This window comes from Anaerobacillus alkalilacustris, from assembly GCF_001866005.1.
In the GTDB taxonomy this organism is placed as follows: domain Bacteria; phylum Bacillota; class Bacilli; order Bacillales; family Anaerobacillaceae; genus Anaerobacillus; species Anaerobacillus alkalilacustris.
Window position 1 is genome coordinate 115,343 of the sequence record NZ_MLQR01000004.1, and the last position, 57,671, is coordinate 173,013.

The 57,671-nt window shown below is 34.6% G+C and carries 60 protein-coding genes and 1 pseudogene (2 of these 61 running past the window's edge); 47 read left to right on the forward strand and 14 right to left on the reverse strand.

All coding sequences use genetic code 11. The features are described 5' to 3' along the window. The 6 genes from celB to BKP37_RS05235 all read left to right on the forward strand — a co-directional run. Positions 1–54 carry the 3' portion of a PTS cellobiose transporter subunit IIC gene (celB, locus tag BKP37_RS05210; protein ID WP_071308625.1) on the forward strand. It extends 1,281 nt beyond the left edge of the window, so 54 of the gene's 1,335 nt are visible here — the last part of the coding sequence; the start codon falls outside the window, past its left edge; it ends in the stop codon at positions 52–54. Between the two features lie 394 nt (positions 55–448). Further along, positions 449–1,885, forward strand: coding sequence for a glycoside hydrolase family 1 protein (locus BKP37_RS05215; RefSeq protein WP_071308626.1), 1,437 nt, complete (start codon positions 449–451; stop codon positions 1,883–1,885). A gap of 20 nt (positions 1,886–1,905) precedes the next feature. Next, the gene (locus BKP37_RS05220) at positions 1,906–2,169 is read left to right on the forward strand and encodes a phosphocarrier protein HPr (protein ID WP_071308627.1); all 264 of its coding nucleotides are present in this window, start codon (positions 1,906–1,908) and stop codon (positions 2,167–2,169) included. Between the two features lie 107 nt (positions 2,170–2,276). Beyond that, entirely contained in the window at positions 2,277–2,786 is a 510-nt protein-coding gene (locus BKP37_RS05225; protein WP_071308628.1) for a DMT family transporter, read from the forward strand. A 33-nt stretch (positions 2,787–2,819) separates the two neighbouring features. Next, positions 2,820–3,596, forward strand: coding sequence for a Cof-type HAD-IIB family hydrolase (locus tag BKP37_RS05230; RefSeq protein WP_071308629.1), 777 nt, complete (start codon positions 2,820–2,822; stop codon positions 3,594–3,596). Positions 3,597–3,719: 123 nt separating this feature from the next. Further along, a complete protein-coding gene (locus BKP37_RS05235) occupies positions 3,720–4,160 on the forward strand; it encodes a MarR family winged helix-turn-helix transcriptional regulator (RefSeq protein ID WP_071308630.1) in 441 nt (146 codons plus the stop codon). Between the two features lie 141 nt (positions 4,161–4,301). Here the strand turns inward: BKP37_RS05235 and BKP37_RS05240 are convergent, their stop codons facing one another. Further along, positions 4,302–6,890 carry a CBS domain-containing protein gene (locus BKP37_RS05240; RefSeq protein WP_071308631.1) on the reverse strand — a complete coding sequence of 863 codons (2,589 nt, stop codon included), beginning with the start codon at positions 6,888–6,890 and terminating at the stop codon, positions 4,302–4,304. Positions 6,891–7,124: 234 nt separating this feature from the next. Here BKP37_RS05240 and BKP37_RS05245 point away from each other — a divergent pair, with 234 nt between their 5' ends. Then, positions 7,125–7,427, forward strand: a complete 303-nt coding sequence (locus BKP37_RS05245) for an AraC family ligand binding domain-containing protein (RefSeq protein WP_071308632.1) — start codon at positions 7,125–7,127, stop codon at positions 7,425–7,427. A gap of 35 nt (positions 7,428–7,462) precedes the next feature. Here BKP37_RS05245 and pssA read toward each other — a convergent pair whose 3' ends face one another. Further along, positions 7,463–8,002, reverse strand: a complete 540-nt coding sequence (gene pssA / locus BKP37_RS05250; RefSeq protein WP_071308633.1) for a CDP-diacylglycerol--serine O-phosphatidyltransferase — start codon at positions 8,000–8,002, stop codon at positions 7,463–7,465. Positions 8,003–8,264: 262 nt separating this feature from the next. Here pssA and BKP37_RS20940 point away from each other — a divergent pair, with 262 nt between their 5' ends. The 6 genes and pseudogenes from BKP37_RS20940 (at position 8,265) to BKP37_RS05275 (ending at position 14,031) form a co-directional block, all read left to right on the forward strand. Next, the gene (locus BKP37_RS20940; RefSeq protein WP_425424973.1) at positions 8,265–8,393 is read left to right on the forward strand and encodes a helix-turn-helix domain-containing protein; all 129 of its coding nucleotides are present in this window, start codon (positions 8,265–8,267) and stop codon (positions 8,391–8,393) included. A gap of 105 nt (positions 8,394–8,498) precedes the next feature. Further along, a pseudogene (locus BKP37_RS20945) lies at positions 8,499–8,771 on the forward strand (zinc ribbon domain-containing protein); the annotation flags it as partial. 214 nt (positions 8,772–8,985) lie between these two features. Continuing rightward, positions 8,986–9,771, forward strand: a complete 786-nt coding sequence (locus BKP37_RS05260) for a phosphatidylserine decarboxylase (RefSeq protein WP_071308635.1) — start codon at positions 8,986–8,988, stop codon at positions 9,769–9,771. Positions 9,772–9,966: 195 nt separating this feature from the next. Then, complete coding sequence (locus BKP37_RS05265) at positions 9,967–11,094, forward strand: CdaR family transcriptional regulator (protein ID WP_071308636.1); 1,128 nt, start codon at positions 9,967–9,969, stop codon at positions 11,092–11,094. Positions 11,095–11,257: 163 nt separating this feature from the next. Further along, the gene (glcD, locus tag BKP37_RS05270; RefSeq protein WP_071308637.1) at positions 11,258–12,670 is read left to right on the forward strand and encodes a glycolate oxidase subunit GlcD; all 1,413 of its coding nucleotides are present in this window, start codon (positions 11,258–11,260) and stop codon (positions 12,668–12,670) included. Continuing rightward, the gene (locus BKP37_RS05275) at positions 12,667–14,031 is read left to right on the forward strand and encodes a (Fe-S)-binding protein (RefSeq protein WP_071308638.1); all 1,365 of its coding nucleotides are present in this window, start codon (positions 12,667–12,669) and stop codon (positions 14,029–14,031) included. The genes glcD and BKP37_RS05275 overlap by 4 nt, the downstream gene beginning before the upstream one ends. A 4-nt stretch (positions 14,032–14,035) precedes the next feature. On the opposite strand, the gene mnhG is transcribed toward BKP37_RS05275, so the two are convergent. Genes mnhG through BKP37_RS05310 form a run of 7 tightly spaced genes read right to left on the reverse strand, consistent with a single transcriptional unit; the run spans position 14,036 to position 19,790 of the window. Then, positions 14,036–14,389 (reverse strand): monovalent cation/H(+) antiporter subunit G, encoded by a 354-nt coding sequence (gene mnhG, locus BKP37_RS05280; RefSeq protein ID WP_071308639.1) that lies wholly within the window; start codon positions 14,387–14,389, stop codon positions 14,036–14,038. Next, entirely contained in the window at positions 14,370–14,651 is a 282-nt protein-coding gene (locus BKP37_RS05285) for a Na(+)/H(+) antiporter subunit F1 (RefSeq protein ID WP_084034559.1), read from the reverse strand. Before BKP37_RS05285 ends, mnhG begins: the two co-directional genes overlap by 20 nt. Next, on the reverse strand, positions 14,651–15,127 hold the full coding sequence (locus BKP37_RS05290; RefSeq protein WP_071308640.1) for a Na+/H+ antiporter subunit E: 477 nt from the start codon (positions 15,125–15,127) through the stop codon (positions 14,651–14,653). The genes BKP37_RS05285 and BKP37_RS05290 overlap by 1 nt, the downstream gene beginning before the upstream one ends. A 5-nt stretch (positions 15,128–15,132) precedes the next feature. Then, entirely contained in the window at positions 15,133–16,617 is a 1,485-nt protein-coding gene (locus tag BKP37_RS05295; RefSeq protein ID WP_071308641.1) for a Na+/H+ antiporter subunit D, read from the reverse strand. Next, positions 16,610–16,948, reverse strand: a complete 339-nt coding sequence (locus BKP37_RS05300; RefSeq protein WP_071308642.1) for a Na(+)/H(+) antiporter subunit C — start codon at positions 16,946–16,948, stop codon at positions 16,610–16,612. Before BKP37_RS05300 ends, BKP37_RS05295 begins: the two co-directional genes overlap by 8 nt. After that, a complete protein-coding gene (locus tag BKP37_RS05305; protein WP_071308762.1) occupies positions 16,948–17,355 on the reverse strand; it encodes a Na(+)/H(+) antiporter subunit B in 408 nt (135 codons plus the stop codon). Before BKP37_RS05305 ends, BKP37_RS05300 begins: the two co-directional genes overlap by 1 nt. A gap of 14 nt (positions 17,356–17,369) precedes the next feature. Beyond that, on the reverse strand, positions 17,370–19,790 hold the full coding sequence (locus tag BKP37_RS05310) for a Na+/H+ antiporter subunit A (protein ID WP_071308643.1): 2,421 nt from the start codon (positions 19,788–19,790) through the stop codon (positions 17,370–17,372). Between the two features lie 296 nt (positions 19,791–20,086). Here BKP37_RS05310 and BKP37_RS05315 point away from each other — a divergent pair, with 296 nt between their 5' ends. Next, a complete protein-coding gene (locus BKP37_RS05315; RefSeq protein WP_071308644.1) occupies positions 20,087–20,278 on the forward strand; it encodes a hypothetical protein in 192 nt (63 codons plus the stop codon). Between the two features lie 79 nt (positions 20,279–20,357). Here the strand turns inward: BKP37_RS05315 and sda are convergent, their stop codons facing one another. Continuing rightward, entirely contained in the window at positions 20,358–20,498 is a 141-nt protein-coding gene (sda, locus tag BKP37_RS05320) for a sporulation histidine kinase inhibitor Sda (protein ID WP_071308645.1), read from the reverse strand. A gap of 587 nt (positions 20,499–21,085) precedes the next feature. Between sda and yqeH the strand changes: the two genes are divergently transcribed. The 8 genes from yqeH to BKP37_RS05360 all read left to right on the forward strand — a co-directional run bounded on the left by yqeH (position 21,086) and on the right by BKP37_RS05360 (position 26,746). Then, entirely contained in the window at positions 21,086–22,186 is a 1,101-nt protein-coding gene (yqeH, locus tag BKP37_RS05325; RefSeq protein ID WP_245712451.1) for a ribosome biogenesis GTPase YqeH, read from the forward strand. Between the two features lie 321 nt (positions 22,187–22,507). After that, positions 22,508–23,347 (forward strand): shikimate dehydrogenase, encoded by an 840-nt coding sequence (gene aroE, locus BKP37_RS05330; RefSeq protein WP_071308647.1) that lies wholly within the window; start codon positions 22,508–22,510, stop codon positions 23,345–23,347. Further along, positions 23,341–23,631: a ribosome assembly RNA-binding protein YhbY gene (yhbY, locus tag BKP37_RS05335; RefSeq protein WP_071308648.1), complete on the forward strand. Its 291-nt coding sequence runs from the start codon at positions 23,341–23,343 to the stop codon at positions 23,629–23,631. Before aroE ends, yhbY begins: the two co-directional genes overlap by 7 nt. Before the next feature lie 17 nt (positions 23,632–23,648). Then, positions 23,649–24,227 carry a nicotinate-nucleotide adenylyltransferase gene (locus BKP37_RS05340; RefSeq protein WP_071308649.1) on the forward strand — a complete coding sequence of 193 codons (579 nt, stop codon included), beginning with the start codon at positions 23,649–23,651 and terminating at the stop codon, positions 24,225–24,227. Then, complete coding sequence (gene yqeK, locus BKP37_RS05345) at positions 24,214–24,777, forward strand: bis(5'-nucleosyl)-tetraphosphatase (symmetrical) YqeK (protein WP_071308650.1); 564 nt, start codon at positions 24,214–24,216, stop codon at positions 24,775–24,777. The genes BKP37_RS05340 and yqeK overlap by 14 nt, the downstream gene beginning before the upstream one ends. A 6-nt stretch (positions 24,778–24,783) precedes the next feature. Then, on the forward strand, positions 24,784–25,137 hold the full coding sequence (rsfS, locus tag BKP37_RS05350) for a ribosome silencing factor (protein WP_071308651.1): 354 nt from the start codon (positions 24,784–24,786) through the stop codon (positions 25,135–25,137). Further along, on the forward strand, positions 25,137–26,000 hold the full coding sequence (locus tag BKP37_RS05355) for a CvfB family protein (RefSeq protein ID WP_071308652.1): 864 nt from the start codon (positions 25,137–25,139) through the stop codon (positions 25,998–26,000). Before rsfS ends, BKP37_RS05355 begins: the two co-directional genes overlap by 1 nt. 5 nt (positions 26,001–26,005) lie before the next feature. Next, the gene (locus BKP37_RS05360) at positions 26,006–26,746 is read left to right on the forward strand and encodes a class I SAM-dependent DNA methyltransferase (RefSeq protein ID WP_071308653.1); all 741 of its coding nucleotides are present in this window, start codon (positions 26,006–26,008) and stop codon (positions 26,744–26,746) included. 159 nt (positions 26,747–26,905) lie between these two features. Here the strand turns inward: BKP37_RS05360 and comER are convergent, their stop codons facing one another. Then, on the reverse strand, positions 26,906–27,724 hold the full coding sequence (comER, locus tag BKP37_RS05365; protein WP_071308654.1) for a late competence protein ComER: 819 nt from the start codon (positions 27,722–27,724) through the stop codon (positions 26,906–26,908). Positions 27,725–27,930: 206 nt separating this feature from the next. Further along, entirely contained in the window at positions 27,931–28,188 is a 258-nt protein-coding gene (locus tag BKP37_RS05370; RefSeq protein ID WP_071308655.1) for a DUF2533 family protein, read from the reverse strand. Positions 28,189–28,379: 191 nt separating this feature from the next. Here BKP37_RS05370 and BKP37_RS05375 point away from each other — a divergent pair, with 191 nt between their 5' ends. From BKP37_RS05375 to holA, 5 genes are all read left to right on the forward strand, one after another. Continuing rightward, the gene (locus tag BKP37_RS05375; protein ID WP_169823083.1) at positions 28,380–28,844 is read left to right on the forward strand and encodes a helix-hairpin-helix domain-containing protein; all 465 of its coding nucleotides are present in this window, start codon (positions 28,380–28,382) and stop codon (positions 28,842–28,844) included. Positions 28,845–29,066: 222 nt separating this feature from the next. Then, positions 29,067–30,353 carry a homocysteine synthase gene (locus tag BKP37_RS05380; protein WP_071308657.1) on the forward strand — a complete coding sequence of 429 codons (1,287 nt, stop codon included), beginning with the start codon at positions 29,067–29,069 and terminating at the stop codon, positions 30,351–30,353. Between the two features lie 304 nt (positions 30,354–30,657). After that, positions 30,658–31,227: a ComE operon protein 2 gene (locus BKP37_RS05385; protein ID WP_071308658.1), complete on the forward strand. Its 570-nt coding sequence runs from the start codon at positions 30,658–30,660 to the stop codon at positions 31,225–31,227. Between the two features lie 17 nt (positions 31,228–31,244). Continuing rightward, positions 31,245–33,551 carry a DNA internalization-related competence protein ComEC/Rec2 gene (locus tag BKP37_RS05390; RefSeq protein WP_084034560.1) on the forward strand — a complete coding sequence of 769 codons (2,307 nt, stop codon included), beginning with the start codon at positions 31,245–31,247 and terminating at the stop codon, positions 33,549–33,551. 319 nt (positions 33,552–33,870) lie between these two features. Continuing rightward, a complete protein-coding gene (gene holA, locus BKP37_RS05395; RefSeq protein ID WP_071308659.1) occupies positions 33,871–34,893 on the forward strand; it encodes a DNA polymerase III subunit delta in 1,023 nt (340 codons plus the stop codon). A gap of 173 nt (positions 34,894–35,066) precedes the next feature. On the opposite strand, the gene rpsT is transcribed toward holA, so the two are convergent. Next, entirely contained in the window at positions 35,067–35,333 is a 267-nt protein-coding gene (gene rpsT, locus BKP37_RS05400; protein ID WP_071308660.1) for a 30S ribosomal protein S20, read from the reverse strand. Positions 35,334–35,498: 165 nt separating this feature from the next. Here rpsT and gpr point away from each other — a divergent pair, with 165 nt between their 5' ends. The 13 genes from gpr to deoC all read left to right on the forward strand — a co-directional run bounded on the left by gpr (position 35,499) and on the right by deoC (position 50,987). Next, on the forward strand, positions 35,499–36,617 hold the full coding sequence (gpr, locus tag BKP37_RS05405) for a GPR endopeptidase (protein ID WP_071308764.1): 1,119 nt from the start codon (positions 35,499–35,501) through the stop codon (positions 36,615–36,617). A 168-nt stretch (positions 36,618–36,785) separates the two neighbouring features. Beyond that, positions 36,786–37,955: a stage II sporulation protein P gene (gene spoIIP, locus BKP37_RS05410; protein ID WP_071308661.1), complete on the forward strand. Its 1,170-nt coding sequence runs from the start codon at positions 36,786–36,788 to the stop codon at positions 37,953–37,955. Between the two features lie 41 nt (positions 37,956–37,996). Then, positions 37,997–38,350 carry a DUF3679 domain-containing protein gene (locus BKP37_RS05415; protein ID WP_071308662.1) on the forward strand — a complete coding sequence of 118 codons (354 nt, stop codon included), beginning with the start codon at positions 37,997–37,999 and terminating at the stop codon, positions 38,348–38,350. A 302-nt stretch (positions 38,351–38,652) separates the two neighbouring features. Further along, complete coding sequence (lepA, locus tag BKP37_RS05420; RefSeq protein WP_071308663.1) at positions 38,653–40,479, forward strand: translation elongation factor 4; 1,827 nt, start codon at positions 38,653–38,655, stop codon at positions 40,477–40,479. Positions 40,480–40,611: 132 nt separating this feature from the next. After that, positions 40,612–41,751, forward strand: coding sequence for a radical SAM family heme chaperone HemW (gene hemW / locus BKP37_RS05425; RefSeq protein ID WP_071308664.1), 1,140 nt, complete (start codon positions 40,612–40,614; stop codon positions 41,749–41,751). A 263-nt stretch (positions 41,752–42,014) separates the two neighbouring features. Further along, positions 42,015–43,049: a heat-inducible transcriptional repressor HrcA gene (gene hrcA, locus BKP37_RS05430; RefSeq protein WP_071308665.1), complete on the forward strand. Its 1,035-nt coding sequence runs from the start codon at positions 42,015–42,017 to the stop codon at positions 43,047–43,049. Positions 43,050–43,152: 103 nt separating this feature from the next. After that, positions 43,153–43,731 (forward strand): nucleotide exchange factor GrpE, encoded by a 579-nt coding sequence (grpE, locus tag BKP37_RS05435; protein ID WP_139193068.1) that lies wholly within the window; start codon positions 43,153–43,155, stop codon positions 43,729–43,731. A 41-nt stretch (positions 43,732–43,772) separates the two neighbouring features. Further along, a complete protein-coding gene (gene dnaK, locus BKP37_RS05440; RefSeq protein WP_071308667.1) occupies positions 43,773–45,596 on the forward strand; it encodes a molecular chaperone DnaK in 1,824 nt (607 codons plus the stop codon). A 236-nt stretch (positions 45,597–45,832) separates the two neighbouring features. Beyond that, positions 45,833–46,951 carry a molecular chaperone DnaJ gene (gene dnaJ / locus BKP37_RS05445; protein ID WP_071308668.1) on the forward strand — a complete coding sequence of 373 codons (1,119 nt, stop codon included), beginning with the start codon at positions 45,833–45,835 and terminating at the stop codon, positions 46,949–46,951. Between the two features lie 29 nt (positions 46,952–46,980). Next, the gene (gene prmA / locus BKP37_RS05450) at positions 46,981–47,922 is read left to right on the forward strand and encodes a 50S ribosomal protein L11 methyltransferase (RefSeq protein WP_071308765.1); all 942 of its coding nucleotides are present in this window, start codon (positions 46,981–46,983) and stop codon (positions 47,920–47,922) included. Positions 47,923–48,016: 94 nt separating this feature from the next. After that, the gene (locus BKP37_RS05455; RefSeq protein ID WP_071308669.1) at positions 48,017–48,769 is read left to right on the forward strand and encodes a 16S rRNA (uracil(1498)-N(3))-methyltransferase; all 753 of its coding nucleotides are present in this window, start codon (positions 48,017–48,019) and stop codon (positions 48,767–48,769) included. A 5-nt stretch (positions 48,770–48,774) separates the two neighbouring features. Next, positions 48,775–50,118, forward strand: a complete 1,344-nt coding sequence (gene mtaB / locus BKP37_RS05460; RefSeq protein ID WP_071308670.1) for a tRNA (N(6)-L-threonylcarbamoyladenosine(37)-C(2))-methylthiotransferase MtaB — start codon at positions 48,775–48,777, stop codon at positions 50,116–50,118. A 197-nt stretch (positions 50,119–50,315) separates the two neighbouring features. Continuing rightward, positions 50,316–50,987, forward strand: coding sequence for a deoxyribose-phosphate aldolase (gene deoC, locus BKP37_RS05465; protein WP_071308671.1), 672 nt, complete (start codon positions 50,316–50,318; stop codon positions 50,985–50,987). Positions 50,988–51,077: 90 nt separating this feature from the next. Here the strand turns inward: deoC and BKP37_RS05470 are convergent, their stop codons facing one another. Further along, a complete protein-coding gene (locus tag BKP37_RS05470; RefSeq protein WP_071308672.1) occupies positions 51,078–52,010 on the reverse strand; it encodes a Na/Pi symporter in 933 nt (310 codons plus the stop codon). 408 nt (positions 52,011–52,418) lie between these two features. On the opposite strand from BKP37_RS05470, the gene rpsU reads away from it, so the two are divergent. The 7 genes from rpsU to yqfD form a co-directional block, all read left to right on the forward strand. Next, positions 52,419–52,595 (forward strand): 30S ribosomal protein S21, encoded by a 177-nt coding sequence (gene rpsU / locus BKP37_RS05475; RefSeq protein WP_071308673.1) that lies wholly within the window; start codon positions 52,419–52,421, stop codon positions 52,593–52,595. Between the two features lie 17 nt (positions 52,596–52,612). Beyond that, a complete protein-coding gene (locus BKP37_RS05480; protein ID WP_071308674.1) occupies positions 52,613–53,056 on the forward strand; it encodes a GatB/YqeY domain-containing protein in 444 nt (147 codons plus the stop codon). A gap of 354 nt (positions 53,057–53,410) precedes the next feature. Further along, positions 53,411–54,739, forward strand: coding sequence for an NfeD family protein (locus tag BKP37_RS05485; RefSeq protein ID WP_071308675.1), 1,329 nt, complete (start codon positions 53,411–53,413; stop codon positions 54,737–54,739). Between the two features lie 41 nt (positions 54,740–54,780). Next, positions 54,781–55,770, forward strand: a complete 990-nt coding sequence (gene floA / locus BKP37_RS05490) for a flotillin-like protein FloA (RefSeq protein ID WP_071308676.1) — start codon at positions 54,781–54,783, stop codon at positions 55,768–55,770. A 40-nt stretch (positions 55,771–55,810) separates the two neighbouring features. Further along, positions 55,811–56,341: a hypothetical protein gene (locus BKP37_RS05495; RefSeq protein ID WP_071308677.1), complete on the forward strand. Its 531-nt coding sequence runs from the start codon at positions 55,811–55,813 to the stop codon at positions 56,339–56,341. Positions 56,342–57,209: 868 nt separating this feature from the next. Further along, positions 57,210–57,506 carry a sporulation protein YqfC gene (yqfC, locus tag BKP37_RS05500; protein WP_425424974.1) on the forward strand — a complete coding sequence of 99 codons (297 nt, stop codon included), beginning with the start codon at positions 57,210–57,212 and terminating at the stop codon, positions 57,504–57,506. 13 nt (positions 57,507–57,519) lie between these two features. Further along, a protein-coding gene (gene yqfD / locus BKP37_RS05505; RefSeq protein WP_071308679.1) for a sporulation protein YqfD crosses the window boundary here: on the forward strand, positions 57,520–57,671 show its beginning. Its footprint extends 1,036 nt past the window's final position; the window shows 152 of its 1,188 coding nt (coding positions 1–152); it begins with the start codon at positions 57,520–57,522; its stop codon lies off the right edge, out of view.

Genomic DNA, 57,671 nt, shown 5'->3' on the forward strand with positions numbered 1-57,671 from the left:
AAAGTAAGAGAAGAAGGTGGAGTTTCAACACCTGATGAAACGAAAGTAGGTTAAGCTTTCAATTATGGTTCTAGTGAAGTGTACTAGAACCATATTTTTTTACATGTTAGGAATACACTAACTGAGTAAATTAGCTGAAAAATGTTGCTTTTCCACCTAATTATGATTTCGGTTTTATTAAAATCAAAAATCGCGAAACGTCATGTAACACTACTGAAACAAATGACTATTTACGTTATTATATACATTGTTCATGTAGTATATATACAAATTCCGTAAATCTAAGTAAACTGAATGAGAAACCTACATGGAAATAGCGTAATGAAAGGTTTCTAGTTACACTTACCTTAAAAAATGTATTAAATTTGTTTATTTTTTTACAAGCTATTTAAGAGCTACTTTCATTAATTATGATATTTCTCAAAAATAATAATTAGGAGTGTCAATAATGATACATAAAAAGCTAAAACCATTTCCAGAAAATTTTTTATGGGGTGCAGCATCTGCTGCCTATCAAGTTGAAGGTGCTTGGAATGTTGATAGTAAGGGTCCTTCAAACTGGGATCAGTTTGTTCGCATACCTGGAAAAACGTTTAAGGGTACTACTGGAGACGTAGCTGTAGACCATTACCACCGATATAAAGAAGATGTACAATTAATGGCTGAGATGGGTATGAAGACATATCGCTTTTCTGTCGCTTGGGCTCGTATTTTTCCAAATGGAAAAGGCGAAGTGAATGAAAAGGGCTTACAGTTTTACGATAATCTAATTAATGAATTAATAAAATATGAAATTGAGCCAATATTAACAATATACCATTGGGACTTACCTCAAGCGTTGCAAGATGAGTATGGTGGTTGGGAATCACGAAATATCATAGTGGATTTTACAAACTATAGTGTAACGTTGTTCAAAAGGTTTGGAGATCGAGTGAAATATTGGGTTAGCTTAAATGAACAAAATGTTTTTACAATGTTAGGGTACAAAACGGCATTACATCCACCTGGAGTAAAAGATGACAAATTATTTTATCAAGTAAATCATCATGCTAATTTGGCAAATGCAAGTGTGATTAAAGAATTTCGTAAGTATGTTCCAGACGGGAAGATTGGTCCTAGTTTTGCTTATGCACCAGCATATACATTTTCCTCAAAGCCTGAAGATATCCTTGCTATGGAAAATGCGGAAGAATTTAATTCCCATTGGTGGATGGATGTTTATGCTTGGGGGCACTATCCAAAAACTACATGGAATTACCTTGAAGAAAATGGCTTGGCTCCAAGCGTTGAAGAAGGAGACTTTCAATTATTAAAAGAAGGTAAGCCTGATTTCATGGGTGTTAATTATTATCGGACAATGACCTATGAAAAAAATCCATTAGACGGAGTAACAGAAGGTCATTTTAATACATCGGGTAAAAAAGGGACTTCAGAGGATACAGGAATTCCAGGTGTTTTTAAAACTATTAAAAATCCAAATCTTGAAGCTACAAACTGGGACTGGGAGATAGACCCAACAGGTCTAAGAATTGGTTTACGTAGAATTACAAATAGATACCAATTACCAATATTAATTAGCGAAAATGGATTAGGCGAGTACGATAAACTAGAAGAAAACGATTTTGTTAATGATGATTATCGAATTGACTATATAAAAAGTCATCTATTAGCAGTCCAGGAAGCAATTACTGATGGCGTAGAAATGATTGGTTATTGTGTTTGGTCATTTACAGATTTACTAAGCTGGTTGAACGGTTATCAAAAGCGTTACGGTTTTGTATATGTTGATCGTGATGAAGAAGATGAAAAAGAGTTAAGACGTATAAAAAAGAAAAGTTATCATTGGTATAAAGAAGTTATTGAAACAAATGGAGAAAGTTTATAACATTAAGGAGGCAATAAAAAATGGCACAAAAATCATATACTATTACTGATGAAACAGGAATTCATGCAAGGCCAGCTACAATGTTGGTAAATACGGCAACTAAGTTTAATTCTGATGTTTCACTTGAGTATAACGGGAAAAAAGTAAATTTAAAATCAATTATGGGTGTGATGTCTTTAGGAATCGGTAAAGGAGCAGAAGTAACAATTATTACTGAAGGTGATGATGCAAATGAGGCCTTAGAAGCGATTAATAAGATTATTACAAGTGGCCTTGGCGAGTAATCAATTAGGTAAGGAATGATTTAATAAACTATTTATACAAACATTATTTTCCCCTCACTACAGCAATATCTTGTGAGGGGGTTTTATTAAGAGAAAGGAGGGTATTTATGTATATTGTTTATTTAACGATGGCTCTATTAGGAGGGTTATTAATAAGTGTTCATGGTATAGTGAATAGTGTTGGAGCTAAAGTAATAGGTTTACCAGCAGTGATTATATTATATTCTATTATTCAAGCAATTCCCGCTCTTATTTATATTCTTATCAAACAACCTTCCCTTGGATTAACCGCTACCCTTGTACAAGGGTTTAAATGGTATTTAATATCAGGGTTAATTGGGGTAACGATTGTATCAATTGTCACTTTATCGATTTCTAATATTGGTGCACTTACAGCTTTTGTATTAGTTGTTTTAGGGCAAGTAATAGGTGCAGCCATTGCTGATCATTTCGGATTATTTGGTACTGAAGTTAAACCATTAAATGTTATGCGCCTTATCAGTATAGTTGTTATCCTTGCAGGGGTAGGCTTATTAATTCAGTCAGAATCGATGGAAAAGAAAAACACAAGTAAAGATAATAATGGTATTATAGTTGAAGCAGAGAAAGTTTCATAGACTCCTATAATATGAAAAGTGAGGTATTATTTAATGAATCAACAGATCATCTTTTTTGACATAGACGGTACACTACTTGATCACGAAAAGCAATTACCAGCTTCTACAAAGTATGCAGTGAAAGAACTAAAGGAAAAAGGTTATGAGGTAATTATCGCAACAGGTCGTGCACCCTATTTATTTAAAGAATTAAGAGAAGAACTAGATATTAATTCCTATGTTAGTTTAAATGGCCAATATGTTGTTGTAAATAATAAAGTAATATTTAAAAATCCATTAGAAAAAAATGCATTAAAATCGTTCTCGGAATTTGCTTTGAAAAATAATCATCCTGTTGTATATCAATCTCATGAAGGTATGAAAACAACAACTGAACTTCATCCTGGATTAGAAGAATGTGTTCAATCGCTACAATGTTATTATCCAGAAATTGATCCTACGTACTTAGAAGGACGCGATATCTACCAATCATGGATTCTTTGTAATGAAGAAGAAGAAAGTTCTTACAAAGGGAAGTTTGATAAATTTGAGTTTATCCGATGGCATGAAAAGGCAATGGATGTATTACCAATTGGTGGATCTAAGGCTAGAGGAATCCAAGCTGTAATCGATCATTTAGGTGTACATGAAGATGATATTTATGCATTTGGTGATGGGTTAAATGATATTGAAATGCTTAAGTTTGTTAAAAATAGTGTAGCTATGGGAAATGCTCCTGAGGCTGTTAAGAAGGTTGCAAAGCACGTGACGAAACATGTTGATGATGACGGTATTGTCCATGGACTTGAGCTAGTAGGCTTATTAAAATAACAAAAAAGGGTGTAAATTTCTATTTGCATCCTTTTAAACATTTTTTCATTAGTAATTGACAGATTTTTTACTATCCTTTATAATTATCTTGCTTTCAAGATAAAAACGTAAGGTATGATATTAATGAAAATAGATACAAATGATTTATCGCTAAAACTTTTTATTGTTTTATCGCGTGCAACTAGAGCGATTAATGATCTTATTGAAGATGATATTAAAACATATGGACTAAATCCAACTGAATTTGCAGTTTTAGAATTGCTTTATCATAAAGGTGACCAGCAAATTCAACAAATTGGAAAGAAAGTATTACTATCAAGTGGTAGTATTACGTATGTAGTAGATAAATTAGAAAAAAAGAACCTCATATTGAGAAAAGCTTGTCCTAAAGATCGCAGAGTAACCTATGCTGTTATTACAGAAGCTGGAAAAAAACTGATGGACGAAATCTTTCCTCAACACAAGGAAGCGATAAAAAAAATATTTAGCGGACTAGATGAAGAAGAAAAGTTGGGAGTTATAGAGTTACTAAAAAAACTTGGATTCCATGCAAAAGGAATTTAAACAATAATATTATAAAAAATACGAAAGAGAATGGCACTCCATTGCTTGTCAACTCTTTCGTATTTTTTTATTTATAAATTTTATTTTGAACTTGGAATGATGTTTAGCTTAGTACTCATGTGCTAAAGGCATTTTAGTTTTCTAATAATTTTCTTTTATCATTAAAATGGCTTCTTCTTTAGACGAAACTTTTTTATCTAAATAATCACATTCAATTTGTTGTAAAATTTTTGAATAAATTGGCCCTGGATTTATATTTAAAGCTTTAAGATCGTTTCCATTGATAAGTTTTGGAATTGCTTGTCTTTCTATCAAATACCTTGTTATATTTTCTGCAATCTTGTTTGGAAATTGCTTTAATATTGTAAAGCATAATATTGACTCTATTCGGTAATTCTTTAACGTATGATGAAGGGAGCCACTAGTATTATTTTTTGAAAAATGATACTTTCCTTCTAGTAATGCTTTTATTTCTTCTATTGTTTTTTTGTTTTCGTTGTTAAGTGTAAACATGTTTACTTGCTCAAAACCATTATCAAGTTTAGAAAACAATAGAACTAAATAGCAAATCCAAGCTTGGCTTACGTTTGTTGGAGGATTAGTCAATTGTGAAGAAACATTATCAAAAATTAGTTTGAAATTTTTTATTTGCTTAATCATACTATTATCATAGCTGTTAACCGTAATTAAAAAGTTAAGAACTCCTATTTCATCTAGACGTTTAAGTGATTCTACTGGGTGTTTTTCGCTTAGTAGTCTACTTAGTTCATAGGCAAGTCTTGGTTTTGAAGTTAATCTAATTTTATCAACTGAAATTTGCGCTAAATCAAATGTTTGCTCATCCATTTCAAAACCGAAGCGTTGCTCAAAACGCACAGCCCTTAAGATCCTAGTAGGGTCTTCAACAAAACTAAGATTGTATAATGTTCGTATTTTTTTTTGAGATATGTCTTGATAACCATGAAAAAGGTCGATTAAATCCCCAAATTTGTCTTTGTTTAATTGGATAGCCATTGCATTGATTGTAAAGTCTCTACGATATAGATCTTCTCTCAAGCCAGATAAATGAACAGTCGGTAAAGCTGCTGGGAAATCATAATACTCAGTTCTAGCTGATGTAATATCTATTTTTAATCCGGAGTGAAGTCTCCACGTGGCCGTACCAAATTTTTCATGTACCCGAATATCTCCACCGACTTCTTTCGCTAACTTGCTAGCAAAGGCAGGTCCATCTCCTTCAACTACAACATCAACATCCTCATTTCTTCTGCCAAGTATTAAATCTCTAACAATGCCACCTACCAAAAAAACAGGGTAATTCGTCTTGTCAGCTAAATTTGCAATTTTTATTAGTAAATCAATAATATCTCTAGGAAGTAGTGAATTTATTTTTTCTATTAGTGAAACCTTTATCTTAGGAGCGTTGTTTTTGTAATCTCTGTTTTTATTTCCATAAAGAAATTCAATCACATTTGTTCTTGTAACAATTCCAATAAGTTCATTATTCTCAAGCACAGGAAGACGGCCTATATTTTTATTTATCATTATTTTTTGGATTTCTTCGACCACCGTTGAAGAATGTACTGTAATGGGTCTTGTACTCATATAACCTTTTACAGGAGCATGTCCTAAACCATGATGCTTTGCTTTATCAATATCTCTTCTAGAAATAACTCCAACTAACTTATTTTCATCTACTACAGGAAAACCCGTATGGCCGTACCTGATTACCATTTTAGCTGCTTTTTCAATAGTAGTAGCTGAAGAAATAAACTTAACAGGACTAGACATAATATCTTTTGCCATAATAGCTGGTTGAACAGTTTCACGAATACGCTTTCTAATAATGTCTAATACATGATCAATTTTGTAGTTCTTTACCATTGCAGAGGATGCTTTTTGGTGTCCGTTACCACTAAAATGTTTAATGATAGGTAATATATTAACTCGATCACTAGATGAGCGACCAACGATAAAAATACGTTTCCCCATTTCAACTACAAAGATTAATGCATCTGTTCCAGTTATTTCGATTGCTTTATTAGCTAAAATTGAAAGGCCACCAGTATATTCATTTTGTTGATGATAAGCAATGAGAATGGTTACCCCTTCATAGTAATGTTCTTCACTATTTTGAATAAGTGAATGAAATAATTTCTGATCATGTTCATTTAGTGGTGAATTAGTATATTTTGAAATTATATGAAGGTTAGCCCCATGTTCTAAAAGGTAGCTACCTACCTTTAAATCTCTAGATGTAGTAGTTAAATATGAAAACGAACCGGTGTCTGTATACAGACCAAGGGCAAAAATAGTTGCTTCAAAAGCTGAAATAGTAATATTTTTCATTTTTATTTTCTCTAGTAGTAGAGTAATGGTTGCCCCAACTTCCTCTATCGTTGTTTCCTTAGCAAGTACATTGTGTTCGGTCGGTTGATGATGGTCATAGACGATAAAATTAACTTTTTCTCCCTTTATATAGTTATTTAATTCCCCAATTCTCTTTAAAGAGGCAGTATCAACCATGATAACTTCAGATACATTTTCCCAATTAATTTGATTAGGAGAGTAATAATTAATTGAATCACGATATAGGGCCAAGAATCGTTCAACGGACTTACCTTGCTTTGTTGGTAAAACCATCTTAGCTTGAGGGTATAATTTTTTTGCCGCTAGCATGGAAGCAAGGCCATCAAAGTCTAAATTTACGTGTGATATTATAACTTGCAAGAGAAAAGCCTCCTAAATATTCCACTTTTTATAAATTAGTTTATCAAATAATAAATCGTATTGGTACTACATGAATTGAAGAATGGATGTAAACAGAATGGAAAAGTGGCGGTTTAAAGAAGGTAATAGAGTTTGTGACTGTTATCACTGAAATTAAGGTTATTTTCAGTGTACGTTATAAATACTAGTAACAAGCTATTAAAGTATTAAAAAACATAGAAAAGGGGAAATAAAATGAAAGTTGTAAATTATCCAAGTCTTTACGAGACTGCGGTTTCTAAACGTATGTTACATGAATTTGATCACGGTATTGTTATGAACTTACAACTAAAAAAAGGTGAAAAAATTCCTAGGCATTTAGCTCCATGTGAGGCAATTATCATTGTTACTGATGGAGAAGTTTATTTCCGTAGTGGGCAATCAGAAGAAATATTAAAGCCAGGAATATTAGCGACAATGGAAGTTGAAGATGATCATGAATTTGAAGCTGTTGAAAACTCTAGTATTGTTGTTGTAAAGGTAAATGGAAAAAAATAACCTTTAACCGTTAAAACTCCCTTTTGTGGGGAGTTTTATACTTTTTTTACCTTAAATGTGCTAATCATTAATATGGATAATAATAAGATAATAAACATAAACACTGGTCCTGAAATTGTATCTACTAGTAAAAAACTAATGGTAAGTAAACAGCCACCAGCAGTAATAGGCAATCCAATAAAATAACCTTTATGTTCTGAAATGTTAAACCTCGCTAAACGAATCGCGCCACAGGCAATAAATATTATTGTAAATATCGCTCCAGGTGTACCGAAGTCGAATAAAATAGCTGAATATAGCAGTAGTGCAGGTGCTACTCCAAATGAAATTAAATCACATAATGAGTCGAGTTGTTTACCTAAATCAGAAGTGATATTTAGCTTTCTGGCTACGATACCATCGAAACGATCAAAAATAGCAGCTAAGCAGATAAAAAAAAGACTCATATATAAATCGCCTTGAAGTACAAATAATATAGAAAATGCGCCTAAACTTAAATTGATGATTGTAAGTAAGTTTGCAGAATGACTTCTGAATTTTTTTATCGTTTGGTCTAGGTGTTGAAGAATTAACAAATTCATCACTCCTTATTAAAATCTAACAAATATAGATAAAAATGTTAGTTACTTAATATATAATGATATCATAACTATGATAAAATGAGTTTGTTTTTTATATAATTTTTTATCTTTTTTCGACAGAAGACTCCCACCTCAAGGAATGTGAAGGGGCTAGCCCAATGAGTAGGTGGGAGATGAATGTCGGTTGGCCGTAGCCAAAACTTTCCTTATTAAGATACAATAAGAACAAGTATTCCTTTTTGGTGAGATGAAAGAAATGTTAGTTAACAAAGCCTACAAGTTCCGCATCTATCTAAACAAAGAACAAGAAATACTGATTGCTAAAACAATTGGTTGTTCACGTTTTGTATTCAATTATTTTTTAGCAAGATGGAATGATTCTTAACAAAGAAACAGGAAAAAGCTTAACTTACAAGTCTTGTTCTTCTCAATTAACACAACTAAAGAAAGAGTTAGCTTGGTTAAAAGAAGTTGACAGCATTGCTATTTGATTAGCGAAGCATCTTGGTCACAATTTAGAACGCTGCTTGAATACAAAGCGAATTGGTATGGCAAACAAGTAATTGTTGTATCCAAAACATTTGCTTCGAGTCAACTGTGTTCGTGTTGTGGCTATCAAAATAAAGACGTTAAGAATCTTAACCTTCGTGAGTGGAACTGTCCTTCTTGTGGCAGATATCACGATGGAGATAGTAGCGCAGGACAAAACCTTAAAAATGAAGCAATAAGGCTTCTAAACGTAGGAACTACGGGGCTAGCCTAATCAAACTAGTCGGTTACGCTGGTGTTCTTAGGAATACCCTGCTTCAAACACCCTAAGGGCGTTAAGTGGTGAGTAGTTCAAGACCTATAATTGTATCCATAAACAAGTTAAAATGTAAGTCTAGTTGTAATTTATTACTTTTGCTATCTTAATTAGTAAGCATAAAATGAAATTCTTTAAACTACAAAATTTTATTTCTTTTGGAGGCAACAAAGTGAAAAAGGCTATTTATCAATCGTTAATAGAATTATCTAGTAATCGTATGAATTCTTTTTTATTAAAATCTTTTACGGAGTCAAAAATGAGTAAAATAGTGAATAAATCGTTTGTAAAAGTATTTAATATTGATGAAGCTGAAATGGAGAAACCTTTGCATCAATATTCTAGTTTACAGGAACTATTTATTAGAAACTTAAAAGAAGATGCAAGAATCATTGATCCACATCCAAATAGTATGATTAGTCCTGTTGATGGAATTTTAGCTGATGTCGGTCATATTACCGAGCACTGTACATTTCACGTTAAAAATCAAGACTATAGCTTAATGGAGATGCTTGGCAATACCCAAAGAGCTGAGAAATATAAGGAAGGTACTTATATCATTTTATACTTAAGTCCTAGTCATTATCATCGAATACATACACCATATACAGGGACGATCGTAGCTAGATGGGCATTAGGAAATAAGTCATATCCGGTGAATGAATTAGGATTAAGACTAGGGAAAAGACCATTATCAAGAAACTATCGTTTAATGACAGAAGTTAAAATGAAAAATAACAAGCATTATACATTAGTTAAAGTTGGAGCAATGAATGTTAATAGCATTCACCCAACACATACAAAGACTGAAATAAAAAAAGGTGACGAAATGGCTTATTTTACTTTTGGTTCAACGGTTATTTTGCTATTTGAAAAAGACACCATTCAACTTGAGGAGAAAATTAAAGCGCCAATAGATGTAAAAGTTGGTATGAAAATTGGTTCTATAACAATGTAATTTAATGAATTTCATCATTTATTATTCTTACTATTAAAAATCTATATCTAGTTACGGTGGCCGTTCGTATTTACTTATAGATTTTTTATCCGGTTTGTTTTGGTAATTATGAAATTTACTCAATAAATAACGTATAGAACATGTAAACTGCAGCTTTTAAAGCGAAAGACCTATACAAGAAGGGTGTTGAAGCTGTTGAAGCTACTTTCCGGGTTAGCTCAGAGAATTGTTAATGAGGTTACAGATATTTTATCTGGAGAAGTCATTGTTGTTAATGATAATGGTCTTATTATTGCTGGTAGTGACCAAAAACGAGTAGGAAAATTTCATGAAGGTGCACTCGTTGCTGTAAAAAGAAAAGAGACAATAATGATATCAAAAGAAGACGTTTTTCAACTTAAAGGCGTAAAAGCAGGTATAAATTTACCAATTATTTTTCATAACAAAGCAATTGGTGTGATTGGTATTACTGGTGAGCCCAAAGATATTGTTCAATTTGGGGAATTAATACAGCGGATGACAGAATTAATTATTCAAGAGGCACATTCGCATGAAAAGTTAGAATTGAAATATCGTGGTCTAGAAACATATGTTTATGAATGGCTTCATCTCCAATATATGGATGATGATTTTAGAGAACGAGGGGAAATCTTAGGTATTTCTATGGATATGCCTCGCTGTTGTTCATTATTTGAAATTGATCGTAAACAATTTCAAGAAAACCAATTAATTGAGAGAGAAGCAATTGAATTATTTAGAGAGTTATTTCCAAGTGAGACGCAAGATGTACTTGCCCAGTGGGGAAGTGGAAGGTTTGTTCTCCTTAAAGTGATTTCTAACAATAATTTTAAGGAAAGTGTCATATCAATTGTCAAGTCTACTCAAACCATCATGAAAGAGAAATACGGAATAAACCTGAATGTTGGAATTGGGACAAGAGTAAATGAACCAGCCATGTTACAAAGTTCCTATCATCATGCAAAAAAAGCACTTCGTGTAGCTAAAAAAAATGGTTCATTTGTTTGTTATGATGATTTAACACTAGATGTGGCATTGGCGGAAATTACTGATGAAACTAGAAAAGAGTTTGTTGAGAAAGTATTAGCTATCTTACTGAGAGACAAAGAGCTTTTAGAGACTTTAGAGGCTTATTTGGAAACGAATCTTTCCATTAAGGAAACCTCTAAACGGCTTCATATACATATAAATACACTTCATTATCGTTTGAAACGTATTTGTGAGTTGACTGATTTGTCATTGAAAGAAACCCAAAATCTAGTAACGTTTTATATTGCACTTTCTTTTTGGAATGAACTTAGATGAAAATACAAAAAACTGTGAACAAATGCTCATATCTTTGTATGAGTACCCATAGAAAGAAAGCGCTTTAATCAACTATAATGAACCTACGATGATAAAATCTTGCACTAAAAAGTCTAAGTATAGTAAAAATCCGCTTTGAATATGACTATAGGGGGATACATTTATGATTAGTCAAGAAGCAAAAAAGAAGTTTTTAGGGATCGTGGGGGAAAAAAATTATCTTGATTCAAAGCAAAGTTTGGTTGCATATTCATACGATGCAACTCCAAATTATCAAGCACTTCCAGATGCAGTTTTAAAGCCAAGAAATACACAAGAAGTTTCTGAGATTGTCAAAGTATGTAACGAATATAAAATACCAATTGTACCTAGAGGAAATGCAACGAACCTGTGTGCGGGAACCTGTCCCCTTGAAGGTGGTATTGTCCTAATTTTTAACCATATAAATCAAATTTTAGAAATTGATGAGGAAAACTTAACCGTAACAGTTCAACCAGGATTAATTACATTAGATATGATCAATGCTGTAGAAGCAAAAGGCTTGTTCTACCCACCAGATCCAAGTTCAATGAAGATTTCTACAATTGGTGGGAATATCAATGAGTGTTCAGGTGGTTTACGTGGCTTAAAATATGGTGTAACACGTGATTATGTAATTGCCTTAGAAACTGTATTGCCAAATGGAAATATTATTCGTACTGGTGGTAAACTTGCAAAAGATGTTGCTGGCTACGATTTTACTAGATTAATGGTTGGTTCTGAAGGTACCCTAGGGGTAATTACAGAAGCTACGTTTAAACTTATTCCGATGCCGGAAGCAAAAAAGACAATGCTAGCTCTCTATGATAGTCTTGAGTCAGCTGGACGTACAGTATCAAAAATCATTGCTAACAAAATTATCCCTACCACGCTAGAGTTTTTAGACCAACCAACGATACGGGTAGTGGAAGATTTCGCAAAGATAGGCTTACCAACAGATGTAGGTGCAGTACTACTAATTGAGCAAGATGGTCCAATAGAAGTGGTAGAAAAGGATATTAATAGAATCGCTGAAATTTGTGAAGAAGAAAAAGCTTTGTCTGTTCAAGTTGCACAGACTGTAGAAGAAGGAACAGCATTGACAACTGCCAGACGTTCAGCTCTTTCGGCATTAGCAAGATTGAAACCTACAACGATTTTAGAAGATGCAACAGTACCTCGTTCGAAAATTGCGGAAATGGTACGTGAGATTGAAGAAATTGCAAAGAGAAATAATGTTCAAATTTGTACGTTTGGACATGCAGGTGATGGAAATCTTCACCCAACATGTATGACAGATGCTCGTGATAAAGAAGAAATGCATCGTGTGGAAATAGCTTTCGAAGAAATCTTTGAAAAAGCAATTGAATTAGGTGGAACCATTACAGGAGAGCACGGAGTAGGTGTGATGAAATCTCCATATCTCGCTTGGAAGCTTGGAGAAGAAGGCGTAGAAGCAATGAAAACTCTTAAATTGGCATTTGACCCTAATAATATCATGAATCCTGGAAAAATGTTTGCAAAAGAATCACGTAAACGGGTGGTGGTAACTCGATGAGCACAGCAAAAGAAAAAAGACAGCAAGAATTAGCCATCGATATGAAGCAAAGATTGGATTATGATGAGCTAATTAATTGTATGAGATGTGGCTTCTGTTTACCTGCTTGTCCAACCTATCGTGAATCTGGTGGAAATGAAGCGGCTTCACCTCGTGGAAGAATTGCGTTAATGAAAGCTGTAGTTGATGGAATTATGGAACCGGATGAGGATTTTGAGAAACAACTTAGTCAATGTTTAGGTTGCCGTGCCTGTGAACCAGCTTGTCCATCTGGAATGAAGTACGGGTTTCTATTGGAAAATGCCCGTGATATCATTCAAAAGAAGAAAAAGCATAGTATGCCTGTAAGGTTACTACGTAGTATTGTATTTAATGAATTATTTCCAAAACCAAATCGAATGAGAACGGTAAGTACGTTGCTTTGGTTTTATCAGAATAGTGGAATTCAAAAAATTGCTCAAACTACAAATTTAACAAAGATTGCACCAGGTAATTTATCAGTTATGGAGCGTGTACTCCCTAAAATCCCACACCCTAGTAAACTGAAAAGTCGACCAACACAGGTAAAAGCAGAGGGACAAGTGAAGAAGAAGGTAGCTTTCTTTTCTGGATGTTTAATGGACACGATGTTTATGGATACAAATAACTCGACCTTATTTATCTTAAGTAAGTCTAATTGTGAAATAGTTATTCCAAAAAAGCAAAATTGTTGTGGGGCATTACATGCTCATAGTGGTGAAAAAGATGGTGCTAAACAATTAGCTAAAGAGAATATTCTAGCGTTTGAAAATGTGCAAGCAGATTATATTATTTCGAACGCTGGTGGCTGTGGTGCATTATTAGTTGATTATAGTCACTTACTAAAGGATGACCCAGAATGGGCTGATCGTGCCAAAGCATTTTCTGCAAAAGTAAAGGATGTTTCTGAAGTATTATTTGAAGTTGGTATGCCAAAAATGATACTTGATAATCAGATTGTTACTTATCAAGACTCTTGCCATCTTCGTAATGTTATGGGTACGTATAGTGCACCAAGGAAATTAATTCAAGCTATTGAAGGTGTCACATATTCGGAAATGAAAGACGCTGATAGGTGTTGTGGATCTGCTGGTGTGTACAATATTATTGAACAAGAAATGTCGATGCAAATTTTGGATGTGAAAATGCACGAAGTAAAAGCAACGAAGGCAAGAACACTTGTAACAGCCAATCCTGGTTGCTTATTACAAATGAAGTTAGGAATAGAGCGTGCTGGGTTACAAAAAGATGTCCGAGCAATTCATATTGTAGATCTTTTAGCTGAAGCGATTAGAAAAGCAGAAGAAAATTTGAATAATTTAAATAAAGGTAAAAAAAGCTAGATCATTAAGATCTAGCTTTTTTTCCTTTATTTAATGCTTTTTTTAAGTCGTCCTGAACACTTTGATCCGATAACTTTACTCCAACGTTATAAGCTGATCGTGAAATCATGAAACCTGCAACTGGTGCAGTTAAGAAAACAAAGATAATGGTTAACAATATTTTTCCGCTGAAAATGCCTTCAATGAATTGAAAATAGAGATATACAGCTAACATGATACATATAACTCCTAGTGTCGCGCTTTTTGTTGCTGCATGAAGGCGTCCATATACGTCTGGGAACCTTAGTATCCCTATTGCTCCTAGAAGGCTTAAAAAGCCGCCTAGGATGATGAGGATGCTAACGATGATCTCGATCAAAGACCACACCCCCCTCGATAAATTTCGCAAAAGCGATTGAGCCAATAAATGCTAAGATAGCAATAACTAAAATAACGTCTGCATAAGCAAGGGTATTTTGAATAATCATTACAATCCCAATTATTCCTATTAAAGTAATCCCAATTGTATCTAGGGCGACAACGCGGTCAGACATTGTTGGCCCATTAAAAACACGGATAAAACAAACAAAAATAGAGAGCGACATGATAATAAGCGCAATGGTTAAAGATGTTTCTAACACTATTGTGTCACCTCCATAATCGCTTTTTCAAATGTATTATGGATTTGTTTAATCATCTTTTCTTTATCTGGTACATGAATAGAATGAACGAAAATCGTTTTACCGTCATCTGAAAAGTTCATTGATAGAGTACCAGGTGTTAATGAGATTAAGCTTGAAAGCAAGGTTACTTCCCAATCTGTTTTTAATTTTGTTGGTACTGCAACGATACCAGGTTGAATATCTAGTTTTGGACTCAATACGATTTTAACCATCTCAATATTTGCTAAAATTAGCTCCCATAAAAACATAGAAATAAGTTTGAAAATCGCAATAACTCGTCGGAAGTAAAAGTCAAATTGTAAGAAACGTCTTAAGACAAACAGAAGTCCCAATCCAACAACATATCCAATTAAAAATTCTACGGGGGAGAAGTCCTGCCTAAGTAACATCCAGATAATCGCTAAACCAATATTTAATAAAATTTGAAATGCCATGGCAACTACTCCTTAAGTACAGAATTAATATAAATTGATGGTTCTAGTATTTCTTCTGCAACTTGCAACAAGTAACTGAAAACAGGTTCTGCAGCTAACCCCATGATAATAGCTAGTGCAACAAGAGGTAGGATTGATACTACGACCTTACCAATTTTTCGTTCTTTTGCTTCTTCGTCAGTAAGCTTTTGTTCACCCCAGAATGCGTAAATAAAGATTTTCATCATAGAGAATAATGTAAGTATACCTACGAATAAAGCAACAAAAACGATATAGTATTGTTCTTCTTGAATACCAGATAATACGAGAGCAAATTTACTAAAAAATCCACTTAATGGTGGAATTCCAGCCATCGCCATTGCCGAGATAAAGAACGTCCATCCAAGAAAAGGATGTGTTTTTAATAATCCACCCATTTTCTTTAAGTCCGTTGTTCCCGTTACTTTTTGTGTTGCTCCTGCATATAAGAATAATGCGGACTTTACAAAAATATTGTGAGCAATATGATAAATGGCACCAGCGAGTGCTAATGGTGTGAAAATTGCTAAGCCCATCGCCATATAACCAACCTGACTTATGATATGGAAAGATAAAATCCGTTTAAAGTCAAATTGGGATACAGCTCCTAGTACACCAAAGAACATTGTTGCTCCAGCTATAACCATAATAATCGTATGTGTAAAGCTAGACTCGTGATAGAAAATTAACGTAAACGTACGAATAATCGCATAAATTCCAACCTTTGTCAATAAACCACCGAAAAGAGCGGCAATGGCTGCCGGCGGCCCATAATAAGATTTCGGTAGCCAGAAATAAAGTGGGAATAGTGCTCCCTTCATTCCGAATACGAGTAAAAATAAAATCGCAATAACATTTAGGACACCTTGTTGCTCTAATTCTGCTACTTTCACAGAAATATCAGCCATATTTAAAGTGCCAGTAACTGCATAAATATAGGCAACAGCTACAATAAATAAACCGGAAGCAAAGACATTAATAATGACATACTTAATTGATTCACGTAGTTGGTATTTTGTTCCCCCATGAACAATTAGAATATAAGATGAAATCAACATGACTTCAAAAAATACAAATAAGTTAAAGATATCGCCTGTTAGAAATGCCCCATTTACACCTGTTATTAAGAAAAAGTAAAATGGGAAGAAATATCCTTTTTGCCTTTGTTCACTTAATGTTTGGAACCCAAAGAATAAACAAACAATTCCAACGATGCTAGTAAGAAGCACCATCAAGGCGGCCAAGTTATCGGCAACCAAAACAATCCCGAAAGGGGCTCTCCAGTTACCTAATTCCAAAGTATGAATCCCGCCATAATATACAATATGAGTTAAATACAACGATAAACCTAATAGAGTAAACATAGTTATTCCACTAATGACACGTTGTACCTTTAAATTTTTAGCGAAAAATAGTAAGACTACGCCTACGATTAACGGTAAGAGTATTGGTAGAAAGACTATGTTATTCATCAGCACTTCCCCTTAATTGATCTAAATCATCTGTTTTGTGTACTTTGTATGTGCGGTAAGCAATAACAAGTAAAAACGCCGTCACACCAAAGCCGATAACAATTGCTGTTAATACTACCGCTTGTGGCAAAGGGTCAGCATAAGCAACCGCTTCTTCTCCCAATAATGGTGGTGCTCCTTGTTTCAAACCAGCTAAGGTTAAAAACAAGAGGTGAGCACCGTGTCCGAGCATAATTACGCCAATTACTACACGGAGTAAGCTTTTCGATAAGATTAAATACGTACTAACTGTAAAAATTACCCCGATAACAAAAATCATTAATATTTCCATTAGGCATCATCCTCCGCAATCGTTAAGATGGAGAGTAATGTTACACCTACTACAACTAGATAAACCCCTAAATCAAACGGTAATGCAGTCGTTAACTCTGTCTTCCCTAAAATTGGAAGTTCAAAATAATCAAAGAATTGGGTTAAAAACGGATATCCAAATAACATTGAGTTAACTCCAGTACCAATAGCAAATAACATACCAACAGCAATCATTGTCGTATAGTTAAACGGAATTACACGTTTAATTGTTTTTAAGTCAAAGCTAACATACAGAAGCAGTAGTGCTGCTGCTGTCATTAAGCCTCCTATAAACCCCCCACCTGGATTGTTATGTCCAGCGAAGAAAAGAAATACAGAGAAGGAGAGAATGATAAAGGCGACAATCCTAGTAATCGTATGGAGCATTAGTAAGTTTTTTTTCACACATCTTCCCTCCCGGTCATTCTTAATTTAACTAAAACGACAATACCTAATGCAGCAATAGCTAGTACTAGTACTTCTAACATCGTATCAAGTCCACGGAAATCTACTAAGATAACATTGACCACATTTTTTCCGCCAGCTAATTCATATGAATTTTCAATAAAATAGTTCGATATTGGTTGAATAGGATTTGCATAACTCATTGCATGAGCACTAAGTGCAGTAAGTGTTACGACAGCTCCAACTCCTATTGATACTAGTAAGTTAGTCAACTTAAATCGTGGTGTAAACTTTTCCCTTCTAAGCTCAGGCAAATGATAAAAAGCTAAAAGGAATAATACAACCATTACTGTTTCTACTAATAACTGTGTTAATGCTAAGTCTGGTGCGCGGAATACAACAAATAATAGTGCAACTAGAAAACCAATAACACCAGTCGCAATAATAGCTGTAATTCTATGCGAAATAAAAGGCAAGAGTACAGTTGTAGCAAGTAGAACAATTACTAAAATGAAAACATAAGGTGAAACTTCTGCAATATTGACTAAGTCAATTGCAAATATATTATATTTCACCATCGTATAGCCCATTAATCCAACGATAAATACGCCCATAAAGACAAAGTAGTCTCTAAGTAAGCCAGTCATTTGCATATTAGTAACTTTGGTCGATCCAGAAACAATCCAAACGAGCGAGTTATCATATACCCAATTCAAAGGGTCTCTTTCTTTCAGGAAGAATGTTGTCTCTGACCATTTTTTTAAGTTTAAAAATACAAGAGCTCCAAATAACACAACGCCAATGGTCATGAATAATTCAGTATTAAATCCATGCCAATGATAAATATTTACATAGAAGCGCTCTCCTTCTGCCAAGACATTTGGTAGTATTGAAGCCATCGTTGGTTCAATAATTGTATAGGCAAGAAGATTTGGAAATAATCCAAAAATAATTACTAGTGAAGCTAGAATAATTGGTGGTATTAACAAACCGATCGGTGCTTCATGAACTTCTTTTTCTAGCTTTTCTGGTTTAAACTTACCTAAGAATGTACGTACAAACATGAGCATACAATAGGCAAATGTAAATATACTAGCAACCCAAGCGATGATTGGGAAAAGTATTCCGAGTGTTTGCATGTTAAAAATATCCAAAGTTGTTGCATTAATAGCAGCTGTAAAAAACATTTCCTTACTTAAGAATCCGTTAAAAGGCGGAATTCCAGCCATTGAAAGAGTACCGATCAAAGCGACTGTAAAAGTAATTGGCATGATCGTCATTAGTCCGCCAAGTTTTCGGATATCTCTTGTTCCTGTTTCGTGATCGACAATTCCAACGATCATAAACAGACTACCTTTAAACGTTGCATGGTTAATTAAGTGAAATACTGCTGCTAAAGTGGCTGTATAATATAAAGTGCCTACAACAGCAACATCGTAATGGAAAGCAGCAGACCCGAGTCCAATTAATGACATAATCAGACCTAATTGGCTAATTGTTCCAAAGGCTAATATTGCTTTTAAATCTTTTTGTCGTATAGCGGATACAGACCCCCATATCAAAGTGAAGATACCAAATCCTGAAACAATCCAAAACCATTGTGGTGCAGCTCCGAAAACAGGTGTTAGACGAGCGACTAAATAAATCCCTGCTTTAACCATTGTTGCAGAATGTAAATATGCACTAACTGGTGTTGGCGCTTCCATTGCATCTGGTAACCAAATGTGAAATGGAAACTGAGCAGACTTTGTAAAAGCACCCGCTAATACACATAACATAGCCGGAATAAATAATGGGTTTGTAATAATAACGTCTGCTTGAGAAATGATTTCACGGATACTAAAAGTGTTGGTCATTACATAAAGTAATGAAAAACCAGCTAACATCGCAAAACCGCCTGATACAGTAATAAGCATTGATTTTTGAGCGCCATAACGAGAGCGTTCTTTGTGGAACCAATATGCAATTAATAAGGAAGAAGCTAAGCTCGTAAGTTCCCAGAAAACATAAATAACGATTAAGTTGTCGGATAAAACGACACCTAGCATCGCACCCATGAACATTAGTAAGTATACGTAGAAGTTACCTAAAGCTTCTTTTTTCTTGTTGTATAAATAATAGATAGAATACAATACAACAAGTGTTCCGATTCCTGTGATTAATAAAGCGAACAATAGACTTAAACCGTCTAAATATATATCAAAGTGCATTCCTAATGACGGTACCCAAGGTTGTTGTTCGTGTATTGTATCACCTCGTGAAATAATTGGTAGATACTGAATGAAGTAAATAAATAATGTTAATGGTAGGATCATGACGAACCAACCAGTATGTACTTGACGAATATACTTGAATAAAAAAGGAACTAGTATAGCCAAGACAAAAGGTGCTAATACAACGAGATGTAACAATGACAATTTATATACCCCCTATTCTTAAAAGTTAATCATAATCAAGTTTTACAATCCCTCACATAGTCCAATAAAATTATATACCAAAATTTATTCTCTTGCATCTGCCTTACTATTAGCATAACCCCTTATTAAAAAAAGTTATTAAATAAGAAGAAACTAAGGTGAAAATTTCAAAAAAAAATTTTTTTTATTATAAAAAACTTTGTTTTAGAAATTTTCTGAACTTTTTATTTATGTATAAAATTCTCTTATAAACATCATCCTTATATTAATCAGAAAGTAAAAGGGTGAAATAAAATATGTTGAAAAAAGCATTAGTTGCACTAGGGATATTTACTATACTATTTATTAGTGCATGGTGGGTAAATGAGATAAATGAAAAAAGATATTATATAGATGAACAAAACGAACAAATTCAACTACTAATGGTTGATGAGGAAGAGAGATTTGAACGATTTAAGCCAAGAGAATATATTAAAATAAGAAGGTGAGCCAAGGCTCACCTTCTTATTTTATTGACAGTTGATTAACATTAGCGCTTACGAGTCCGTTCATTTCAGTTAAGCAACATTATGAAGTTTTCTTTACTCGATCTAGTAAAGATCTTCTTTCTATTTCTTCTTTTATTAACATGATAAAATCATTGCTAAGTTTCAATTCGATGGCTTTGTAATATGTTTCAATTAGAAGTTCGTTAGATAGGCTTTTCATTTTATTACTGCACTAATGCAGTTTCACCTCCCAAATTAATATTTCGCATTGTCATATATATTGTTTTCGTTTCATATAGTAATAAGTTAATATTTAGTAATTAAATATTAACATGTCCTATAAAATGGAACAACCGTTCGAAATATCCACATTAACAGGTGGATAACATGTTAGTAACCTGTTTATAGTTATGATTGAACCTAGTGTGTATCGTGTGAATTTGTGCATAAAGTTATCCACACTGTAGACCACTGGAAAAAAATGTCGAAAACTTTTTGGTTTGCATTCGTTTTTTATAACTTAAGAATTTTGAATTGGTAAGTTGTTAACTTGTTAACTTTATATAGTTTGTCGTTTTCTGATTAATAAATACGTAATTCACTAAAGTGATAAAATTAAAAAGATTGAAACATCTACTAGATTTGAATTATAATATATATTTTGTAATAGATATTTATTAAAATTGTGTTTAAGACGGTATTTACTATGACTATAGTGGAGAATTGTTGTTTTTTCATATATGGGTTCTATCTTGTAAATACTAAAAAATATAATTGATATACATAAATTAGGAGGAAAATCTGTTGATTGAACGTGAATTAATTTGTTCAGGCTGTGGGGTAAAGATTCAAACAGAAAACAAGGTTGAGTTAGGGTATACACCAAAGTCAGCATTAGAAAAAGAAGTACTTATTTGTCAAAGATGCTTTCGATTAAAACACTATAATGAAGTGCAAGATGTTGCATTAACGGATGATGATTTCTTAAAAATTTTAAATGAGTTAGGTAGACGTGATGCATTAATTGTAAAAATTGTTGATATCTTTGATTTCAATGGTAGTTGGTTACCAGGTCTCCATCGCTTTGTTGGTAATAATAAAGTACTTTTAGTCGGAAACAAAGTTGATTTATTACCAAAAGGTTTAAACCATAACAAATTAATTAATTGGATGAAATATTCATCAAAACAGTTGGGATTGAAGCCAGAGGATGTATTTTTAATTAGTGCACATAAGCGTCAAGGGATTTTGGAACTTGCAGATGCCATTGAGAACTATAGAGGGAAAAAAGATGTTTATGTTGTTGGATGTACAAATGTTGGAAAATCAACCTTTATTAATACCTTAATTAGAGAGTTTGGTGGCGATGAAGAACAGTTTATTACAACTTCCCATTTCCCAGGCACGACACTAGATATGATTGATATACCATTAGATGATGGAAGTTCATTATACGATACCCCTGGGATTATTAATCATCACCAAATGGCACATTTTGTTACAAAAAGTGAATTGAAATTAATTACTCCTAAAAAAGAGATTAAGCCAAAGGTGTTTCAGTTAAATGAAAAACAAACTCTTTTTTTCGGAGGCTTGGCTCGTCTTGATTACCTATCTGGTGGGAGAAATTCACTTATTTGTTATGTGTCTAATGATATAAGTATTCATCGAACAAAGCTTGAAAAAGCTGATGAACTCTATCAAAATCATCTTGGTGAAATGTTACAGCCTCCGGGTAAGGAAGTTGAGAATTTCCCTCCTTTAGTTAGACACGAATTTAAAATCAATGAAGAAAAAAGTGATATTGTTTTTTCGGGTCTTGGTTGGGTAACCGTTGAAAATACTGGACGAGTAGCTGCCTATGCGCCAAGGGGAGTTTCAGTTTCAGTAAGAAAAGGACTAATTTAAATTGTATAGATCCATCTTAAAGAAATGTTTTATTTAAATAAGAATTTATAAATTTCTTTGGAAATTGTCTAGCTCCAGGCGCCTACGAGCTCGGTCACTTCAGTCAAGTTTCTGACTTCAATGACTTCTTGGATTCATTCTTTGAAGATACTTCATGCTACTTTGTTTCGAGGAAGTCTACTTCGAAGCATTGCAGTTAGACGCAGAAGCACGCGGAAGCCAAAGAGCGGCTTCTGTCAAAGGCCTTCCAGTGCCTTTCGCTCGTGACCAAGGCGCTTGCGCTTTTCTTATTATCAAAATACTAATGAAAGTGGTGATAGTATGAATAAACTTTATGGTATTATTGGATATCCTATTGGTCATTCAATGTCACCTCTTATGCATAATGATGCGTTTTTACAACTTGGATTAAACGGATATTATCACGCTTTTAATGTACGAGAGGATCAATTAAAGGAAACGATTGCGGCTTTTCGTTTACTAAATGTTTCTGGTTTTAATGTAACAATTCCTCATAAAGTCAGTATAATGGAATACTTAGATGAAGTTGATGCGGAAGCAAAACAAATCGGGGCAGTAAATACGGTTGTTAATGTTGATGGGCGTCTCATTGGTTATAATACTGATGGTAAGGGATATTTAAAATCGCTTTTAGAAGTTATAGTTAAGCCTTTAGAAGAAAGTACCGTATTAGTAATAGGTGCTGGAGGAGCAGCTAGAGGAGTTGTTTCGGCATTGATGAATTATGGTGTAGCTCAACTTATGATTGCAAATCGAACGGATGAAAAAGCCACTCAAATAAAGAATGATTACGGACAAAAGAATATAGAGGTTATTTCTTTTGAAGAAGCAGAATCTAATATAGGGGTGTTCGATATTCTTATAAACACTACATCCGTTGGGATGAGCCCTAATATTGAGAATATTCCTTTGTCTGTTGAAAAGATTAAACAGAATGTAGTCTTAAGTGATTTGATTTACAATCCATTGAAAACAAGATGGTTACAGTTAGGAGAAGAAAAAGGTGCCATCATCCATAATGGTGTTGGTATGTTTGTAGAGCAGGGAGCTCTCGCATTTCAAAAATGGACAGGTTTAAATCCAGACACAAAAAAAATGAAAGAAATAGTACTGAAACAATTAGGAGGATCTTCATGTTAACAGGAAAACAAAAACGATATTTACGATCTCAAGCTCATCATTTAAATCCTATTTTCCAAGTGGGAAAGGGATGTGTAAATGAAAATATGGTACAACAAATAGAGGATGCACTTGAAGTAAGAGAATTAATAAAAGTTAGTGTTTTACAAAATTGTGAGATGGATAAAGATGAAGTAGCAAAGGAAATCTCTACTGGTGCAAAGGCTGAATTAGTACAGATTATTGGGAATACAATTGTACTTTATAAAGAATCGAAAGAAAATAAATCGATACAACTACCTTAATAAAGGGGGGAGGATCTTTGAAAAGGATAGGAATTATTGGTGGTACTTTTGATCCTCCGCATTTTGGTCATTTATTAATTGCTGAACAAGCGTTGGAAGAATGTGAGTTAGATGAGGTTTGGTTCATGCCTACTAGAATCCCACCACATAAACAAGGTAGTAATTTGTGTACTGATGAAGAACGAATAGAAATGGTCGAAAGAGCAATAGAAAGTAACCCTTCCTTTCGACTTATGTTGGTTGAATTTGAGCGACAAGGACCATCATATACGATTGATACAATAAAGGAACTAAGGAGCAGATATAAAGATCATAGTTTTTATTTTATTATTGGTGGAGACATGATTGAATATTTACCGAAGTGGAAAGATATTGATGAGCTACTTTTAATGATTACTTTTGTGGGGGTAAAACGTCCTGGTCATCCTTGTAAGTCATTATATAGTAACGATGTTATCCTTATAGAGGCGCCGCAGCTAGAAATCTCTTCAACAGAAATAAGGGAGCGGTTATTTAATGGCCGTTCAGTTCGTTATCTGCTTCCAGACTCGGTGATTTGTTATATTAAGGAGCAGGGGATATATGGAAAAGGATAAAGCATTATGTATTGTTAAAGAAAAACTTCCTAATAAACGCTATGTTCATACGTTAGGGGTATTAGAAACTGCGGTTAATTTAGCACAAAAATATGGTGTTGATCAAAAGAAGGTTGAATTAGCAGCTGTTTTTCATGATTATGCAAAATTTCGCCCGATTGATGAAATGAAACAAATCGTAGTTAATGAAAATATGGACGATGCGCTATTGCTCTATGGTGAGGAGTTATTACATGGTCCAGTAGGAGCTTATTTAGTTAAACAGGAATTTGGGATTAAGGATGAGGATATTTTAGATGCCATCCGATATCATACAACTGGTCGGCCAAATATGACATTACTTGAAAAAATCATCTATATTGCTGATTATATTGAACCTAATCGAAGTTTTAAAGGAGTAGAAGAAGTACGAGAATTAGCACAGCAGGATATAGACGCTGCACTTATTACTTCTATTTCAAATACGATAAATTTTTTAATGAAAAAAAAGCAACCTGTATTTCCAGCTACTTTGGCTGCTTATAATTATTTGATATTAAAGGAGGAATAATTTAGTATGATAGAAAATAAAATATTGGAATTGGCAGTTAAAGCTGCAGATGATAAAAAAGCCGAAAATATCGTTATACTTAATATGAAGGGAATATCTTTAATTTCGGATTACTTTTTAATTTGTCACGGAAACTCAGAAAAACAAGTTCAAGCAATTGCTACAGAAATTAAAAAGTCTGCGCAAGAGAATGACATTGAACTAAAGAGGTTGGAAGGTTATGATCAGGCACGTTGGGTATTAATTGACCTTGATGACGTTGTTGTTCACGTTTTCCATAAAGAGGAGAGAGTTTATTATAACTTAGAAAAACTTTGGGGAGATGCACCAACAATCGACTTAGAAGGGGTTCTAAAATAATGGAACTAAAGCCTGGGATTGTTGTTAAATTAAAAGTAGCACGGAAAGCAGATTTTGGTTATTTTTTAACAAATGGTCAAGATAATATGGAAGATATATTGCTACACAATAGACAAGTTACAGATGCTGTAGTAGTGGGAGATATGATAGAAGTTTTTTTATTTCATGATCACCAAGAGCGTCTATCGGCAACTATGGAAAAACCGATTATATCCCTAGGGAAATTTGATTGGCTTGAAGTTGTTTCTGTGAAGGAAAGAGATGGCGTATTTCTTTATAATGGCATAGATCGTGATTTATTTTTATCAATGGATGACCTTGGAAGCGATCGATCTTTATGGCCAAAAGTTGGTGATAAACTTCCCGTTTCTTTAACATATGATAAAAAGGGTCGTTTAATGGGGAGATTGCTAAGAGGAAAACCAGTAGAAGAAACTGCTGCCCCTGCCCCAAAATCGATCTTGAATGGAGAGGTTACAGGAACGATCTATTCTTTTGCTGAAAAAGGTGTTTTTGTGATGACTGAGGAAGGGTTTATAGCCTTTCTTCATTTTAATGAAACTGAAGAAGAGCTTCATCTTGGAAAAATTATTTCAGGACGTGTAACTTTTGTTAGAGATGATGGGAAAATCAATATATCAATGCAGCCTAAAGCCCACGAGCGAAGGTATGATGATGCAGATAAAATATACGAAATTCTCCAAAAACGTGATGGTGGTATGCCATATACAGATAAGTCTGATCCCCTTATAATTAAACAAAAATTTGATATGAGTAAAGGTTCATTTAAAAGGGCTCTTGGAAAACTCCTTAAGGAAGGAAAAATATATCAAGAAGATGGTTGGACGTATAAAAAGGAGTAAAATTGATGAGCTATGAAAAGTTTGCTTATTTATACGATGAATTAATGTCTGATGCCCCTTACGATAAGTGGGTGTCTTTCGTTATGAAAGTTATGGAAGAGTGTAATGTGAAACAAGGAAAGATTTTGGATGTTGGTTGTGGAACCGGTAATATATCAATTCCATTAAGTCAAAAAGGTTATGAGATAACAGCCGTTGACCTTTCAGAAGAGATGCTTATAGTTGCAAAAGAAAAGAGTGAAATGGCTAATACTAGTATAAAGTTTTTTCAACAAGATATGAGGGAATTAGAAGGATTAGGTTCCTTTGATACAATTATTTCATTGTGTGACTCAATTAATTATTTAAATAATGAGAAAGAAGTAGAGAAAACTTTCGAAGGTGTTTATAATCATCTTAATGATCAAGGGATTTTCATATTTGACGTTCATTCGATTTATAAAATAGAATCTGTTTTTAAAGGTAATACTTTCGCGTATAATGGGGAGCAAATTTCTTACATATGGGAATGTTTTGAAAGTGAAGAAAGTTATAGTATTGAACACGATTTATCTTTCTTTGTAGAAAATAAACAAGGGTTATATGAACGTTTCGATGAAATACATAAACAAAGGACTTATCCAGTTTCATTTTACCAAGATGCGCTTGAAAAAATAGGATTTAAGGTTATGATGATATCCGGTGATTTTTCTTTCGAAACTTTAAATGATAATGATCATCGTTGGTTTTTTGTTGCTAAAAAGTAGTCGAAATAAAGCCAACTAAGTATAAAGGTTCTATGAGAACAAAACGACACCTATATTGAAAAGAGGCTTCTCCTGAATGTTTTTGGAGGTAGCCTCTTTTCAAATGTAGGTATTTTTTTTATAATACTATGGAAACGTATATTTTATTAGAAATAGGAATTATTCAAAATCGTTTTTAACTTTCTCTAAATCCTCAAAATATTTTGCATGTGTTTGCTGAAATAACAGATCAAACATATCTCCAACTTCTTCTCTTAGAACTTTTATTCCTTCTCCCGTAACCCCACCTGGTACAGATACGCGCTCTTGTAAAGTCGGTAATGTAAAAATCCTCTTTTCTAGAAGCTTCCCCAATCCAATTACCATCTCACTGGCCAACTGTGTAGCTTCTTCTTCAGTAATCTCGGTTTGTCTCACAGCAGCATCAATAAAGGATTGGACTAAGAAACTAAAAAAAGCGGGTCCACAACTAGCTATATCTGAAGCAACACGAGTAATATTTTCATCAATGGTTACTGGTGTAGAGATATGTTTCATTAAATTATTTATCTTTTCTTTATCAATAGTTGTACAAGTAGTTCCGTAACTTACGAGTGAAGTCCCTGTTAGAGCTCGATTAGTTATACTGGGAATAACACGAGCAACTTTACAAGGAACAATGGATTGTAATTGCTCTATAGAAATCGGACTAGTAATTGATATGACAATTTTATCATCTGTTAATATTGAACGTAAATCCTTTAACAGGGGATGAAATTGCAAAGGCTTTACACATAGAAAGATTAAATTAGCTTTAGCAGCCACTTCATTAGCGGTTTCGACCACTTTTATTTCAGGAAAGTTTTCTTTGAAAAATAAAGCTTTCTTAGGTGTTCGATTCGTTATGATTAGCTGAGATGGAGTAATGGCATTTGCTTCAATAAACGCTTCAATTAAGATGCTTCCCATACTTCCCGTTCCAATAATACCGATTTTCATATGTTCCTCCCCTCCTTCCAACTTCTTACCCTTAAGTGTATGAATGATGGGGGAGGTTTATGACACGGAAGTGATTTGAAAGGATTTAATAATCAAACTGATTTGTACTTAAGGATCATAGCCCCCACCTCTAGGCGTAGCGTAGGTGGGCACTACCATTCAGGTGGAGTTGAGACTCCATCTGAATTTCCGATGTTCTAGCGAAGCTAGACTTTTCTTGAGATAAACTCTTCTACCATTTCTTTTGTTACAAGTTTTCTTAATGGATATCCATGTGATTTACTAAATTTATTTATCTCCTCTGTAACCTTATTTACTTCTACTAAAGAAAAATCTTTTTTATTCTTAGCTATTTTGATTATTTCTTCAATTTTTTCCTCACGTATCTGATCGAGTTTCCGATAATTTTTTTCTGCATTAATAAAATTGTTCATTTGTTTTTTAATTTGAAGGTGTACACTCATGTCTTTCTCTCCTTTAAAAAATAGTCTTAGGGGGTTATTTATTAATGATTAAATTAAGGCGTAATAGTGCATTTCTGCTAATAGTTTTTTCTATAGCCTTGTTTTTTAGTGTAAGCTTTATTAGAAATTTTGACAACAGTAGAGTTAGTGAGGGTAGTTTTGAGAATTTTATTGAGTATCAGGGGTTTGAAATGGAGGTTGAAAAACAAGAAGAAGAGATCAGAACAATTATAGTGGATGTCAAAGGAGCGGTTAATCAACCGAATGTCTATGAGATGTATCCAGGTGACAGGGTTATTAATGTTATTGAAAAAGCAGAAGGCTTCCATAGCGAAGCGAATGTGAATTTGATAAACCTTGCACAACTATTAGTAGATGAAATGGTCATTTATGTTCCGTTTATTGGTGAGGAAGGAGAATTGAGTTTGGTTTCAACATTGGATACTACTAATAGTACGAATGGAAAGATAAATCTTAATTACGCAACGAGTGAAGAACTCCAAGCTATTCCTGGTATTGGCCCTTCTAAAGCGTCAGCAATTATTTCTTATCGAGAAGAATTTGGTAAGTTTAATACTGTTGATGAGTTAATAAATGTTTCAGGTATTGGTCAAAAGTCGTTGGAGAAAATGATCGATTTTATTGAGGTGAAATAAGTACATGATTTGACATATAAATATAATGCGTACTTTATGGAGAGTTGCTACCGTTTAATAAACTCAAACGATATATTTTTTTGAAATTGTTAAATTAATCTGAATTTTATTGACAATTGTTTATTAATAACAGTATAATCACTTAAATGTTTTGTTGGTAAAACTTTGTACAACATAAAACATAGAGACGAAGTTTATTAAATTTTTAGGAGGAAATAAAAAATGAGTGAGAGAAATTGGAGTCTAGAGACGATAGCTGTTCATGGTGGACAAGAACCAGATAGTAATACGATGTCAAGAGCAGTACCTATTTATCAAACAACATCTTATGTATTTAGAGATACTGACCACGCTGCAAACCTTTTCTCCTTATCTGAACCAGGCAATATTTATACAAGAATTATGAATCCTACTCAAGATGTATTTGAAAAAAGAGTCGCTGAACTTGAAGGTGGGATTGCTGCTCTAGCTACATCCAGTGGACAATCTGCCATTACATTAGCAGTATTAAATATTTGCGAGAGTGGTGATGAAATTGTCGCATCAAGTTCATTATATGGAGGTACATATAATTTATTTGCCCATACTTTAAGGAAAATGGGGATTAAAGTCCATTTTGTAGATGGTACGAATCCGGAAAATTATCGAACGGCAATTAATGAAAAAACAAAACTTCTATATGGTGAAATTATTGGGAATCCTAAAGGGGATATATTAGATTTAAGATCAGTATCATCTATTGCTCATGAGAACGGCATTCCTCTAATGGTAGATGCAACGTTTTCTACACCGGCTTTATGTCGACCTATTGAGCACGGAGCAGATATCGTTGTTCATTCAGCCACGAAGTTCATTGGGGGGCATGGGACGTCAATTGGTGGAATTATTGTAGATGGTGGCAATTTTGACTGGGGTAACGGAAAGTTTCCAGGACTTTCAGAGCCGGATCCTAGCTACCATGGAATTGTATATACTGAGGCTGTTGGGAATTTAGCTTATATTATTAAAGCGCGTGTACAGTTGCTCCGTGACATTGGACCTGCTATTGCACCTTTAAACTCATTTTTGTTACTACAAGGGTTAGAAACATTACATTTACGTATGGAACGACATTGTGAGAATGCATTAAAAGTAGCTAACTTTTTAGAGGACAATTCATTAGTAGAGTGGGTAAGCTATCCAGGACTTGAAAGTCACCCTAGCTATCAACTGGGTAAATTATATTTGCCTAATGGTACAGGGGCGATTTTGACATTTGGTATAAAAGGTGGAATTGAAGAGGGGAAAAAATTTATTAATGCATTGAAATTATTCTCCCACGTTGCTAACGTAGGTGATGCAAAATCACTTGTTATTCACCCTGCAAGTACAACTCACCAACAATTAACAAGTGAGGAACAGCTTTCTGCGGGAGTGACACCTGAACTTATTCGATTTTCTATTGGTATTGAAAATGTTAATGATATTATTAACGATATTCAACAGGCGCTAGAAGCTAGTCAGAGGTAATTTGAATAAAGTTTCCCCCACCTCGAAACTTAAGAAAATCGATAAGCTTAGGTGGGGGATTAACTGCCCCTAAAGGTCCGATAAGTTGTACTAACAATCAGTAGGGGATGAAGGAACCACCCCACTGATTGTACTTCAGCTTTATTGTGTTAAAGAAAAAACTTCAAGCAGTGGAAATCAATGTACTCCTACCTGCTTGAAGTTTAGTTTTATAATTGAAATGATAATAAAAAAAAGCCATTGACGTAAGTGTCATAATTTGTCTAAACTTAAGAAAAATGTATAGAATTTAGGAGGCTTTTTAATGGCACGTATATCTTGGGATCAATATTTTATGGCGCAGAGTCATTTATTAGCTTTAAGAAGTACATGTACTCGTTTAATGGTAGGAGCAACAATCGTTCGTGATAAGCGAATTATAGCTGGTGGCTATAATGGATCTATTTCAGGTGGCGTGCATTGTATTGATGACGGTTGCTATGTAGAGAATAACCATTGTATACGAACGATACATGCAGAAATAAATGCGTTATTACAGTGTGCGAAATTTGGTGTTCCAACAGCGGGTGCAGAAATATATGTTACTCATTTTCCATGTTTAAATTGTACAAAAGCAATTATTCAAAGTGGGATAAAAACAGTATATTACGCAAAAGATTATAAAAATCATCCTTATGCCATCGAATTATTTGAAAACGCGGGTGTACATGTAGAAAATGTTGAGTTAGAAGAAATGATCTTAGATACAAAAACTTCTGAAAAAATTGCGTTTACTGCTCAGTTGCTCGCTAAATTAGAACAGGCTGGTGTGAGCCAAAAAGAAATCCAAAAATTAAAAGATGATGCAAATAATCTTTATACACCCACAAATTAATAGTAGGAGGTGTATTGTTGTTTGGTAAGGTTTATATATTAGTTATCTCAGCTATTTCAAGTATACTTATTAGAATTCAGGGCTTTCATAGTGTTTCACTTTTTTTTATGTTAGCCCTCCTTTATTTGCTTCATAAGAACAGGGATAACTATCGGTTTTTACTTTTATGTATTTTAGTATTTACATTTTTTTATTTAAACCCCTTTTATTTTCAACCGTCCCCCTCAATCCCAACTACCAAAATTATAAATGGTAGTATTGCTTCTATACCAAAGTACGATGGTAACAAAGTCTCATTTGAATTTACAGCTTCTAATCATAAAGTTCAAATTAACTACTTTGCAAAAACTAATAAAGAGAAAAGAGAGCTTGAAGAATATTTATTAGTCGGTATGACTTGCTTCTTTGAAGGGGAATATTATCAACCTCAAGAGGCTAGAAATTATTATAGTTTTAATTATAAAGAATATTTAAAACAAAAAAATATACATTTCATATACACTCCTTTCTCACTTTCTGCTGTAAATTGTGTGGAAGGTCGTCTGTCGCCATATCGTTTGCTTCAAAGATATCGCCAGAATGGAATAAATTATATAATGGAACATTTTCCTGATGGAAGTAAAGGACTTATGGTTGCCCTTATCTTTGGTGAAAGGGGAGAAATAGAACATGAACTTTTACGTTCATATCAATCATTAGGAGTTATCCACTTGTTAGCTGTTTCAGGTTTGCATGTTGGGCTAATCAGTGTGAGTCTTTATTTTCTCTTGATTCGGGTTGGTTTTACAAAGGAACGAACAATCGATTTGCTAATGATACTGTTGCCTATATATTTGGTTATTTCTGGTGCTGCTCCTTCAGTAATTAGGGCAACTGCTATGTCTATGATCGTACTACTTTCTATTAAGGGAAATATAAAAATATGTCCTTTAGATGGAATAAGCTTTATTTGTATAGGTTTATTAATAATAAATCCTTATCTTCTTCTTCATCTTGGTTTTCAACTTTCTTTCCTTACCTCATATTCTTTAATTATCTCTGCCAATACTATTTTCCCAATGTATTCTAATCGAATAATTCAACTTTTAGTTGTAACCAGTCTCGCTCAATTAGTTTCATTCCCTATTATTGTATATCATTTTTATGAAATATCACTTTGGAGTATCCCTTTAAACCTTATTTATATTCCATTCATTACCTTTTTCGCCTTACCGTTTTCTTTTATCAGTTTTTTTTCTCACCTGTTGTTCGGTTCTATTAGTGAGTTCATTATTGCGTTTTATCATTATTTAGTAACAAATGCTCACAAAGCCTTAATGTACTTGATGAATGTTCCTTATGCTACGATTACACTTGGCAAGCCTCCACTTTATGTAGTTGTTATCTATTACGTCACTATTGGGTTTAACTTGTGTACTGTTGAAAAAATGAAATCTCTTAATCATCTACTAAAAAGTTGTAGTATTTTTATTATGGTTTTGCTTTTTCATTGGCATCTACCCTATCTTTCAAATGAAGGAGAAATAACAATGATTGACGTTGGGCAAGGGGATAGCATTTACATTGAACTTCCTAGGAGAAAGGCTGTTTATATCATTGATACTGGAGGGAATGTTGAACTCAGATTTAGACCAGAATGGCAACAACGTGAAAAAATATTTGATGTTGGTCAAGATGTACTTGTCCCGTTTTTAAAAGCAAAAGGGGTAAGAAAAATAGATAAATTAATATTGTCTCACGGACATTTTGATCATATTGGTGGAGCAGAAGCTTTAATGGGTGAAGTTCCTGTCCGAAATCTCCTGTATAGTACTCGGCCAGAAACTGAATTCGAAAAAAAATTACTACAAGGTTTCGATGAAATTGGAACAAACATTACGATTGTGAAAAAAGGTGATTATTGGAAAAGGGGAATTTATGAATTTTTTATCTTGTCTGCTAATGGTGTAACTACAAACATCAACGACAGATCAATTGTTTTATTCACACGAATTGGTGGAAAGAATTGGTTGTTTACGGGGGATTTAGAAGCGGAGGGTGAAAGAAGAATGCTAGCTGAATTCCCCGAAATAAATGTAGATATATTGAAAGTTGGACACCATGGTAGTAAAACCTCAACAACAGATGCGTTATTGGAGGTTACTAATCCTAAATATGCTCTTATTTCAGTTGGGCGGAATAATCGGTACGGGCATCCAAACCAGGAAGTAATTAATCGTTTAGAAGAGAGAAATGTGAAGATTTTAAGAACGGATCAACTTGGTGCAATCCGTTACCGTTTCAAGGGTGAGGAAGGTTTCTTTGATACAAGGGTCACAAAATAGTACTAAAAAAACAAAAGATTTTTTCTGACATTGTTGTAAAGAGTTGTCACCAATATACTACACATGCATAGGATATTATAACTAATATAAAGCTTAATAAAATATTGATTATCGTCAATTAGAGGATATCCTAGGCTCCTCAAGTTGGCGTTTATCATAAATGGAGGGATTACCATTTCGGGTAATCTCTCTTTTTCACTTGTGTTTACAATATTTCTATTGTTAAAATTAATCATAAATAACAAGTTTTCGTAAAGTGATTAGTAGGAATGGAAAACAAAACTACAGTCACTTTTAAAAAAGAGAGGTTATAAAATTAATGAGTTTTTTACAAGTACAAAAAAAAATTAAATCAGGAAACTTTTCACCTATTTATTTATTATACGGAACAGAAGTATTTTTAATTGAAGAAATAATCCATAGTATTATTAATAAAGTGTTAACAGAGGATGAATATGACTTTAATTTATCTACATATGAACTAAAGGAAACGCCTATCTCATTGGCTATTGAAGAAGCATTAACTATTCCATTTATGGGTTCTTATCGTGTGGTCATTGTAAAAGATCCTCAATTTTTAACGGGAAAAGATCAAACAAAAGTAGAGCATGATTTAAAAGCTTTTGAATCCTATATTTTAAATCCTGTTCCTGAAACGATTTTTGTGGTAGTCGCCCCTTATGAAAAATTAGATGAACGAAAAAAAATTGTTAAGCTTTTAAAGAAGGAAGCAGAGGTAGTTGCTGCTCTTCCGTTTAATGAGCAAGAAATGGATAAATGGTTGGAGAATAGAGTGAAAAAATATGAAGTAGCTATAAGTGTACCTGCTAAAGAACTATTAACGCAATTATTAGGAAACCGCTTAGTTATGATTGCCAGGGAAATTGAAAAGTTATCTCTATTCGTGGGGAGGGGCGGAACAATTGATGAAACAACCGTTCAACAATTGGTTTCAAAAACTGTCGAACAAGATGTGTTCACTCTTGTAGATCATGTTGTTCACCGTAGGAAGCAAGAAGCACTGCAAGTATTTTATGAATTAATAAAACAAAAAGAAGAACCGATAAAAATATTATCTTTACTAGCAAGACAATTTCGGATTCTTTATCAAGTTAAAGAGCTTTCTAAAAGAGGGTACTCTCAACAAAATATTGCTGGGACACTTAAGTTACACCCTTATGTAGTAAAATTGGCTAACCAACAAGGCAAATTGTTTTCAGAAAAGCAATTATTAAAATTTATTGATGAATTAGCTGAAACGGATTATAAAATCAAAACAGGGAAAATTGAAAAGCAGCTTGCATTAGAGTTATTCATTATTCAAGCTGTTTCTGGAGTTTAAAGGGCTAAGTTCTTAACGTTGTTTAGTGCAATGCTATTACTAAGTTTACCGTCAAAAATCACGAAAATAATTTAGCCTATAATGAACAAAAGGGCTTACTGGTGTCAGACTCCTCTTTGGAAGGAGTTTGGCACCAGTAGCCCTTTTTTCTTTTTATACAATAGGAATGATTATTATGCTGTAATCTCGTTTAATTTCTTCGCTAGGCGAGATTTTTGACGAGATGCCGCATTTTTATGAATTAAACCTTTTGTTGCAGCTTTATCAAGCTTTTTGGTTGCAACCAAGAACGCTTCTTTAGCTCCTTCAACTTCTTTACTTTCTACTTTTGTTTCGAAAGTTTTGATAGCTGTACGAAGTGCAGATTTAACTGAAGCATTTTGCGCACGACGCTTTTCGCTTGTTTTTACGCGTTTGATAGCTGATTTAATATTTGGCATTCCTTTCACCTCCTTGATGCAACCGTGTAATTGCGAATATATAAGTACAACACATTGCATTGTAACAAAACTCTGGAGTAAATGCAATAGGAAATGAAAAGGAGAATAGCAAGATACACTGCTGGGAATAATTTGAATACAAAAACGTATAAAGAAGGTGTTATGATGAGTGGCGATATAAATTTAGAAAAATATAATATTCGAACAGATTTAGCTCTTGAAGCTCATGAATTAGTTCAGGAAATGGAAGCGAAAAAAGAGCAGAACCAAAGACAGACAATTAATGGTGTGATTATAAAAGAAAGAGATGAAGAAGGGGTACATATATCAACTGTTGAAATAACAGAAGAAGGAGCGAAAAGGCTAGGGAAAAAGGCTGGTAGCTACTTAACGTTTGAGATGCAAGGGATAAGAAATAAAGATACAGAATTACAAGAAACCGTTGAACGAGTATTTGCTAAAGAATTTAATTTGTTTTTAAAACATTTAGGTATTAAAGAAGATGCAAGTTGTTTAGTTGTAGGGTTGGGAAATTGGAATGTTACTCCAGATGCATTGGGACCGATTGCTGTTGAAAATTTATTAATTACAAAACATATCTTTGAATTACAACCAGAGCAAATATCCGAGGGCTTTCGACCTGTAAGTGCCATTACTCCAGGGGTGATGGGGATTACAGGCATTGAAACAAGTGACATTATCCATGGTGTCATTGAAAAAACAAAACCAGACTTCGTTATTGCTATTGACGCTTTAGCGGCTCGTTCAATTGAACGAGTAAACGCGACTATCCAAGTTTCAGATTCGGGGATTCATCCTGGTTCTGGAGTAGGAAATAAGCGAAAAGAACTAAGTAAAGAAACGTTAGGAATACCCGTTATAGCTGTAGGAATTCCAACAGTTGTTGATGCAGTATCTATAACAAGTGATACGATTGATTTTGTTTTAAAACATTTCGGAAGAGAAATGCGCGAAGGGAATAAACCCTCTCGTTCTTTAACACCAGCAGGGATGACTTTTGGGGAAAAAAGAGTGCTGACTGATGAGGATATGCCCGAGTTACAGACGCGAAAAAATATTCTTGGTATGATTGGTGGCCTTGAAGAAGAAGAAAAACGTCAGCTAATTAAAGAGGTCCTTTCGCCAATTGGGCATAATTTGATGGTTACTCCTAAGGAAGTAGATGTATTTATTGAAGATATGGCGAATGTTTTAGCTGCAGGATTAAATGCAGCACTTCATGGTGAAGTAGATCAAGACAACGTCGGAATGTATACACATTAAGATCAATTTTAAATGGTGAGAGTTATATTTATTTTTTAACATTATGATATAACTAATGATTGGTTAAAAGAATTAGAAAAGAAAACGTGAAGATCCTTAAATTATTTGTTCTACCCTTTCAATACATGGCATATCAATAATGTAGACAGGCTATGAAAGGGTGAGATAATGTCTTCTAGAAATTTTAGAGGATTTACGTTTAAGGTAAATAGGACAAGTCTGAAGCGAATAACTGTATTAGTCATTGTTGGTATAATGGCATTATTTATTGTAACAGGGATGCTTACTGCGTTTGAACCAGGATATGGATTATCATCTTCAACAGTTCATGCATGGAGCTCCTATGTTTCTAGTGAAGCATTAGTGCATATGATGGGAACTGAAAATCCATATTTTACTCAAGCATTACCGGAAGACAGTCAACCACCAAACTTTTCTAGCTTAGCTTTTGAATTAGCTACTAGCCTAAATCCTGATGACCCCAGGAGTTTATTGGGAAGAGAGTTACCGGGATTTGCCTTGTTCGATGGTAAAATTATTGTAGCAGGTGAACATACGGATTATACGAATATGCCAATTGAATCAGCACCACCAATGGAAGTGATGATGGCAGAACGAGAAGTTTCACAAGAAAATATTGAAAAAATGGACAAGTTAGATGAAGAATCCCCATCAAATGTAACTACAGGTGGAAAAAAAGTTGTCCATATCATCCATTCACATAGTAGAGAGTCATTTTTGCCGGAATTAAAAGACACAAATGTACCAAATCAAGCATTTCACTCAACGGTTAATATTACGTTAGTCGGGGAAAGGTTAGGGCGAGAATTAGAAAAAAGAGGAATCGGTGTTGAGGTTGATAAGAGTGATATAGGAGCAATACTTAGTAATCGTGGATGGGTATATGGTCAATCCTATGACGCATCGAGAGAGATTGTGAAAGAAGCAATTAGTAATAATAATGATTTAGAATTTTTCTTTGATGTGCATCGTGATGCACAACCAAGGGATATTACAACAGTTACTATTAACGGAGTGGAATATGCAAGAACTCTATTTATTGTAGGAGAAAATAATAAGAATTATGAAAAAAATCTGAAGTTAGCAACCGAACTACATGAATTATTAGATAAAAGGTATCCTGGTTTAAGTAGAGGGGTTATTTTAAAACCTGCTTCGGGAGCTAATGGTAGATATAATCAAGATTTATCACCAAATTCCATTTTAGTTGAAGTTGGTGGCGTGGATAATACACTTGAAGAGGGTTATCGATCTGCAGAAGCTTTTGCGAAAGTATTTAGCGAATTTTACTGGGATGCTGAAAAAGTAAATAAATAGGATAAACTAAACCAAATATTTAATATAAGGTGGTGTAAACAGTGACGAAATTTTTGTTGAAATGCTTTTTTATTACGACTGTCCTTTTTGGTGGAGTACTAGTAGGAATTCAAATTGCTAGTAACAATATGGTACAAATGACAGGTGACAGTAAATACTCAACTTCGAATTTTATAAAAAAGAGTGATATTAACGAAACTCCTACTGTTTATACCGACCTAACAACGGAAAAGGTAACTAGCCATGATTTAGAAAGTAAACAAGAAAAATTAGAACAAATACAGACGTTCAATCTTTTTTCTCAAATGGGTGTAATGTTATCAGACATTCTTAATAAGCTTTTTTCAAGCATTTTGTCGCAGCTAACTGCTGCAATAGCGAATGTTTTAAATTAGTAGGACTGCTCAAGTAGCAGTCTTTTTCAGCTTTTTCATGTTTTTGAAGTAGCTTAAATTGAATAATATATATGTCAAAATGTTTATCTAGAAGAAGTATCTAAATCCTCAAAATATTACACAATAATAAATTTGATTGAAACAAAATGCTGCTATTGATATAATTTATCCTAGTGTATATCAGTATGTAATGAAACTGATGAAATAATTTTTAAAACGGTTTTGAAATAAAAGCAAGAACTTCAGTGACTTAAGGCGAGAAACAGAAGCCTTGCGCTTTTCTATTTGGGAGTGATTAACGAATGAATAAAGAAGAACGATTAAAACGAAGAGAGAAAATCCGTAATTTTTCAATTATTGCTCATATAGATCATGGTAAATCTACGTTGGCCGATCGTATCCTTGAAAAAACGAGTGCATTAACACAACGTGAAATGAAAGACCAAATGCTAGACGCAATGGACTTAGAGAGAGAACGGGGTATTACAATTAAATTAAATGCAGTTCAGTTAAGTTACAAAGCGAAAAATGGGGAAGACTATATTTTCCATCTCATTGATACCCCAGGTCACGTTGACTTTACGTATGAAGTTTCGCGAAGTTTAGCAGCTTGTGAAGGTGCGTTACTAATTGTTGATGCGGCTCAAGGAATTGAAGCACAAACTCTTGCTAACGTATACTTAGCTCTTGATAATGACTTAGAAATTTTACCCGTCATTAATAAAATAGATTTACCAAGTGCAGAGCCAGAGAGAGTTAAACAAGAAGTTGAAGATATTATTGGCTTAGATACATCTGATGCAGTACTCGCTTCTGCTAAAAATGGGATTGGTATTGAAGAAATTTTAGAGCAAGTAGTAGAGAAGGTTCCTGCGCCAAGTGGTGATCCTGAAGCACCTTTAAAAGCTTTAATTTTTGATTCGTTGTATGACCCATACCGAGGTGTCATCGTATATATTCGAATTGTTGAAGGAACGGTTAAGACAGGACAAAAAATTCGAATGATGGCGACAGGTGCTGAGTTTGAAGTAATTGAAACAGGTGTGTTTACTCCAAAACCTGTAAAACAAAAAGAACTTACAGTTGGAGATGTTGGATTTTTAACTGCTTCGATTAAAAATGTTAGTGATACCCGTGTGGGGGATACAATTACGAGCGTCACTAATTCTGCGAATGAACCGTTGGCAGGTTATCGAAAAATGAATCCGATGGTGTTTTGTGGTTTGTATCCGTTAGACACGAATGATTATAATGATTTAAGGGATGCTCTTGAGAAACTCGAGTTAAACGATGCATCTTTACAGTATGAACCCGAAACTTCTCAAGCTTTGGGCTTTGGTTTCCGTTGTGGTTTCTTAGGCTTATTACACATGGAAATTATTCAAGAACGTATTGAAAGAGAGTTTAATATCGATATTATCACTACAGCACCAAGTGTTATTTATAAAGTAACGCTTACTAATGAGGAAGAATTAAGGATTGATAATCCTTCAAAAATGCCAGACCCACAAATTATTGAGTTTATTGAAGAGCCGTATGTGAAGGCTTCTGTCATGGTTCCTAATGATTATGTAGGGGCAGTTATGGAAATTTGTCAAAAGAAGCGTGGTAATTATCTAGATATGAAATATTTAGATGCAAACCGTGTGACACTTACGTATGAAATCCCACTGTCAGAAATTGTATATGATTTCTTTGACCAATTAAAATCAAGTACAAAAGGGTATGCTTCTTTTGACTACGAACTAATTGGTTATAAACAATCGAAATTAGTGAAAATGGATATTCTGTTAAATGCTGAAAGAGTAGATGCTTTATCGGTAATTGTTCACCGTGATTCAGCTTATGAGCGAGGGAAAGTAATTGTAGAAAAGCTGAAAGAATTAATTCCACGTCAGCAATTTGAAGTTCCAGTTCAGGCGAGTATTGGGCAAAAAATTATTGCAAGATCGACGATTAAAGCTATTCGTAAGAATGTATTGGCCAAATGTTATGGTGGTGATATATCTCGTAAACGTAAGCTTCTAGATAAACAAAAAGAAGGGAAAAAACGTATGAAGAGTGTTGGAAGTGTTGAAGTTCCACAAGAAGCATTTATGGCTGTTCTTCGTATGGATGAAAATAAGTAATAAATTTTGATTAACCGTAGAAGTTACAGTTCTACGGTTTTTCTTCGCAATGAATTTAAATTGTGAATTTCTTTGAAAATAAATGATCGTATGATCTACTATCCTAAATTCCATAAAAAAGAGGTTGATCCAATGTTTAGTCCGAAAGCGGTGTACGTTCATATTCCTTTTTGTGAACAGATCTGCCATTATTGTGATTTTAACAAAGTCTTTTTAAAGGGGCAGCCAGTTGATGACTATATCGCGGCTTGTGAAACCGAGATGAAAGAAACAGTAAAACAATTTCCTTATAAAGAAATACAATCGATTTATGTAGGTGGAGGGACTCCAACATCTTTATCAGTTATTCAATTAGAAAGGTTATTAAAAGCTATAAACAATGTTTATAAACCATGTGAAGATGTTGAATATACTATTGAAGTTAACCCGAGTAATATGGTAGAAGAAAAGCTAGCGGTGATAAGGGAAGCTGGTATAAATCGATTAAGTATTGGTGTACAGGCCTTCCAAGAAGAATTACTTAGACGTATTGGCAGGAATCATGTTGAAAAAGATATTTATGACACAATAGATAAAGCTAGAACATTAGGATTCGAAAATATTTCTATAGATTTAATGTTTGGATTACCAGGTCAAACTGTTTCGATGTTCAAAGAGACCTTAATAAAGGCTATACAATTAAATATTCCGCATTTTTCTGCGTATTCCTTAAAGGTTGAAGAGAAAACAGTTTTTCATCAATTACAAAGAAAAGGGAAGCTTCATTTACCAGCAGAAGATGAAGAGGTAGAGATGTATGAATTATTAATGAACGTGCTTTTAGAACATGGATATGACCAGTACGAAATCAGTAACTTTAGTAAAAGTAATTATGAGAGTAAGCATAATTTAACGTATTGGAATAACGAAGAATATTATGGTATTGGAGCAGGAGCCCATGGGTATGTAGGGGGAGTTAGACATTCTAATGTTGGACCTATTAAAAAATATATATCGTTAATTGAAGCAATGGGACGTTCTGCCAACGAGCAACATTTCGTAACTACTGAAGAGAAGATTGAAGAAGAAATGTTTTTAGGGTTAAGAAAATTAGAAGGTGTATCTATTGAACGTTTTGTTAATAAGTATGGAAAATCTCCTTTTGATTTTTTTGGAAAAGAGATTAAACAACTTCAAACTCAAGGTTTGGTTGAAATTGTTAATGGACAAGTTAGATTGACTAGAAATGGACTTTTTGTAGCTAACGAGGTTTTTGAGAAATTTTTATTTTAGTGCGGAATTTCATGAACTATATCGAGTTGAATTTGTCTTTTTCAACTCGATATAGTTTGCTGGGGTGTCAAATAAGTCTAATGAAATTCATAGTTTGGAAATAGTAAAATAACAAAATCACTAAAGACCAAACTTTTCTCGGTATATTCTATATTTAAAAGCTAACTTACTCTGAACCGTTGACAAAGAATATAGATTTTTGGTAATTTATTATTAGTATTTAGCACTCGTCAACCAAGAGTGCTAACAGGGGTGATAAATAAATGTTAACAGAACGTCAATTATTAATTCTAAAAGCAATTATTGATGATTATATCCGTTCTGCGGAACCAGTGGGTTCTAGGAGTGTATCTAAAAGAGATGATATTTCATATAGTCCGGCAACCATACGTAATGAAATGGCTGATTTGGAGGAACTTGGTTTTTTGGAGAAGCCGCATAGTTCTGCGGGTAGAATTCCTTCACAAAAAGGTTATCGTTATTACGTAGATCACTTGTTATCACCTCAATTACTTTCAAAGTCAGAAATTAAAGACATTAAAACAATTTTTGCTCAAAAAATTCATGAAGTTGAGCAAGTTATTGAACAGTCAGCTCAAATCTTGTCGAATTTAACAAGTTACACTTCTATCGTGTTAGGGCCTGAAGTCTTTGAAACAACTTTACAGCATTTACAAATAATCCCATTAACTCAAGATACTGGTGTTGCCATTATTGTTACTAATACTGGCCACGTTGAGAAACAAGCAATTTCATTACCGGAAGGAATGAAACTTTCAGATATTGAAATGATGGTGAATATTTTAAATGAAAGACTAAAAGGTGTTTCAATGCTTGAACTTAGAGGAAAGATCTTCTCCGAAGTTGGAATTGTTTTGAAAATGCATATTAGCAACTATAAAGATATGATGAAAATGTTAGAACAGTCATTTAAACAGGAGAAAAACGATCAAATTTTCTTTGGTGGTAAGACGAACATTTTTTCTCAACCTGAATTTCGTGATGTAGAAAAAGTACGTCAACTTCTTGAAATGTTTGAGGAAAAACAACTTATTCATAAAATATTCCGATCAGATAGTTCAGGGATTACTGTGAAAATTGGCCAAGAAAATAACCATGAAGCAATAGATCATTGTAGTATTATCACAGCAACCTATACTGTAGACGGGAAACATTTAGGTACAATAGGGATATTAGGGCCAACGAGAATGGAGTATCGACGTACTATAGGGGTTTTAGATTATATATCTAAAGGAATGACAAATACTTTAACTAGTCTGTATCAAAGAAATAAGTAATGGAAATATTGACAAATAGCAGAAAAATATATATTCTGCCTGTTGGTAGTCATTTTATTCCAAGAAAATAGTATAGTTTTACTTTGTTAGGGAGGTGAAAGAGTTGGATAGAGCAGAACAAGAATTGGAACCACAAACAAAAGAAGATGTAGTAGAAGAAGTTGAAAATGATAATGATACTCAACAAGGCGACGATCTAAAAGATGAAGAAGATGTAAATTTATCCGAAGAAGAATTGAGGATTCAAGACCTTGAAACTCAGGTAAAAGATTTAAATGATCGTTTGCTTCGTGTTCAAGCGGATTATGATAACTTCCGTCGAAGAACAAGACAAGAGAAGGAAGCAGCTGCCAAATATAGATCGCAAAGTTTGCTAGAAGAATTGATTCCTGCCATCGATAACTTTGATCGTGCATTAGGAGTTAACGCTGAAAGTGATGAAGCTAAATCTATACAACAAGGTATGGAAATGGTATATCGTCAATTGACTGAGGCTTTAAAAAATGAGGGATTAGAGGTAATTGAGGCAGTTGGTCAAGACTTTGATCCACATTATCATCAAGCAGTAATGCAAGTTGAAAGTGAAGATTATCAACCTAATGTAGTCGTTGAAGAATTACAAAAGGGTTATAAACTTAAAGATCGTGTTATTCGACCTTCAATGGTAAAAGTTAGTCAATAATGTCTAGATAAAGATACATAAATTTATAGGAGGAAATGTCAATGAGTAAAGTTATTGGTATTGATTTAGGTACAACTAACTCTTGTGTAGCAGTAATGGAGGGGGGAGAGGCAGTAGTTATCCCAAACCCTGAAGGAAATAGAACTACACCTTCAGTAGTTGCCTTTAAAAATGGAGAACGTTTAGTAGGTGAAGTAGCTAAGCGTCAAGCAATTACAAACCCAAACACGATTATGTCGATTAAACGTTATATGGGGACTGATCACAAAGTAGAAGTAGAAGGAAAAAAATATACTCCTCAAGAAATTTCTGCAATCATTCTTCAAAAGTTAAAAGAAGATGCTGAAGCTTATTTAGGAGAAAAAGTAACAAAAGCTGTTATCACAGTTCCAGCTTACTTTAATGACTCTCAACGTCAAGCAACAAAGGACGCTGGTAAAATTGCAGGTTTAGAAGTTGAGCGTATCGTAAACGAACCGACAGCGGCCGCTTTAGCTTATGGTCTTGAAAAACAAGAAGATCAAACGATTTTAGTTTATGACTTAGGTGGTGGAACGTTTGACGTATCTATCCTTGAGCTAGGTGATGGCTTTTTTGAAGTAAAAGCAACATCTGGAGACAATAAGCTTGGTGGAGACGACTTTGACCAAGTAATTATTGACTACTTAGTAGCAGAGTTTAAGAAGGAAAATTCTATTGATCTTTCGCAAGATAAAATGGCTCTACAACGATTAAAAGATGCTGCTGAGAAAGCGAAAAAAGATCTTTCAGGAGTGACTTCGACACAAATTTCTTTACCATTTATTACAGCTGATGCTTCAGGACCTAAACACTTAGAAGTAACATTAACTCGTGCTAAGTTTGATGAAATTTCAAGCCAACTTGTTGAGCGTACAATGGGTCCAACTCGCCAAGCTCTTCAAGATGCAGGTATGACTCCGAATGATATTGATAAAGTTGTACTTGTTGGTGGATCAACACGTATACCAGCTGTACAAGACGCTATCAAAAAGGTAATTGGAAAAGATCCTCATAAAGGGGTAAACCCTGATGAAGTAGTTGCATTAGGTGCAGCAGTTCAAGCAGGTGTTCTAACTGGAGATGTTAAGGATGTTGTATTATTAGACGTTACACCTTTATCTTTAGGGATTGAAACAATGGGTGCTGTATTTACCAAACTAATTGATCGTAATACAACAATTCCAACAAGTAAGTCACAAGTGTTTTCAACTGCTAGTGATAATCAACCGTCAGTAGATATTCATGTTCTTCAAGGTGAGCGTCAAATGGCGGCAGATAATAAAACGCTTGGAAGATTCCAATTATCTGATATTCCACCAGCTCCACGTGGTGTTCCGCAAATCGAAGTAACCTTTGATATTGATGCAAACGGGATTGTTAACGTAAAAGCTAAAGATTTAGGGACAAATAAAGAGCAATCCATTACGATTACTTCTTCTTCAGGATTAAGCGAAGAGGAAATCGATAAAATGGTGAAGGATGCTGAAGCAAATGCTGAAGCTGATAAAAAGCGTCGTGAAGAAGTAGATCTTCGTAATGAGGCAGATCATTTAGTATTTACAACTGAAAAAACGTTAAAAGACCTTGAAGGCAAAGTTGATGAAGGTGAAGTAACAAAAGCTAACGAAGCAAAAGATAAGCTGAAAACTGCTCTTGAAGGAGCAGATATTGAAGCTATTAAAACAGCAAAAGATGAACTTCAAGAAATAGTTCAAGCGTTATCAGTAAAATTATATGAGCAAGCGGCACAAGCAGCTCAAGGTGAGCAAGGTCAACAAGATGCCAAAGCAGACGATAATGTTGTCGATGCTGAGTATGAAGAAGTAAATGATGAGAAGAAATAAGGCACAAGCCTTGAGGAAAAAGTCAAAGTCAGGCTATTAGGCTTTGACTTTTTTTCCACTTTAATAAGAATAATTAGAGTAGACTTAGTTTGTATTGGTGATAGTATTAAAAAGTTTAAGTTAGAATATAGTATTGTGCTATAAAATATAAAAGATACCAATCCCCTAATGCTTCACATTTTTCAGGGATAGTGTTAAGATATTCGTTATGTAATAAATTCGGGAGTGGGTACAAAATGAGTAAACGTGATTTTTATGAAGTGCTAGGTGTCGATAAAAGTGCATCTGCAGATGAAGTAAAAAAGGCTTATCGTAAGCTAGCTCGCAAGTATCATCCAGATGTTAATAAAGCAGCGGATGCAGAGTCGAAATTTAAAGAAGTTAAAGAAGCATATGATACGTTAAGTGATCCACAAAAGAAGGCTCATTATGATCAATTTGGACATACTGATCCTAATCAAGGTTTTGGTGGTGGAGGCGACTTTGGTGGCTTCAGCGATATTTTTGATATGTTTTTTGGTGGTGGAGGCGGAAGAAGGAATCCGAATGCACCAAGACAAGGAGCAGATTTACAATATACGATGACATTGGAGTTTAAGGAAGCTGTTTTTGGGAAAGAAACTGATATTGAGATACCTAAAGAAGAAACGTGTGATACGTGTTTTGGGACTGGAGCCCAACCAGGAACAAAACCTGAAACATGTTCACACTGTAATGGTACTGGTCAATTAAGTGTAGAGCAAAACACACCATTTGGTCGAGTTGTCAATAGACGTGTATGTCACCACTGTGAGGGTACTGGAAAGTATGTAAAAGATAAGTGTAATACTTGTGGTGGTAAAGGAAAGGTGCGTAAACGTAAAAAAATTCATGTCAAAATTCCAGCAGGAATCGATACTGGTCAGCAAATTCGTGTTTCAGGCCAAGGTGAAAGCGGCGTGAACGGTGGACCACCTGGTGACTTATTTGTTGTGATTAACGTAAAACCACATGAGTTTTTTGAGCGTGATGGAGATGATTTATATTGTGAAATGCCAATCACATATGTTCAAGCTACCCTTGGAGATGAAATTGAGGTTCCGACGTTACAAGGAAAAATTAAATTGAAAATTCCAGCGGGCACACAAACAGGAACAAACTTTAGATTAAGAGGAAAAGGTGTTCCAAATGTTAGAGGCTATGGGCAAGGTGATCAGCACATTCAAGTTCGAGTTATTACTCCTAAAAATTTAACCGAAAAACAAAAAGAATTATTAAGGGAATTCGGTGAGTTAAGCGGGAATCAAGCTCCAGATGAGCAAAGTGAAAATTTTTTTTCAAAAGTTAAGCGAGCATTTAAAAGTTTTAATGATTAATTAATTAGGAAGAGATGGAGTTGGTAGAATTGAAATGGTCTGAAATTAGTATTCAAACAACACAAGAGGCTGTTGAGCCTGTCTGTAATATTCTGCATGAGGCAGGTGCAAGTGGGGTAGTAATCGAAGACCCGCAAGATCTTATCACTGATTGGGAAGATCAGTTTGGTGAAATCTACCAACTCTCTCCTGATGATTATCCTAAAGAAGGAGTTATAGTTAAAGCATATCTTCCGGTGAACAGCTTTCTAGGTGAAACCGTTGAAGGAATTAAAGAAGCAATAAACGGATTGTTAGTTTATGATATTGATATTGGTCTAAATAAAGTCTCTATAAGCGAAGTCAATGAAGAAGAGTGGGCAACAGCATGGAAAAAATATTATAAACCCGTAAAAATTTCAAACCATATTACCATTACACCGACATGGGAAGAATATAAACCTGAAAAAGAAGATGAATGTATTATAGAACTTGATCCAGGTATGGCTTTCGGAACAGGTACACATCCTACAACAGTTCTTTGTGTAAGGGCAATCGAAAAGAAAATTACAGAGAAAGACCATGTTATCGATGTTGGTACGGGTACAGGAGTATTAAGTATCGCTGCGGCAAAGCTTGGAGCAGAGAAAGTATTGGCCCTTGATTTAGATGAAGTTGCAGTTAAAAGTGCAATCATAAACGTTAAACTAAATAAAGTTCAAGACGTTGTTTCGGTAAAACAAAATAATTTACTTGAACAAGTTAATGAGAAGGTAGATTTAATTGTAGCAAACATCTTAGCTGAGGTTATTGTACGCTTTGTTCAAGATGCGGCAAAGGTACTTAAACAAGGTGGCACATTTATTACTTCGGGTATTATTAGTGGTAAAAAACAAGAAGTGAAGGATGCTCTTCTTAAACATGGGTTTATCATCGAGGAGACCTTAGAGATGGAAGATTGGGTTGCGTTTATTGCGAAAAATGGTAATTAAAATTCCTTGCTTCTGTCTTGTGGTTGGCGTTGGTAGAAGCTTACATTTTGTTAATGGTACTTCACTATAAAATAAAATTGGAAGGTGTATGAAAGTGCAAAGGTATTTTGTAGCGAATGATCAGTTAAATGAAACGAATTTCTGTATTGTCGGTGAGGATGTCAAGCATATAAGTAAAGTAATGCGAATGATGAGTGGTGATCAGATTATTTGTATTAATGAGGAAGGTCTGGTAGCTCGTTGTGAAATTACATCAATTTCTTCAGCTGAAATTACGGGAAGTGTAATTGAATATTTAGCAGAAAATAAGGAAATGCCGGTAAAAGTTACCATTGCACAAGGCCTTCCAAAAGGTGATAAACTAGATATGATTGTACAAAAAGGTACAGAACTTGGAGCTTCTGAATTTATTCCTTTTCAGGCTTCTAGATCTATAGTTAAATGGGATGAAAGAAAATCAGAAAAGAAAATTGAAAGATTACAAAAAATTGCTAAGGAAGCGGCCGAGCAATCTTACCGTAATATTGTACCGAAAGTAAATAATAATCATTCCTTTCAACAGTTGTTAAAGAAAAGTGAAAGTTACGATATAAAAATTGTCGCATTTGAGGAAAATGCAAAAGCCGGGGAAAAGAGTAATTTAGTTACAACAATTAATAATACAGAGGTAGGTTCCTCTATTATGATTTTGGTTGGACCTGAGGGTGGCTTGTCCAATGAAGAAGTTAAGGAGCTAGAAAAAGTAGGATTTATTCCTTGTAGTTTTGGCCCCAGAATTTTACGTACAGAAACTGCTGCATTATATTCCTTATCAGTAGTTTCCTATCATTTTGAATTATTGAGGTGATGAGTATGCCGACAGTTGCCTTTCATACACTAGGTTGTAAAGTAAACCATTATGAAACAGAAGCGATTTGGCAGTTATTCCAACAAAACGGCTATGAGAAGAAAGAATTTGAAACATTAGCCGATGTTTATGTTATAAATACATGCACAGTTACGAACACAGGGGATAAAAAAAGTAGACAAGTAATCAGACGAGCGATACGACGTAATCCAGACGCGGTTATTTGTGTTACAGGTTGTTATGCTCAGACATCTCCTGCAGAGATTCTAGATATTCCAGGTGTTGATATTGTAGTAGGTACACAAGATCGTACAAAATTACTTGATTACATTGACCAATATAATAAAGAACGAAAACCGATTAATGCCGTTGGAAACATTATGAAAACACGTATTTATGAAGAATTAGATGTACCCAATTTTACAGATCGTACAAGAGCGTCATTGAAAATTCAAGAAGGTTGTAATAATTTCTGTACTTTTTGCATTATCCCTTGGGCAAGGGGACTAATGCGTTCTAGAGATCCTGAGGATGTAATTAAACAAGCAAATCAACTTGTTCAGGCTGGTTACAAAGAAATTGTTCTAACCGGGATCCACACGGGTGGTTACGGAGAGGACATGAAGGGTTATAGCTTGGCTCAGCTATTAAAAGAGTTAGAAAATGTGAATGGGTTAAAAAGGATTAGAATTTCATCTATAGAAGCTAGTCAGATTACCGATGAAATTATTCGGGTTATCAATGATTCTAACAAGATTGTACGTCACCTTCATATTCCTCTTCAATCAGGCTCAGATACTGTTTTAAAACGAATGAGACGTAAGTATACAATGGAATTCTTTAGTGAACGTTTAGACCGATTAAAAGAAGCATTGCCAGGGCTTGCAGTAACTAGTGATGTCATTGTTGGGTTCCCAGGTGAAACTGATGAAGAATTCCAGGAAACATATGATTTTATTGCTAAGCATAAGTTTTCTGAATTACATGTATTTCCATACTCTAAGCGAACAGGTACACCTGCAGCACGTATGGAGGATCAAGTAGATGAAGAAGTAAAGAATGAGCGTGTTCATAAGCTTATCGAGTTATCAAACCAGTTAGCAAAGGAATATGCCGCGGGTTTTGAAGGGGAAGTCCTAGAAGTTATACCAGAAGATCGTGTTGATCAAGAAGAAGGACATTATATTGGATATACAGACAATTATTTAAAAGTGAAATTTGCTGCAAATGAGGATATGATTGGGAAATTAGTTAAAGTAAAAATAAATCAATCAGGTTATCCAGTAAATATAGGAAGTTTTGTACGTATTGTTGAAGATGAAGTGCATGAAAAAGTCTTAAATAGTTAATTATAACACCTAACAAGTGAGTCTTGTTAGGTGTTTTTAGCATAATTAATTAAGTTTATATACTTGTTCAAGGTTCATTACTGAACTAAAAACTTATGGCTTTATTAATGAATAAGATAGTAATTTCAGTCATTCAATGGTAATCTATTTAAGATGTCCGTACATCTAAGAAGATTAAGGGTGAAAGGGGTTTTTTTATGAGTGAGCAGTTAGCAAAAATGATTGATCATACTTTGTTAAAGGCAAATGCTAGTAAGGAAGAGATAATTACACTAGCAAACGAAGCAAAAGATTATAAGTTTGCATCTGTTTGTGTTAACCCGACTTGGGTACAAACGGCTGCAAAAATATTAGAAGGTACAGAAGTTAAGGTCTGTACAGTTATTGGCTTTCCGTTAGGTGCTAATACACCTGAAACCAAAGCTTTCGAAACAAAAAATGCAATTGAAAACGGGGCAACTGAAGTTGATATGGTAATTAACATAGGTGCGCTTAAAGATAAAAACGATGAATTAGTTGAAAATGATATTCAGGCAGTAGTTCAAGCGGCAAAAGGGCAAGCTCTGACGAAAGTTATTATCGAAACATCCTTACTTACTGAGGAAGAAAAAGAACGTGCATGTGATATGGCTGTTCGTGCTGGAGCTGATTTTGTAAAAACCTCAACTGGTTTTTCAACAGGTGGTGCAACAGTTGCTGATATTAGTTTGATGAGGAAAATTGTAGGTCCGGATATTGGTGTTAAGGCATCTGGAGGTGTTAGAGATCGTGAAACGGCTTTAGCGATGGTTGAAGCTGGTGCAACAAGAATTGGAGCAAGTGCTGGAATTTCAATTGTTAAAGGTGAAAAATCTAATTCTACATATTAAAAAAGTGAGCATAGCTCACTTTTTTTTCAAGGAAAGAAAGCGTCAAGCTTCAACGCTTTTCCCGTTTAATATATATTTATAAGTGTTCCACTATTTTTGTTCATTTCCGTGTAAAGCAATAACAAATTTATAAAAGAGCGGTACGAAGGGTAGGACTGCTACTGAAGATATAATATTAAAAATCGTTCCGGCATGTGCTAATTGCAAATTAGGTAGCGCTGTTAAGCTAATAGAAATAGAGCTTAACCAACCAATAAAAGGTAAAAATAGTAAAACACCTATTATGTTTAACCAAATATGAGCAAATGCTACGAGTTTTGCCGAGTTTTTTGATCCGACACTTGCTAAAATAGCTGTAAAGCAAGTCCCGATATTTGCCCCTAACACAATCCCGATGCCTGCTGGCAGGGCCAATATTCGGTCGCTCATAAAGCCCATTGCAATAGCGGTTGTGGCGGTGCTAGATTGAATTAGAGCTGATAGTACGGCTCCGACTCCAACAGCGATAAAGCTATTTTCATTTGTGAGCTGTAAGAAATTATGAGCTGTAGGGATTGAAGCTATTGGATAAGCTAACGTCTCTAAACCTTGCATAGCAACAAAGATACAACCTAGACCGAAAGAAACGCAACCGATACAATAAGCTACATGTTTTTTCATATTCATTAATATAACCCCAATAATTAACATAGGAATAATTCCTGATGTCAAATTAAATGCAATAATTTCCGTAGTGAAACTTGTGCCGATATTTGTGCCTAGGATTATACCGATTGATTGTTTAAATGTTAAATAACTAGCTGCTACTAAACCGACAGTAATAACCATTACTGCAGAACTACTTTGTACGATCGCAGTTACTATAGTTCCTACTAACAGTCCTTTAAATGGTGTGCTAGTCATTTTTATTAAAGTTAATTTTAAACGATCCTGTGATAAATTTACTAATCCGGCTCTCATAACAGTCATACCAAAGAGAAATATTGTAATATAAACAGCAAATAGCGAAAATAACTGTTGCATGATTTTGTCTCACCTCTTTATCATTTGTATGGACATGTGAGTACAAGCATGACAAAAAAAATTTATAAAATTTAATGAATTTCATGATTTATTATTTTCTTCACTAAATGACTATATCTAAATAACGCTAAACCGCTCGAAAATAGATTATATTCATTGTTTTTTTTTTGGTAATTGCGAAATACGCCAATTAGTATTAATAAAAAAAGTTGACCTGAAAAAATGGTTATATTATAATCTTAAAAGACATGTTTTTTATTCAACCATCGTTGAGACGGTTATCTATGAAAGTTAGTAGTTAAATGGTGGGCTTTAATTGTGATTTTTTTGCTAGCCATTAGCAAAAAAATGGGACCTACTAAGTGTAAACATGTTTCATTGGTTGTTTCGGAGGGAGGGAAATATAAGATGGCAGAGACTCGTGTTCGCAAAAATGAATCGATTGACGCTGCTCTTCGTCGCTTCAAAAAGTCAATATCTCGAGAAGGTACTTTGGCAGAAGTGAAAAAGCGTAAGCACTATGAAAAGCCTAGTGTAAAACGTAAGAAAAAGTCAGAGGCAGCAAGAAAGCGTAAGTTCTTTTAAGAGAGGGTGTTTTAGATATGAATCTTCTTGATCGTTTAACTGTTGATATGAAGGAAGCGATGAAGAATAAGGAAAAGCAAAAGCTCTCTGTTATTCGAATGGTTAAATCTGCTTTACAGAATGAAGCGATTAAACTTGGAAAAGAACTTACAGAAGACGAAGCTCTAACTGTTCTGAATCGAGAACTTAAACAACGTAAAGATTCCCTCCATGAGTTTGAAAAGGCTAGTCGTGAAGACTTAGCCGAAAAAGTACGTGAAGAAATCGTTTTTTTAACAGTATACATGCCTAAACAATTATCTGAAGAAGAGGTTGCGGAAATAGTGAAAGAAACTATCAAAGAAGTAGGAGCAGCATCAAAGTCAGATATGGGTAAGGTCATGGGTGCAATTATGCCTAAAGTAAAAGGTAAAACCGATGGCTCAGTCGTTAATCGACTCGTACAACAGTTTCTTTCATAAATAAAACAACGCCTTGTCTTATGCAAGGCGTTTTTTACTCTTTAGGTAAGGTTTTTTTAATTTATCCCATTCTTATTACCGCCCTAAAGGGCCCAGTATAGAATACATTTCATCAAGTGGGGGAAGGAATCGAAAACCATCACTGATTGTTAGTTCAGCTATATTGGCTACTTATGAACTAAACTCCATAATACACATATTACGCGACTCAGATACTAATTCCGTTGATATTATGAAATTAACTTGGGTAAATAAAAAATATGTGAAATCTTTTTTAAAAAGAATGTAACTTTTCCATACTATATACGTATAAGTAATTGAGTATTTTTAAAAGAAAAAGAAAGGGGGATTATGATGAATAGATTTGTTCTCATGAGAAAACTGATATTTTTGTCCTTCATTGTTTTAGCTGGTATCATCTGGGTGTCCAAGCTGCCTGTACATAGTCAATCGAATAGTCAGGTTGTTTATTTTGTACCCATAGAGCAAGCTGTAGAACGTGGTTTAGAAGCGTTTTTAAATAGGGCTCTAGAAACAGCAGAATATGAAGGTGCTGACCATATCGTATTAGAAATTGATACTCCAGGTGGACTTGTGGATGCGGCTACCAATATTGCAAACCTAATTAAAACCACAGAAACACCAATTACGGCTTATGTTAAAGTGCAAGCTTTGTCTGCGGGGGCGTATATTGCTTTAAATGCAGATCAAATTGTAATGGCACCAGGTACTACAATTGGTTCAGCGGCTGTTATTGATAGTGCCGGTAATGCTGCAGAAGAGAAGGCGAATTCGATGTGGCTTGCAACAATCGAGGGTGCTGCTAGAGATCGTGATCCAATCTATGCTAGGGCAATGGCGGATAAAAATGTAGATTTACCTGAGTATCGTGCTGGAGTTGGTTATCTCTTAACATTATATGCTGATGAAGCTCTTGAAGTTGGGTATGCTGAAGCTATAGCTAAAGATCGGACTGAGCTTCTTGAATTTATTGGAATGGAAAATGCGGAAGTTAGGGAAATTGAAGTAAGCTTTGCTGAGAAAGTTGCAAGGTTTGTTACACATCCAGTCATTATTCCAATTTTACTATCAATTGGCAGTCTAGGCTTAGTATTGGAGCTATATTCACCAGGCTTTGGGATACCAGGAATTATGGGCTTATCTGCTTTACTTTTATTTTTCTTTGGGCATTTAGTTGCTGGCTTTGCTGGTTATGAGACATTAATTGTATTTGGTGCAGGGATACTCTTGATAATTATTGAAATATTTTTCCCGGGATTTGGAATTTTTGGAGTCTTAGGAATCGTAGCTATTATAGGAAGTATGGTACTTGCGTCTTATTCGACCGTTAATATTTTATTATCGATCTTAGTTGCAACTGTAGTATCTGTAGTAGCTTCAATCTTAATGTTCAAATTTTTTGGATATCGAGGCCCACTAAAAAGGTTAATTTTAACTGACTCTACTAAGTCTGAATTAGGCTATGTTTCAAGTGTGACTCGCAAGGAGCTTGTTGGGAAAATTGGTATAGTAACAACTAGGTTAAGACCTTCAGGAACTGCTATATTTGAAGAGGAACGACTTGACGTTGTATCTGAAGGTGGGTATATTGAACAAGGGGAGAAAGTAAAGATAATATCTTCAGTAGGTTCTAGAATAGTTGTCCGGCAAATAAAAGAATAAGGCAATAACCACGATTCATTAAAAATAAGGAGGAAATAAACATGGAAGAAATCTTTTTACTTATTATTGTAGGCTTAGTCATTATCGCATTTGCAATCTTATTTACGTTTGTCCCAGTTATGCTATGGATTTCAGCACTAGCAGCGGGGGTACGTGTAGGTATTTTTCAACTAGTTGGAATGAGACTTCGTCGTGTTATTCCGGCTCGTGTAGTTAATCCGTTAATTAAGGCTGTAAAAGCAGGACTGGAATTAAGTACAAACCAGCTAGAAGGTCATTATTTAGCAGGTGGTAACGTTGACCGTGTAGTAAATGCATTGATCGCTGCTCAAAGAGCAAACATTGATTTAAGTTTTGAAAGAGCGGCAGCGATTGATCTTGCTGGACGTGATGTATTAGAGGCAGTTCAGATGAGTGTTAATCCAAAAGTTATTGAAACTCCATTTATTGCTGGTGTTGCTATGGATGGGATTGAAGTAAAAGCAAAAGCTCGTATTACTGTTCGAGCTAATATTGACCGATTAGTCGGTGGTGCGGGTGAAGATACTGTCATCGCTCGTGTAGGTGAAGGGATTGTATCAACAATTGGGTCGGCTGAAAATCACAAAAAAGTCCTAGAGAATCCAGACATGATTTCACAAACAGTATTGTCAAAAGGCTTAGATGCAGGAACAGCTTTTGAAATCTTATCGATAGATATTGCAGATATTGATATCGGGAAAAATATTGGTGCTGAGCTTCAAACTGACCAAGCTGAGGCTGATAAAAAGATTGCACAGGCTAAAGCAGAAGAGCGTCGTGCTATGGCGGTAGCAAAAGAACAAGAGATGAAGGCTAAAGTAGAAGAAATGCGTGCAAAAGTTGTGGAAGCAGAAGCAGAGATTCCTCTTGCCATGTCTGAAGCATTACGTTCAGGTAACATCGGTGTTATGGATTATATGAATATCCAAAATATTTTAGCTGATACAGATATGAGAGATTCCATTGGTAAGGCTACCGATGATGGTAAGAAAGATGGAAATAAACAATAATAACTATCTAATGGTACCATTAGAAAGGAGGCCATAAAAAATGGAGGATCTCCTAAGATATATAACTGCAAATCCTTTTTTACTTTTTCTAATTATTGGTGCGATTTTAAGTTTCTTTCAAAAAGGTAAAGAGCAAGAAAAAAAGAAGCAACCAAATAAAACTAATCGACCAGCTGGTACAGGGCGACAAGAAGTCGATTGGAGAGAAATATTTCGTCAGGAAATAGAACCAAACACAGTACCTCAAAAACAAAGAAAAGAAACTTACACCATCAATGACGTACAAGAACCTAAACATTCTTTAGATGAAGTGAATCAAGGTAATAAAATATTAGAGAAATATGAACAAACAAAGCGTAAGAAAGAAACTGCTAAAAGATATGAACGTAAATTAAAAGACTCTCCTATTTCTCAAGGCGACATTACAGCTCAAAATCAGGTTAAATTAGACTTCTCAAATATTTCTAGAGAAGATGCAATTAAAGGAGTTGTTTGGTCAGAAATTTTAGGAAAGCCAAGGGCAAAAGGTTCATATCGTCCTTCCCTTAATACAATTAGAAAAAAAGGTTAAGCTTATGCTTAGCCTTTTTTGTGTGAAAAATCTCCAATTCATAGTATTTACCACCCATATATTTTTGGATTATTTTCAAGAAAAGCGCAAGCGCCTAGGTCACGAGCAGTTGCTCCTGTGCCACTCCGTTTGCTCAAGAGCAGTTGCTCCTGTGCCACTCCGTTTGCTCAAGAGCAGTTGCTCCTGTGCCACTCCGTTTGCTCAAGAGCAGTTGCTCCTGTGCCACTCCGTTTGCTCAAGAGCAGTTGCTCCTGTGCCACTCCGTTTGCTCAAGAGCAGTTGCTCCTGTGCCACTCCGTTTGCTCAAGAGCAGTTGCTCCTGTGCCACTCCGTTTGCTCAAGAGCAGTTGCTCCTGTGCCACTCCGTTTGCTCAAGAGCAGTTGTTTTCCGTGCGACGAGTAACCGCAGGAGCAAATGTTTTCCGTGCGACGAGTAACCGCAGGAGCAAATGTTTTCCGTGCGACGAGTAACCGCAGGAGCAAATGTTTTCCGTGCGACGAGTAACCGCAGGAGCAAAGCCGCTTCGAAGTAATCCAAGTAGTAGCTTCACTGGGGCGGCCTTTGACAGATGCCGCTCTTTGGCTTCCTACGTGCTTTTGCATCTTCTAGTATTGCTTCGTAGAGCTTCCTCGAAGCAGTGTTTTGTGCGACGAGTAATCGCAGGAGCAAAGCTGCATGAAGCTATTCAGAGACGTTATTCATGTAGTTATTGAAGTCAGTTGCTTGACTGAAGTGACCGAGCTCGTAGGCTGCTTGCGCTAGACAGTTTCCAAGTTAGAAGTTTATAAATTCTGATTATAATTAAAAAAGAGTGATACCTTTCCTCCTTTTCACATAAAAATGATATGAAAGGGGGGTCGTTACATTATGAGGAAGATAAATAAGATGGTCAGAAAATGGATGACAGATAAAATGGAACTTCCTGCAGATGTTACGATGGATCTACCGAGGATTACGATGATTGGACAACTGCATATTTATATCGAAAATCATCGTGGAGTCTTGAAATTCTCTAATCAAGAATTAAGGCTTTTATTAGAACAAGGACAACTACTAGTAAAAGGAAACCATTTTGTGATTAAGACGATTTTACCTGAAGAGCTTTTACTCGAAGGAACAATCGATCAAGTTATTTACATAAATGAGGAGAAGAAAAAAAGTTAGTAAGGAGGATAATATGAAAAACTCATGGACGAACAGATTTTCAGGTTTTATTCGTATAAAAGTAGTTGGAAAGTATACCGAACTCTTTTTAAATAGGTGTATACATCAAAAAATATCTATCTGGCATATACGTAAGGTAGGAGATGAAACGATAATTTGCTATTT

What these genes read in the sequence shown, in the direction of transcription:
- glcD (WP_071308637.1), top strand. Translation starts at nt 11,258, where the DNA reads ATGATTAGTCAAGAAGCAAAAAAGAAGTTTTTAGGGATCGTGGGGGAA.
- BKP37_RS05235 (WP_071308630.1), top strand. Translation starts at nt 3,720, where the DNA reads ATGAAAATAGATACAAATGATTTATCGCTAAAACTTTTTATTGTTTTA.
- sda (WP_071308645.1), bottom strand. Translation starts at nt 20,498, where the DNA reads ATGAAAAGCCTATCTAACGAACTTCTAATTGAAACATATTACAAAGCC.
- BKP37_RS05495 (WP_071308677.1), top strand. Translation starts at nt 55,811, where the DNA reads ATGGAGGATCTCCTAAGATATATAACTGCAAATCCTTTTTTACTTTTT.
- BKP37_RS05295 (WP_071308641.1), bottom strand. Translation starts at nt 16,617, where the DNA reads ATGAATAACATAGTCTTTCTACCAATACTCTTACCGTTAATCGTAGGC.
- BKP37_RS20940 (WP_425424973.1), top strand. Translation starts at nt 8,265, where the DNA reads ATGTTAGTTAACAAAGCCTACAAGTTCCGCATCTATCTAAACAAAGAA.
- BKP37_RS05225 (WP_071308628.1), top strand. Translation starts at nt 2,277, where the DNA reads ATGTATATTGTTTATTTAACGATGGCTCTATTAGGAGGGTTATTAATA.
- dnaJ (WP_071308668.1), top strand. Translation starts at nt 45,833, where the DNA reads ATGAGTAAACGTGATTTTTATGAAGTGCTAGGTGTCGATAAAAGTGCA.
- floA (WP_071308676.1), top strand. Translation starts at nt 54,781, where the DNA reads ATGGAAGAAATCTTTTTACTTATTATTGTAGGCTTAGTCATTATCGCA.
- hemW (WP_071308664.1), top strand. Translation starts at nt 40,612, where the DNA reads ATGTTTAGTCCGAAAGCGGTGTACGTTCATATTCCTTTTTGTGAACAG.
- dnaK (WP_071308667.1), top strand. Translation starts at nt 43,773, where the DNA reads ATGAGTAAAGTTATTGGTATTGATTTAGGTACAACTAACTCTTGTGTA.
- BKP37_RS05275 (WP_071308638.1), top strand. Translation starts at nt 12,667, where the DNA reads ATGAGCACAGCAAAAGAAAAAAGACAGCAAGAATTAGCCATCGATATG.
- BKP37_RS05305 (WP_071308762.1), bottom strand. Translation starts at nt 17,355, where the DNA reads ATGCTCCATACGATTACTAGGATTGTCGCCTTTATCATTCTCTCCTTC.
- rsfS (WP_071308651.1), top strand. Translation starts at nt 24,784, where the DNA reads ATGATAGAAAATAAAATATTGGAATTGGCAGTTAAAGCTGCAGATGAT.
- lepA (WP_071308663.1), top strand. Translation starts at nt 38,653, where the DNA reads ATGAATAAAGAAGAACGATTAAAACGAAGAGAGAAAATCCGTAATTTT.
- BKP37_RS05300 (WP_071308642.1), bottom strand. Translation starts at nt 16,948, where the DNA reads ATGGAAATATTAATGATTTTTGTTATCGGGGTAATTTTTACAGTTAGT.
- BKP37_RS05470 (WP_071308672.1), bottom strand. Translation starts at nt 52,010, where the DNA reads ATGCAACAGTTATTTTCGCTATTTGCTGTTTATATTACAATATTTCTC.
- yqeK (WP_071308650.1), top strand. Translation starts at nt 24,214, where the DNA reads ATGGAAAAGGATAAAGCATTATGTATTGTTAAAGAAAAACTTCCTAAT.
- holA (WP_071308659.1), top strand. Translation starts at nt 33,871, where the DNA reads ATGAGTTTTTTACAAGTACAAAAAAAAATTAAATCAGGAAACTTTTCA.
- BKP37_RS05380 (WP_071308657.1), top strand. Translation starts at nt 29,067, where the DNA reads ATGAGTGAGAGAAATTGGAGTCTAGAGACGATAGCTGTTCATGGTGGA.
- BKP37_RS05245 (WP_071308632.1), top strand. Translation starts at nt 7,125, where the DNA reads ATGAAAGTTGTAAATTATCCAAGTCTTTACGAGACTGCGGTTTCTAAA.
- BKP37_RS05485 (WP_071308675.1), top strand. Translation starts at nt 53,411, where the DNA reads ATGAATAGATTTGTTCTCATGAGAAAACTGATATTTTTGTCCTTCATT.
- BKP37_RS05215 (WP_071308626.1), top strand. Translation starts at nt 449, where the DNA reads ATGATACATAAAAAGCTAAAACCATTTCCAGAAAATTTTTTATGGGGT.
- aroE (WP_071308647.1), top strand. Translation starts at nt 22,508, where the DNA reads ATGAATAAACTTTATGGTATTATTGGATATCCTATTGGTCATTCAATG.
- BKP37_RS05355 (WP_071308652.1), top strand. Translation starts at nt 25,137, where the DNA reads ATGGAACTAAAGCCTGGGATTGTTGTTAAATTAAAAGTAGCACGGAAA.
- rpsU (WP_071308673.1), top strand. Translation starts at nt 52,419, where the DNA reads ATGGCAGAGACTCGTGTTCGCAAAAATGAATCGATTGACGCTGCTCTT.
- BKP37_RS05220 (WP_071308627.1), top strand. Translation starts at nt 1,906, where the DNA reads ATGGCACAAAAATCATATACTATTACTGATGAAACAGGAATTCATGCA.
- BKP37_RS05360 (WP_071308653.1), top strand. Translation starts at nt 26,006, where the DNA reads ATGAGCTATGAAAAGTTTGCTTATTTATACGATGAATTAATGTCTGAT.
- deoC (WP_071308671.1), top strand. Translation starts at nt 50,316, where the DNA reads ATGAGTGAGCAGTTAGCAAAAATGATTGATCATACTTTGTTAAAGGCA.
- BKP37_RS05290 (WP_071308640.1), bottom strand. Translation starts at nt 15,127, where the DNA reads ATGGCATTTCAAATTTTATTAAATATTGGTTTAGCGATTATCTGGATG.
- BKP37_RS05375 (WP_169823083.1), top strand. Translation starts at nt 28,380, where the DNA reads ATGGAGGTTGAAAAACAAGAAGAAGAGATCAGAACAATTATAGTGGAT.
- yqfC (WP_425424974.1), top strand. Translation starts at nt 57,210, where the DNA reads ATGAGGAAGATAAATAAGATGGTCAGAAAATGGATGACAGATAAAATG.
- BKP37_RS05230 (WP_071308629.1), top strand. Translation starts at nt 2,820, where the DNA reads ATGAATCAACAGATCATCTTTTTTGACATAGACGGTACACTACTTGAT.
- BKP37_RS05480 (WP_071308674.1), top strand. Translation starts at nt 52,613, where the DNA reads ATGAATCTTCTTGATCGTTTAACTGTTGATATGAAGGAAGCGATGAAG.
- BKP37_RS05315 (WP_071308644.1), top strand. Translation starts at nt 20,087, where the DNA reads ATGTTGAAAAAAGCATTAGTTGCACTAGGGATATTTACTATACTATTT.
- BKP37_RS05385 (WP_071308658.1), top strand. Translation starts at nt 30,658, where the DNA reads ATGGCACGTATATCTTGGGATCAATATTTTATGGCGCAGAGTCATTTA.
- comER (WP_071308654.1), bottom strand. Translation starts at nt 27,724, where the DNA reads ATGAAAATCGGTATTATTGGAACGGGAAGTATGGGAAGCATCTTAATT.
- gpr (WP_071308764.1), top strand. Translation starts at nt 35,499, where the DNA reads ATGAGTGGCGATATAAATTTAGAAAAATATAATATTCGAACAGATTTA.
- BKP37_RS05370 (WP_071308655.1), bottom strand. Translation starts at nt 28,188, where the DNA reads ATGAGTGTACACCTTCAAATTAAAAAACAAATGAACAATTTTATTAAT.
- hrcA (WP_071308665.1), top strand. Translation starts at nt 42,015, where the DNA reads ATGTTAACAGAACGTCAATTATTAATTCTAAAAGCAATTATTGATGAT.
- spoIIP (WP_071308661.1), top strand. Translation starts at nt 36,786, where the DNA reads ATGTCTTCTAGAAATTTTAGAGGATTTACGTTTAAGGTAAATAGGACA.
- rpsT (WP_071308660.1), bottom strand. Translation starts at nt 35,333, where the DNA reads ATGCCAAATATTAAATCAGCTATCAAACGCGTAAAAACAAGCGAAAAG.
- mtaB (WP_071308670.1), top strand. Translation starts at nt 48,775, where the DNA reads ATGCCGACAGTTGCCTTTCATACACTAGGTTGTAAAGTAAACCATTAT.
- yhbY (WP_071308648.1), top strand. Translation starts at nt 23,341, where the DNA reads ATGTTAACAGGAAAACAAAAACGATATTTACGATCTCAAGCTCATCAT.